Here is a 46,153-nt window from a genome sequence, read left to right as displayed (position 1 = left end):
TTCTCAGTGTCAAACACTTTTGAAAATTAATTTCTACTTTCTAAAAGTAGGAGCGAATTATCGCTTAAAGCTAGTTGCCTTACTAACATTCTGCGCTGAAGCCTTGTGGCATCTGCCGTGTCAGTGAGGCGGCATTATAGAGATGTTCATCACATTGGCAAGTGTTTATTAAAGAAAGATGCAAAAATAACGATTACATGGCGAATAAACACTCAAAGCCTTATTTGTGCAAGTTTAACTACAGAGTACTTACAAAATAACCACAGACTTATCCACAATTGATCTAATTTTCATCCTAGAAAACAAAAAAGCTGCCTCATGGCAGCTTTTTAAATGGCAACGAGTCTAAATCCCAGAACCATATTGCTCTCCATCATCTTCATGGAGACCACATTCGCGTTTCAACCCATTAAAACGAGTTTCCTCTTCAGTCATACCCGGTTCCCACTTCTTAGTTGTATGTGTATCTCCAACAGAAAGGTAACCCTGCTCTCGAAGCGGGTGATAACCGAGACCATGCTCTTCTAGGTAATAGTGAACATCTTTATTCGTCCAATCGATTACCGGCAAAAATTTAAACACACCATTTTGGATAGATAAGATTGGCAAATTTGCACGCGATTGAGATTGCTCTCTTCTTAAACCGGAAAACCATGTCCCAGCCTCGAGCTCATCCAACGCTCTTCTCATCGGTTCAACTTTATTAAGCTTGTTGTACTTCTCTATCCCTTCTATACCTTGATCCCAAAGTTTTCCATATTGCGCTTCTTGCCAATTAGGGCTCTGTTGGGCGCGAAAGACTTGAAGGTTTAGAGTCAACTTCTGACTTAACTCATCAATAAAGCGATAGGTCTCCGGAAATAGATACCCTGTGTCAGTCAAAATAACCGGAATATCTGGTTTTGCTTGGGTCACTAGGTGCAACATCAATGCTGCTTGGATTCCGAAACTAGAAGACACAACATGTGTCCCTTCTAAATTATCTAAAGCCCACTTAACTCTTTCTAATGCGGTTAGCTGCTCTAACTCTGCGTTGATTTGTCCAAGACGAAGTATTTGCTCCGTCTTAGTCAATGCGAGTAGCTCTGCTAACTTCAATTTTGAAGCGACAGAATTATGCATGCAGATCCCTCTTGGAAATGATCACCTCTTCGATGATGCCAGTTCGGATTGTAAAATCACCGAACCCTTCTTTGTCGTTGCGTTCTGTAGCCCAACGTCCCACCAGCGCATCAATCTCTTCTAAGATCTGAGCTGATGTGATGTTCTCTTTATACATCTTAGGGATACGAGTTCCGGCCTTGTTGCCACCTAGGTGCATGTTGTAACGCCCCGGAGCCTTACCCACTAAACCAAGTTCAGCCAACATTGCACGACCACAACCGTTTGGACAACCTGTGATTCGAAGGATGATGTTATCTTCTTCTGGTAATCCATGTTTTTTCAGAATGTCTTCAACATCCGTTACAAACTCAGGAAGAAAGCGCTCAGCTTCTGCCATTGCTAAAGGACATGTTGGGAAAGCCACACACGCCATTGAGTTTTTACGTTGCTCTGAAACAGCATCATCCATCAAGCCATATTGACGCGCCAGTTTTTCAATCTTGGCCTTTTGACTCGTCGACACACCCGCAACAATTAGGTTTTGGTTTGCAGTCATGCGGAAGTCACCTTTGTGGATCTTCGCTATTTCAGCAACACCTGTTTTCAGAGCTTTACCCGGAAAATCAAGTAAACGACCATTCTCGATGAATAACGCCAAGTGGTGCTTACCATCAATGCCTTCCGCCCAACCAATGCGATCACCACGGCCAGTAAACTCATAAGGACGGCTTTCAGAAAATTCTACGCCTGCACGCTTTTCTACTTCTGCTTTGAATACATCAATACCAACACGGTCTAGTGTGTATTTGGTTTTTGCATTCTTACGGTTTGAACGGTTACCCCAGTCACGCTGAGTCGTTACCACCGCCGCTGCTACATCTAACGTTTTATCTAATGGCACAAAACCAAAGTCGTCAGCTTTACGTGCATAAGTAGAGGTATCACCGTGTGTCATCGCTAAACCGCCACCAACTAACACATTAAAGCCCACCAGCTTTCCGTCTTCAGCAATAGCAACAAAGTTAAGATCGTTAGCATGGACGTCCACATCATTTTGCGGAGGAATGACAACCGTCGTCTTGAACTTACGCGGTAGGTAGTTGCTACCAAGGATAGGTTCTTCATCCGTTGTTTCTAGTTTTTCACCATCTAACCAGATTTCTGCATAAGCACGAGTCTTCGGTAATAGATGTTCACTGATCTTTTTCGCCCACTCGTAAGCTTCTTGATGAAGTTCAGATTCAACCGGGTTTGTCGTACATAGAACATTTCGGTTTACATCACCCGCTGTCGCAATTGAATCAATGCCAATGCTATTTAGCGTTTGGTGCATCAACTTAATGTTCGGCTTCAAGACACCGTGGAACTGAAACGTTTGACGAGTTGTTAGACGAATTGAACCGTAAGAGGTACTTTCGTCTGCGAACTTATCAATCGCCAACCACTGCTTAGGGGTAATGATGCCACCAGGCATACGAGCACGAAGCATGACGTTATGTAACGGTTCGAGCTTTTGTTTGGTACGTTCGTTACGAATATCACGGTCGTCTTGTTGATACATACCGTGGAAACGAATCAACTGAAAGTTATCAGCAGTAAAGCCACCTGTTATGCGGTCTTGGAGATCTTGTTCAATCGTACCGCGTAGGTTATTACTTTCACGCTTAAGACGCTCATTGTCAGCCAAAGGTCCAAGTACTTGACCTAGCACTTCTTGCTCTATTACTTGCTTGCTCATTAGTACACATCCCTTTGGTAACGTTTCGCTTTACGTAAATCATTAATATATTGTTCAGCTTGCTCGCGGCTCTGGTTGCCATGCTTTTCCGCTATCGAAACTAACGCTTCATGAACATCTTTAGCCATTCGAGTCGCATCGCCACAGACATAGAGGTACGCGCCCTCTTGCAGCCATTGCCACACCTGCTCTGCTTGTTCGATTAAACGATCCTGAACATAAACCTTTTCTTTTTGGTCACGGCTAAAGGCAACATCGAGCTTAGTTAGCGCGCCAGACTTGAGGTACTTTTGCCATTCAACTTGGTATAAGAAATCTTGAGTAAAGGTACGGTCACCAAAGAACAACCAGCTTTTTCCTTCAGCATCATTGTTTTCACGCTCTTGAACAAAACTGCGGAACGGTGCGATACCGGTACCCGGGCCGACCATGATGATTGGTGTATTGTCGTCTTGTGGTAATTTGAAGTTATTGTTGTTCTCAACAAACACCTTCACTTCACCACCCTCTTCAAGACGTTGAGCTAAGAAGCTAGAAGCTCCGCCTAAACGAGACTCTTCGCCTTTTTGGTATTCAACCAAACCAACCGTCAAGTGAACTTCTTCATCTACTTCTGCTTGGCTTGATGCAATAGAATAGAGACGCGGTGTCAGCTTACGTAACAGGCCAATTAACTCATCAGCCGATAGCTTAGTTTTCTTCTCAGCTAAAACATCGACAACTTGAGTATTACCCGCGTATTCACGAAGCTTGTCTTTATCTTCCACCAGCTTGATTAACTTCTTGCTGCCCGATAACTCAGCAAACTTAGTCACAAGTTGAGGGTTTGAAGTGGTAATCTCAAATTTACTCACTAGCGCACTATGGATAGATAGATTCTCACCATCGACATCGACACTTTCGATACCCGATAACCCAACCTTAGAAAGAATCTGATTTGCGAGTTCCGAACTGTTTTCATACCATACGCCTAGCGCATCGCCGGGTTGGTAGGTAATGCCCGACTCATCAAGATCAATCTCGATATGACGAACATCTTTACCCGAGTCACGACCCGTGATCTTTTGACTGGTTAATAGTGTCGCTGTATATGGATTTTGTTTGGTGTATTGCGAATGACCGGCAGCTGCTTGGCCTACTGGTAACTGAACGATATCAGCCTCGGCACCTGTCGATAGCGTTTCTTGAACTTGTGATAACGCTTTAGCGCGCCATTCCGTTGCTGACTCTTCGTAATCAACATCACAATCAAGGCGATCGACAAACGATTTCGCACCAAGCTTAGCGAGGAAGTTATCGAAGTCTTTAGCCGTTTGGCAGAAGAACTCATAGCTTGAGTCACCTAAACCAATCACACCGTATTGTAGGTTTGATAATTTTGGCGCTTTCTTCGATTGAAGGAATTCATGCAACTCAATCGCGTTATCAGGGGCTTCGCCCTCACCATTGGTTGAAGCGACGAAAATGACGTGTGTCTCTTTGGCTAGGTTCTTACCTTTATAATCACTCGCATCGAAAAGCTCGACGGCGATACCTAAGGCTTTTGCTTCTGCCTCGAGCGATTCAGCGACGCCTTTAGCATTACCGGTTTGAGAAGCGAAGATAATGCTGAGCTTACCCGCTGGCTTAGCCGCTACTGCAGCGGCCGCTTGAGCAATTGGCGCAGCAGCACCGACAGGCTGAGCTTGGCTCACTCCCCAAAGGTAACCACTGACCCATGCCAGTTGTTGTGAAGACAGTTCAGAAACAGTTTGCTGAAGATGACCCAATTGTTGGTCATTAAGTGGTGCTGCTAGCCCAGGTAACTCATTAGCCCCAGACTGTGCATTATTATTTTGTGAAGACTCTTTCTTATTTAAAGACATGGTCACGACATCCCTAATCATTGCGTGACGATAGATTAACCACTCCTTTTAATAACAAGAAAGAATAGAAAAGTATGTTTTATAACTTTTTGGAAGTAAAAACCGATTGAAACGTAAATTGTCTTACTGGTTTTCAATGCGTACTTGCTGAAAGCCAACCGCCATTGCCGACTTAGATGCCAAGTCTAAATCCGCGTAATGACATTCTTCACCATGAACATCAGTAAGCAGAACGAAGCCACCACCCATATGACGAAACTCCACAACCCAAGACCCTTCTTGAATTGAGGGCTCTATGATGGCTTCAACTAACAGGTTTTCTCTATATAAATTTCTCAATTCATTGAGTGTCATATTCCATCCCTTGCTTTGACCTCACTACATAGACCTTATAAGAATAGACGCAAATTGGCTCTCTGTATTAAGGATGGTCGAAAGTGATGAATGTGCTAACTAATTCCAGAAAGATATATACTCAAGTAACCAATAGATATAAAAAAACGCCACTTAATAAAGTGGCGTTCTTAAAATTCGCTCTAAATTTGCTTTATATGGACTAGAAGCGCACTTCAGCACCAGCAAACCAACCATCGACCATGACAAAGCTCTTGCCTAGTTCTGAGCTAAAGAACTCATCCGAATCTAAATCGATAACACGGTAACCACCACGCAGGGCAATTTCAGATTCTGATACTGGAATTCGGTACTGAACACCCGCCATCAAGTCAGTGCTCTTAATACCACTGCTATCACCGAACTCCATCGTACCAATGATATCGAAGTTGGTGTCCGGCACATTGATCTCTGCGTTACCGTAGAAGCTCCACGTGAACTCATCAAACGTCGATGTTTTCGCACCTGTTGCTTTTGGTTCAATGTAATTCGAGTTTGAGTATTGAGTAAACGTCACACCCGCATCGAAGTTCATCAGCTTGTGATCTAACAACGTGTAATAGAAGGTGTAGTCGTACTTATCGAAAGCCAATGAATCTGCATCAACAGAAGTATAGCGAAAGCTAGCGTTTGGTAGCATCGGGGCATTATGCTCAAATGCGAAATACAACGAAGGTGAGTTAGAATCATCATCTTGTCTAACTTCGTTTAGCTTTGTACTTCCCCACCACATATCGGCACCGACTTTAGCCGTGTAAGAAAACTCTTCTTCAGCAGACACTGCCGAGCTTAAAGATAGCATTCCCACTAAAGCAATTAATGGCATTTTATTCATTTGAGATAGCTCCAATTCCATATCGTTGTGCTAATTGTATGCACATTCATAGATTATTGGGGAAAATTCTATCACACATCTTAAATTCTCAAACGATAAACCGCTGACGATCAAAGATTTGACGACACCATGACCTTAGTAACGTCTTTGGTTAGAACTGTGTACAAAGTTTTTGAAAAACCAGATACCCAATGCAATCACAATTAACCAAGGCAGCAACTTAAACACAACCCCCATCATACCCAAGACCAACATGACGACTAACGCGATTCCGGTTGCAGCCAATACCGTCATAAACGTGATACCAGTGACAAGTAAAGTTGCGACGAAAATAAGAACAAAGATTAATTCAAACATAATGGTCTCCCTAATGAGTTAATGACCTATCTTTCCTACTTTCTAACATTGCAGCTTCCATACCAAGTTAGTGAAACCAATAAAACCCTTACTTATCAATCAAATAAAAAGCCACACATCTAAATGCGTGGCTTTTAAAGAAACGATCAATGGCAAATTTAGCCTCCAGTGGCGAATTTAACCTTAGGTTTTTAAGCTTAGGTTTTTAAGCTTGGTTTTTTAACCTTAAGTTTCTAACCTTGGGCTTTTAAGCTCGAACTTTTAACCTCGAGGGAGATTATACGTTTAGCTCTTTAGGGATCTTAGCCAATGCTGTCTGCATCACTTCGATACCTGCACCTTTCTTATGTGCGTTTTCACTGATGTAACGACGCCATTGTCTTGCGCCCGGCATGCTTTGGAACAAACCAAGCATATGACGAGAGATGTGTCCTAAGCTTGCACCATTTGAAAGCTCACGCTCAATGTACGGGTACATTTCTTCAACCACTTGTGAGCGCTTCTTGATTGGCGTGTCTAAACCAAAGATCTGCTGATCAACTTCAGCCAAGATAAATGGGCTATGGTAAGCCTCACGACCGATCATCACACCATCAAGGTGTTGCAAGTGCTCTTTAGTTTGCTCAAGAGTAGTAACGCCACCATTCACGGCAATCACAAGATCAGAGAAATCTTTCTTGATTTGGTATGCACGATCGTAATCTAGCGGTGGAATCTCTCGGTTCTCTTTCGGGCTAAGACCACTCAACCACGCTTTACGCGCGTGAATAGTAAATTGCTCACAGCCACCTTTTTCAGAAACCGTCGAAACAAACTTAGTTAGAAACTCATAAGAGTCTTGGTCATCGATACCGATACGCGTTTTCACGGTAATTGGAATATCAGTGACTTCTTTCATCGCTGAAACACAATCTGCCACCAACTCGGGCTCAGCCATCAAGCATGCACCAAATCGACCATTCTGAACTCGGTCTGAAGGGCAACCTACGTTAAGATTCACTTCATCATAACCGCGTTCACCAGCAAGCTTGGCACAAGCAGCAAGATCAACCGGGTTTGAACCACCGAGTTGAAGTGCAAGAGGATGTTCTTGCTCGTTATATTCTAGGAAGTCGCCCTTACCATGTAAGATCGCGCCCGTTGTTACCATTTCCGTGTACAGAAGAGTCTGCTGAGAAAGCAAACGGTGAAAGTAACGACAGTGGCGGTCAGTCCAATCGAGCATGGGTGCAACAGAAAGTCGGTTACTAGCGTATTTACTGGTTTTATTAGTGTTTGTCATGATTCAGTCTCAATTAATACTGTACAAACATACAGTGAATTACCTAGAATTAAACGGAATTACTTCCTGTAGTACCCCTCAAGTACCCCTTTAGGAGTTGGACAATGGCAAGTTATACCATCGAGACCAGAAAGCTAAAAAGCGGTGAACCAAGGTTCAAGGTAACAATCATCGTTAAAAAGAATTCGCGCATTATACACAGGGAAAGCAAAACTCTAAAAAAGAAAGCACTCGCTAAAGCTTTCGGTAAAAAAAGGGTAGCTGAACTAGAAGCTCAAGGGGTACTCAATCAGCCAAAAACAGTCCCCCTTTCGGTACTCCTCGATTTGTTCATGGCTGAGCGTGATCTCTGGGACAATACAGGCCGCACAAAACGCTACGTTATTAAAATGCTTAGGGATTGCGACATCGCCCAAGTTGAGAGTAATCAACTACGAACTAGCGACTTAATCGAGCACTGTAAAAATAGAAGAGGCGCAGGAGCCAAACCCGCAACGATTTATCATGATATTGCTTACCTACGTTCTGTAATGAAAAAGTCTAAGCCTGTCTTCAACATCGACACCAATCACCAGATATTTGATGAAGCGGTGCCTGTTCTGATTGATATGGGGTTAGTTGGTAAAAGTCAAAAACGAACACGCCGCCCTACTTCTGAAGAACTGAAACTCTTAAAGCTTGGATTAGAGCAACGCGAGTCTTTTAGGCCAAACGGTACAACTCGAATCCCATTCACCGACATTCTTGAATTCAGCATTCTTACTTGCATGCGAATAGGTGAAGTCTGCAAGCTGCGTTGGGAAGACCTGAACCAAGAACATAAAACGATACTCGTTAGAGATAGAAAAGACCCAAGGAAGAAAGAGGGTAATCACATGATTGTGCCACTGCTTGGCGAGTCATTTGAGATCGCACTAAAGCAACCAAACAAAAGTGAGCTTATTTTCCCGTACAACTCACGAAGTGTTAGTGCAGGCTTTCAGCGAGTAAGAAATGAGTTAGGTATTGAAGATTTGAGGTACCACGACTTGAGAAGGGAAGGGGCGAGTCGGTTGTTTGAAAAGGGCTACTCAATTGAAGAATTTGCTCAAGTTACTGGCCACAGAAATCTGAATATTCTATGGCAGGTTTATACGCAATTGTTTCCACATAAACTGCACAACAAGGCTCAGTAATGAGCCTTATCTTACGATTATTTCGACGGTACGAACTCGAACACTACGTGTTTTTTAGATTCGACTAAAGAATAAGGAACTTTACCTAGGGAGCTTAAATCTTTTTCATTATCTGTATTTACTAACACAGTTCCATCCCAATACTCACCAGTAGGTGGGCAAGTATGCAAAACTTCTTCTAAAATACTTTCTATTTTAGTATCTACGGCAACGACCTTTCCGAATTTAGGTAGGCTTGCATACCACAACTTGGCACCAAGTGGGGTTTGCTCTTGATCTGATTGTACCGCACCATAGTGATGGCCAAGTATTTGATAACCGATTGGGGAAATGCGATAGCGGCGATACTTTTCCTTAATGTAAGCTCCACAAATTCTTGGGACTACTGTTAGTTCCTTAACTGAGATAGGCCCAGGAAGAATATTAAAAGCAATTCGACCTATAACATTCTCTTCATACATTCCATCATGATTTTCAACCACATAATCATACAAATCTTTCGCCTCTAAAGATCTCTCTTGAGCCTGAGTTAAAAGATCTATTGCCGAATCCAATTCTTCAAAATCAATTGCAAAAATAATTACAACTCCGTCTGGAGTCTCAGCATCTGATACATATGTGTCTCGTTGATGGTGTACCATCCTAAGAGGAATTGGAATGCCTGCATCATCAACAACATCGTACTGTTCACTAATAATTGGTAACTGTTCATAGTTACCACTGTTGAGTTGTTTTGCATATCCGGTTGGATTTAATTCAGGCACAAAAAAGGCTCCTTACCTATGTGAGGAGCCTAGTATACCCTATAAATTTAACTTTTAAAAAACTTGGGGAATTCTTCCAAGCTCTTGTTGTGCAAAGTTAAATATTTTACTTTTAAGTAATTTTGTGATTGAGTCAGTTAGATTTTGTGACTTAAAGGCAAGATGGTTTTGCTTAAAACTAAAACGAGCCTCTGCCAATATCTCAACTTGATATTTCTGGACATCTGTAGAGTCGATAACAATGAACCTAGCTAAGTCATCGCCTGCATAGAGGCAACGCACCTGATAACAGCTTTTGCTATCATCGGTTGGTACAGATGTTATCAATCTGCTTTCCAGCACTGTTTGGTTCGTGCGCGTAATCATAATCCTAGTTCCAATTAAAGGTATGCTCTCAATCTTAGGGCTCGGAATTATACTCTTCAGCCCTAAAAGATCCAGTTTTGCCTCATCTTTATACCTTGAATAAAGGTGAAACACCATAAAAACCATCAATTCTTTAACAACAGTATAGGTAGGTACGACAATAAAACTGAATATTTTTTAATCTAGAACTGCACATATACTGTTCTGTTATTGCAGGCTTAAATTAAGTGTAGAAGATAAAGCTCTCAGGGACACTCTACCTCTAAACTAATTATAAATACATTTTCATTTTTCAATGGAGTACATCGCCTCTAACCATATGTTACGTCATTTAAGGCATTTATTTTCAAGTCGTGTCAAACGCTCATCCATCTTTTCCATCATCAAGCGCAGCCATTTAACATCAGTTTTGAGTGTAATCCCTACACCTACACCGCTCGACAAGGCACTGACAACTGCAACTATTAGTGTTTGATATTCTGCCATTACTTGAACTCATTGCGTAGGGTTTCCCATAGGCCAAATACTATGGGAGCACTTGCGCCAATAATGCCACCGAATTGAACACCGTCTGCCGATACGCTCGCGGTGATAAGTTCAGGGTGACCAGCTACCAAAGCAGCTCCCGCGCCAAGTAACGCTAAACCCTTTTTAGTGGAAGGAGCAGATCATTTTCTTCTGTTCACTTTCTATGACGCGGACTTAAATAACCAACTTTTCAAGTTCGATTCGGTGAGAGGCTTTTCCTTTACTGTGCTTTACCCATAAACGCTTTGGTTGGTATCCATTGGCACGGACCTCAACATCATAATTACCCTCTGGCAATCGCATACCGGCTTGGTACCTAGGCTTAATATTCATTATTCGAACCTTAAAACCCGGTTGGTTCTGTGCGTTTGAATTGATGTACATAGGAAACTCCGTTTGGGCTTCATTATTGTTTTTAGCTGAACTCACCGGTTCGCTCTCAGCACGCTGAGTTAAATAACGAGCAAAAACACCATCCAACTCCGCTACCGAATGCTCCAAAGAGGTAGAAAACCCATCAGTAATACGCATACTTTTGTCTATTTGAGCGCCAAGTGGATGAATCAACGGTTGAGTATGTATCACCCAACGAACGGCATAAGAAGCCGACGGAGATAGTGTGTCACTGACTTGCTCTAAGAAAAAGCCAATCGTTGAGTCCGTTTGAGTGTACTTGGATGAAAATACATTCACAGGCACAACAAGAATAACGAATATGACGATAAACGAGCTGCCTATATTCAGAGCCTTGCTCTTCAAGTTCGGTGCTGGCCGTGGTTTATGGTAATTCATCAACACGATAAATTTTCCTGGCAGCTTAAACACCGTTAGGACAACGAGAAATAGCGATAGTCCCATTGATATTGGCGGCACAATGATAGAACGCAATGCCGCTTTGCCTTGTTCAGCATAAGGGCCATCATCAGCAAACTGAGCGCGTGACGCCTCAATATAACCTAGCCAATAATCTCTCTCACGCCTCACATTTGGAACAATAACCTGTTGGTAAAATTGCTTATTATTCCACGTCGCCATCATGGGCTCGACGTAATAACGTTCGCCCATACGATTCTTTATTTGTTGCTGAACTTCGGCTACTTTTTGAAAATCATTCCAAGATAAGTTCGGTTCAATGTCGTAACCCCGCTGCTTTGCCTCGGCATGCCAACGAGCTTTGGTGTCCTTCATAACTTTGTTTCTGACTGCATTTTTAAACACGCTAATTTGGTTTATTTGCCAATTGGAGTCTAAATGGATCCCCTTTCGATGAACTTGAGTACGAACCTTACTTGCTGTTGTAGAGTGGGAGCGAAACTCCGACATAGAGTCGATTCCCATAGGATAACCGGTCTCTTTTAAGAACTGTTTTTGCCACACTGCCAGTATTCGTGGTGTGTAATGAGCGACACTATTGGTATACGTTTTATCTTGAATGGCTTCTCCAGCTTGCCCTGTCGCCTGCTCAATACCGGCTTGGATAACTGATAAGCCTAGAGAACCGAATGCTTCCCCCCAAGATGTTTCACCTTTCGTTCGTCGAAAGGTTTTCTCTAACCAATAATCCATCGGTTGGTGGGGAATCGAGTTATCTTTTAATAAGCGTTCATAGCGATCTTCAATGCGGCTGATACAATTGGCTCTTGAGCTTCCTTTGCGTTTATAACAGCGTTCTTTATCATCAAATAGGTCAAAAATAGGTTGTGCAACTCTTTGTGCTCTCGCCTCTGCTCTCGTTAAATAGGCCTTACTCGCCTGTTGATAATCACGATACCCCGTCGCGACGGTCGACTCGACCTCTTCCCACGCTTGATTGGCCTTTTGATGGCGAGACTCTACCGTCTGATTATACGCCCCAACATGTTTTTGATATTGATGCCACGATTGCTGAACTTCACTCCGTAATACTTTATAGTTCGCATAGTGCTCATCGAAATTGGCGTTTGCTCGATTTTGAATATAACGATCCAAAATTTGAACTTTCTTATCATCAATATGACTTAAGAATGCATCATTGCTGTAAACCAACCCACCGATCAAAGCGAGAAAAGTCATTTCTGACGACTCGGTACTCGCCTCTGAGTTATAAGGGATCCCTTCGATATTAATCGCATTCATCGCTAAACTAGATCGCAGTACAGAGGAAAAGAAAGCCTCCTGTCTCTGCTTTGCACTACTCGGTTCAATCAACCATTTATCTATTACCGCCTTTTGACCAAAAAAAACCGTTGGCCAAACCAAAGCTGTAATCACGACCAACGATGAAATAGCGCGAAACTTCGTCGTGGTCAGCCATCCTTTAAGTAGAAAATCCGCAACAATTAAAGTCACCCCGATCCCTGAGATGGTTCGGCCAAATAGCTCCGTTTTATGTAATTGAGCATCACTAACATCGATTCCACCCGCAATTTCAACCAACTTGGCGTTGAAAGCGACTTCAGGAAAAAGATAAAGAAGTGAACAAAAAAACAACAAAACAGCCAACCATTTCGGCTTCTTATTATTTGTGGTTATTACGTCCTGGCTAGGAACTGGTTTCATCTTAACGCTTCCATAATTTGTCTATCCCTGTTCTCATCAAACATCATTTTTCTGTCGGCATCGAAATGCTGATCGCATCGTTACTTAAATTTAAATCTTCATCTTGAATATCAAACAGCACTGCTGGCTTCGCGCTCTGCGTTGTTTGCGTTCTTTTTTTCACACCTTTCACGCTAGCAGGCTTGGAATATGACACACTCCTAATGAGACCTCGGTTAGTGATGTAATGGCCATCTTTGAGGTAATCTATTTGTTCATAGAGTCGGTGAAAATCAGCGTCATTGGGTAGGCCAGCAACGGTTTCGCCTGCTAACGTTGTGGGTTGGTAGCCATTTGATTGAACGACAAGCTGTGGAGCAAGCTGCTGACAAATAGAGAACTTACTGGTATCCATGATCGCCTCATCTGGCAGAGGTCGACCTGCCTTAGCTAACGAGACCAATTGATCTTGGTGGTAATCCGTTCCGTTAATCGTATAAGTCACCACCTTCATGCCTTGCGCTTTCGCACGGCTGTAAATTGTCGCATATTGTCGGTAACTTCTTATATCAACATGTAATCCACTATTGGGGCCAAGTATTCGTTTTACCGTTTTAGCGGAATGTTTGGGCTTATGCTTACGATAACGCCCCTCCATAGCAAAGGCGCGATCGATATTCTTTTTATTTTTCTGATAATAATCATCAGAACCCATGCCTCGTTTTGCATCCCGCTTAAACTGAGCAACCGACGCCGAATGAGGCTCCCATACATACCCAAGATAAACACTTGAATTGATTTCCCGCATTTTTTTCAGAACGTCCATATCCATTGATGAATAAAAATAGTTTCTATAGGGGAGACTTTGTCTGGCCATTTCGTCGAGTTTAAACAAATCTTCCATGGAGCCATCTGATGTTTTTATTTCAATATTAAGGGGTTGTTCAATCGTTGCGTAATGGTACCAATCATTCACGGCTTCATTGAAATAAGCGGGACGATACCCATCTAATGTTCCGTCAGGGCTCCTTCCACTCAGAGAGTTCCACTCACTACTCTTAATACGACTCACGCGATATCGCTTACCATCACTACGAGCGGTTGCTCTTCCTGTTTCTATGTCGTGATGTACAACCCAATCTTTATCACGCGTCAGCATCACATCAATTTCTGCTCCATCAAAACCACTTACCGCCGCCATTTGAATCGCATTACGAGAGTTTTCAGCATAATTAGAGCTGCCACGGTGGGCGATAACATCAATAGGGCACTGTCCTTTGATGTAAGAGATATCCCCTCCCATGGTTTGATAAAGATTGCGCGATTTTAACGCCAACTGCATATCACGAAACATTTCTCGCCCCTCTGCTGAGTTATGATTCGAGATTAGTTTTGCATCTGCAGGTAATCCAAGCCCTCGCTCCAAGGTTGGTTGTGGTGGTGTTACTTTATCTGTAGATGAACATCCCTGAATAAGAGCAATAGTAGTGACAAGCAGCCCTCTTGAAAGCGTGGTTACACGTGAAGGTGGTGAAAACATGAGATCCTTATCCGTTGGTAGCTTATATGTGACATAACTGGGTTTCACACGCTGAGCACGACAAAGTCGGCCTCCAAGCACGGAGACCGCAAAGTGCTAATATATGATGACTCCAACCATTGATTTCGATTGTTGATATGTTGTTGGAGTGGACGTGTTTAATGGTTTAATTTGATTGAAAGCAAAGGCTCAAAAACTCATAAATACAAATCATGATTACATTATTTCATCAAATAATAATTGAATAAGCCCTTGTTCATCTGGGATGTCATACCCCTTTCGACATGGATAAGCCAAACCATCTGTGAAGTTCAAAAACGAAAAGCTATTGTCTATGCTTTCGCTCCCCTCTTCATCCTGCCATGGTTCAATAGTACTGTTCTGTTTAGTCACGATATAACCACACGAATTGACAGGCATCTCGGTCTTACGATTTAAGACTATCTTATGATTGGAATTATTGTAGTGATTTACTCGAATCTTACCGGCTAACGCTAGATATATCGCCCCTGCGGCGCCCAAAAGCAAAGTATGGCCGATAACTTTACCTGTCGCACTCGCTACGGCGATTCCAACATTAGCAGTCGCACTCGCGATGCTTTGACCTCGGTTTCCATAACGGTCTGTAGAATACACGTAATCCACGCTATGTTTTCTTTCAACGCGAGCACGTTGTCTGACAGGAGTATGGTTTATGTACTCTTGACCACCAAAAGCATCAAAGTTGTGTATTAATACCGGAACACAATGATAAGTTTCTCCATTCCAGTTCACTACACGAGCCTTCATTTGCCATGGATAATACTCTTCATCTAAATATTTCTTACATAAAGCTGGTAACAAATGGCTAAGTAACGCTGTGTTGTGATCGCTCTGCGCCATGTTGTACAGTTCTTGCGTTATTGATCGGGCCTGCTCTTGATCTCCTGATCTTGCGGCAACGATAAAGAGAATGACCTCGCCCCAAAAAGTATCGTTGATCAAGTAGTCAACCGGCAAATTATCGATTTCGATTAAAGCTCGTGGAACATCTTCATCGGACAAAGCCTCCAATACTGCAGACAAGTGATGCACGCGATCTTGAGGCTTTGCAATAGGTTCGTAATATGCGTCCCATCGTTCAACAAAGGTCTTCCAACGCATTATTTTTTTAAACTCCTCAGTTACTCCTTCCGTGGTGAGTAACTTAGGTTCAATATATTTTGCAATGTGCTTTTTATGACCGTCTCGCTTTTTCATCGCCTTTGTGTAAATTTTGCTATCAGACTTGAATAAGTGCAGTGCTAAACCATAGCTTTCATACCATTCACCAAGGTTAAGATGACTACTTTCTAATGAAGCTTTAGCCAAAGCGTCAAAATGCTTTTTCATTTTATTCCCTTCCAATTTGACGACTTAAATAAAGATAAAGGCGATGACTAAAATAATAGCTGCGGCTATAGCCAGTTTGATGTATAGCTCATTTTTTTTAACTCTTGGTTCTTCCACTTCTTCAAGCTTATCCCTCATGGCCTTAAAGTCATCCAAACGTTGTTGATAACGTTTTTCTCTTTGATTATAGATGGACAACAGTTTCAGAAATGATTCTTTGTTTACTTGCTCCACAGCTTAACTCCAAGCATTTGAAATTAAAGACTAAAACTCCAATACACCATGACAAGCTCATGTTGACAGGAGGGGTCAATAGTCTTCTTCTAGTCTATATTAGGCATCGATTTTAGCGAATAAGGAACAATATGCGATAAGAAATGTGATTTAAAACAGCACATTATTGTAAGAAAAATTAATTGAGCTAAATTGAACTCAAATGAAGATGTCATATCAACTTTACCTCACATTTTTTATTTAAACCTATTCACCAAACCTCTAATTCAGCCTCACTAATCAGTTATGCCTTGAGTCACACTGTCATTTTGAGTTACCTTGTCTTATTCAAAGTCGTGGGTCACAATACGCTCTGTACCTGACTTTAATAGAAATCATTGGCTCCCAAAACGTAGTAACCTAGAAATAAGGTTTGATTAGGGATGTCCGATTGAATGGTGAAAAATTTGGACCACACATTAATAGAGCAAGTTGAAGGGATATGCGCATCGCGAGGCGTTAGATTAACACCTCAAAGAAAGCGAGTGTTTGAGCTCATCCTCTCTAATAAAAAAGCCTCCAGTGCTTATGAATTATTAGAGCAGTTGAAAGTCAGTGAACCGCAAGCCAAGCCACCTACAGTATATCGCGCTTTGGATTTCTTGTTGGAGCAAGGTTTCATTCACAGAGTTGAGTCAACCAATAGCTTCATATGCTGCTGCTCTTGCAATGCCAACAAACATTTCTCCCAACTACTGATCTGCGATAAATGTGGCACTGTGATAGAACTGCAGGACGATGCGCTTGTCACCCTACTCGCCAGTAACGCTGAGAAGCATGGCTTTCAATTGACGAATCATGTCATTGAATCGCATGGCATTTGCCAATCTTGCTCCTCCGAGATGAAAGAATAAGATTATAGAAGAACATTATGCGCGCTGAATTTGTAAACCCGTTTTTAGCTTCTTTGATGAACGTATTAAAAACGATGGCTTCTCTAGAATTGAAGCCACAAAAACCGAGAGTTAAGAAAGATGAAATCGCTCGTGGTGATGTATCCGGCCTAATTGGTATGGTGGGTACACAATCTCGTGGCTCTATGTCGATCACCTTTGATGAAGGTCTCGCTCTCGAAATCATGGAAAACATGCTTGGTGAACGACCAAACGGCCTCAACGAAGAAGTGACCGATATGGTGGGTGAAATCACTAACATGGTGACTGGCGGTGCGAAACGTATTCTTGCGGAAAGCGGTTTTGACTTCGATATGGCAACACCAATCGTGGTTTCCGGTAAAGGTCATACGATTCGTCACAAGTGTGATGGGGCAATCATCATCATGCCTTTCTCATCTCAATGGGGTAATGCTTTCATCGAGATCTGTTTCGAATAACAGCTGTTTATTTCTAGCAGTACTGAGTATCAAATCAAAGAAGGTTGGCATCATGCCAGCCTTTTTTATTACCTGCGATTTAACCAATGCTTGCTATACAGATACAAAAGCGCCAACCCGAAGGTTGGCGTTTTTTTGGTGCTATCAACTCAATTAAGCTTTAAGCGCTTTAAATGCGTTGATTAGACCGTTAGTTGAGCTGTCGTGAGACGTTACTTGAGCATCGTCAGCAAGCTCTGGAAGAATTTGGTTTGCTAGTTGCTTACCAAGTTCTACACCCCATTGGTCGAAGCTGAAGATGTTCCAGATAACGCCTTGAACGAAGATCTTGTGCTCGTACATCGCGATTAGGTTACCTAAAGAGCGAGGGTTGATTTGCTTAACAAGAATAGAGTTCGTTGGACGGTTACCTTCAAATACTTTGAAAGGTACAAGCTCAGCCACTTCTTCAGCTGTTTTGCCAGCCGCTAGGAATTCAGCTTCCACTGTCTCTTTTGTCTTACCGAATGCTAGTGCTTCAGTTTGAGCAAAGAAGTTAGACATTAGCTTCTGGTGGTGATCAGATGCTGGGTTGTGACTGATTGCAGGAGCAATGAAGTCTGATGGGATCAGCTTAGTGCCTTGGTGAATCAGTTGGTAGAAAGCATGCTGACCGTTTGTACCAGGTTCGCCCCAGATGATAGGACCTGTTTGGTACTCTACCGGGTTGCCTTCACGGTCTACAAACTTACCGTTTGATTCCATGTTGCCTTGCTGGAAGTAAGCTGCAAAACGGTGCATGTACTGGTCGTAAGGTAGAATTGCTTCTGACTCAGCGCCGTGGAAGTTGTTATACCAAATACCGATAAGCGCAAGGATTACTGGAATGTTGCTTTCAAACTCAGTTGAAGCAAAGTGGTTATCCATCTCGTGAGCACCTTCTAGTAGCTCAACGAAGTTATCGAAGCCAACAGATAGTGAGATAGAAAGACCGATTGCAGACCATAGTGAGTAACGACCACCAACCCAGTCCCAGAATTCGAACATGTTGTCAGTATCAATACCAAACTCAGCGACCGCAGTTGCGTTAGTTGATAGTGCTGCGAAGTGTTTAGCTACGTGTGCGTTGTCACCCGCTTCAGCCAAGAACCAATCACGTGCAGAGTGCGCGTTAGTCATTGTTTCTTGAGTCGTGAATGTTTTAGATGCCACTAAGAATAGCGTTGTTTCTGGGTTAAGAGGCTTAAGTGTCTCAACGATGTGAGTGCCATCTACGTTAGAAACGAAGTGCATGTTTAGGCGAGTTTTGTATGGCGTTAGTGCTTCAGTCACCATGTATGGACCAAGATCCGAACCGCCGATACCGATGTTTACAACATCAGTGATCTCTTTACCTGTGTAACCTTTCCACTCACCAGAAACGATGCGGTGTGTGAACAGTTCCATTTTTGCTAGTACAGCGTTAACTGCTGGCATTACGTCTTTGCCGTCAACCATTACTGGCTTGTCGCTACGGTTACGTAGAGCAGTGTGAAGTACTGAACGACCTTCAGTCTTGTTGATTGCATCACCACCGAACATTGCTTCTATTGCAGACTTAACTTCAGTCTCGTTCGCAAGAGCAAATAGGTGCTGCATAGTTTCAGCATCGATAAGGTTCTTAGAGTAATCCACTAAGATGTCAGAACCGAAACGAGTAGAAAAGCTCTCGAAACGCTTTGCATCTTGAGCAAACAGCTCTTTCATATCCATATCTTGAGCAGACTCAAAATGTGCCGTTAGAGCTTTCCACGCTTGTGTTTGCGTTGGGTTGATATTTTTCAACATGGTATCTATCCCGATGTTACTGTAGGTTTTATTCTAAACGTCACCTGGGTGATGAATAGAACCCCCGATTAGGCGAAAGTTTATATTTTTCTGTGATGACCAAACCGCGTCACCACTGAAAGATTCTTTGTAATTTTTTTTCACGACGTATTATGCCGCATATGAAGAGCTGTACCTTGAGATAAATCAGGATTAGATTTCCTGACAGAAGAATCGGTACAGACTCTAGCTCTAACATAATTAAATGTGAGCGATACCTGATAAATTCAAGTTCAAAAGATAGCGTTAAACCACTTTTTTTCCAAATACATTATAAAGGATGGCGTATGTGGATTCAGAAGACTATACACCTAAATGCACGAAAGCGTGGATTTCATCTCATTACTGATGAAATTGAACAACAGATACACGATATCAATTCTCTATCTGTTGGTTTATTACATCTTTTTATCCAACATACCTCTGCCAGCCTCACGCTAAACGAGAACGCTGATCCTACCGTCCGTACCGATATGGAGTCGCACTTTAATAAGTTTGTCCCAGAGCGAGCGCCCTACTACAGACACACCTATGAAGGTGATGATGACATGCCTGCCCACATTAAAGCATCGACACTTGGCACCAGTGTGACAATACCAATTAGCAATGGTCGTTTAGCTTTAGGAACATGGCAGGGTATTTACTTAGGAGAGCACCGAGATTGTGGTGGAAGCCGAACTGTGATTGCTACGATGCAAGGTGAGTAGACTGCTTGAAAACAAGATCTCCTTAATAAAAACAATATCTTGTTAATAAAAAAGAGTGGTGTGTTTCCACGACCACTCTTATAAAAATAGTATTTGGCCTACTGTAGGCCGAAAGGTTTAGAAGGGCTGGTTTATCATAACCCTAAAGGCCCCTTCGTCACCACCTCGCGCAAACTCAGCACGTACAACAATACCTTCCACTTGGAAACGCACCGCGCCACCTAAGCTCCATTTCATGTCCGAGTGCAGTGTTTTGATGTCGTACTCATCGGCAACGCGCCCTAATTCAGCAAACGCTACCCATTGCCACCAAGGCAAATCGTAGTAGTTTATCAGTGGGATATCGCCAAGTGGTTGCCAGTCAGGAAGTACTCGGTACTCAGCAGAATAATGAACTGCAGAGCGACCGTGATAACGACCTCCGGTATAACCTCGTAAACGATACAAGCCACCCAATCGAGCTTGCTCCGTTTCTGGTGGGCGAGCACAATCTTGCCCAGAGCAGTTATCCCACGTTGGCGTGTCAGCGGTATAGAAATCAAATGCTAAAACTTGTTGATCGAATAAGTCCCCTAAAGGACCTAAAGCAAAGTACTGGCTATTTTGGAAGGTCCACTTAAGCCACAAGTCATCGTTAGACCAACTCTCTGCGCCAGTGGTGAACTCAAGGTTAGTGTGAGAACCTCTGGTCGGGTTGCGTGTGCTATCACGGTTATCCCAATCAAACGCCAAACTAAAGCCTGTTGCCTCCTCGGTATTATTTAAACCTTCCAACTCGCGAGCAGTATAAAAAGGCGTAAATAGAATCGAACTGACACCCGATTCGATTGGCGAAGCAAAGCTCACATCTTTGATTGGCTGAAAAGCACCGAGTAAACCGTGTTCTGCAACGTTGCCCCAAGGTAGCAAATACTTAAACTCAAACTGATAGTTTTGCTCTAAGCCATCAGCAATGGTTTTGTCATCGATAGATGAATCATTATCGCCTTGAGAACCAATGTAATACGGGTTGTCGTTGAAGCGCGCTTGATACATCTGAGTGCTAAACAATACGTTCTCAGACAAGGCATAGTTAAAAGCCGATAGAAAACCGACGTAACTGTCTTTGTCTGAATAGAGTGCCATACCAAACAGAGCGGCTTGAGGTTGCCAAACACCCTTTGCGACACCCGCAACCCCAAAGGTGTTACCCATGGTTTCGGTGCTGAAGTAGAAAGGAACAAAGGCTGAATCTTTTTCTTCACTCACAGCGGAAGAAGAAAAGCTGACACCGAGTAATGTCATTGCAGACATTAGCCAGCTTCGAGTCGTTCGCTTGAACATAATTTACTTATCAAGATCCATGATTACTTCACATATTCCATCGCAACACGCGAAGTCAGCTTAGTGACTAACTCGTAAGCGATAGTGCCGATATGTTCAGCCACTTCTTCTGAAGGTAAACCTTTACCCCACAGAGTCGCTTCATCGCCGACTTTATCTGCCGCATCAGGGCCTAGATCAACCGTTAGCATGTCCATTGATACACGTCCTGCGATCGGTACTTTTCGACCGTTAACGAACACTGGAGTACCGTTAGGTGCAGTACGAGGATAACCATCACCGTAACCAATCGCGATAACACCAACCTTGGTATCACGTTCACTGGTCCAGTTTCCGCCATAACCCACACTTTCACCGGCTTTCACATCGCGAACGGCAATTAGGTGTGAGGTCAGGGTCATCACAGGCAAAAATCCAAGCTCTTGCGCTGATTTATCAACAAACGGAGAGACACCGTAAGATATGATTCCCGGACGAACCCAATCAAGGTGGCTGTCTGGCCAAGCGAGTAAACCCGCAGAGGCAGCAAGTGAACGCTCCCCTTCACAACCTTCAGTAAGCGACAAGAAAAGCTCTGTCTGTTCAACGGTGGTTGCTCTATCCAGTTCATCAGCACAACCGAAGTGGCTCATGTAACGTAGAGGTTTGGCAACATTCGCACATTGATGCAAACGCTCAACAAAGTTTTGGTATTGCTCAGGGCGAACACCTAATCGGTGCATACCACTGTCGACTTTTAGCCATACCACAACGGGTGTTTCCAAATCCGCATTCTCTAGCGCGCTTAATTGCTCTTCACAATGCACCACCGTTTGAATGTTATTGGTCACCAAGATTGGCAAATCGCCCGAAGAGTAAAATCCTTCCAGCAACAAAATAGGTTTAACAATGCCACCAGCACGAAGTTGTAACGCTTCTTCAATACGCGCCACACCAAAAGCATCAGAGCTTTTTGAATGCTTGGCTATATGCAGTAAGCCGTGTCCGTAGCCATTGGCTTTCACAACAGACATGACCTTGCACTGAGGAGCCTTCGACTTTATCTGGTTCAGGTTATGTTCGAGCGCGTTTAAGTCAATGCTCGCCGTCGCCGCTTTCATGTAAGTCATTAGCGATTACTCATCATCAAATGCAGGGCCTGCATAGTTATCAAATCGGGAGTGTTGGCCTTGGAACGTAAGACGAACAGAACCGATCGGACCGTTACGTTGCTTACCAAGGATGATCTCAGCAATGCCTTTCAAGGAACTATCTGGGTTATAAACCTCATCACGATAGATGAACATGATCAAATCGGCATCTTGCTCAATCGAACCTGATTCACGCAAATCCGAGTTTACTGGGCGCTTATCAGCACGTTGCTCTAGGGAACGGTTAAGCTGAGAAAGTGCCACAACCGGAACGTTGAGCTCTTTTGCTAACGCTTTCAATGAGCGAGAAATCTCGGCGATTTCAAGAGTACGGTTATCAGATAACGAAGGTACACGCATTAATTGAAGGTAATCTATCATGATCATAGAGATACCATCGTGTTCACGAGCGATACGTCGAGCACGAGAACGCACTTCTGTTGGCGTTAGACCCGAGCTGTCATCGATATACATATTCTTCTTATCCATCAGAATACCCATACTCGACGAGATACGAGCCCAATCTTCATCATCTAGCTGACCAGTACGAATCTTGGTTTGGTCTACGCGAGAAAGTGACGCAAGCATACGCATCATCAGCTGTTCGGCTGGCATCTCTAGCGAGAAGATTAAAACCGGTTTGTCTTGCTTCATCGCCGCGTTTTCACACAAGTTCATCGCAAATGTGGTTTTACCCATCGATGGACGAGCAGCAACAATAATTAAGTCAGAGCCTTGTAGACCTGCTGTTTTCTTGTTGAGGTCGTTGAAGCCAGTATCGACACCTGTCACACCATCTTGCGGCGTTTTGTATAGGATCTCGATACGTTCTAGCGTCTTCTCTAGAATGCTATCAACGTTTTGTGGACCTTCGTTTTCACTTGCACGGCCTTCGGCAATCGCGAAGACTTTACTTTCAGCAAGATCAACCAGCTCTTCCGATGTACGACCTTGAGGGTCATAACCAGAATCAGCAATCTCATTCGCGACACCAATCAGGCTACGAACAAGTGCACGTTGCGCTACGATATCCGCATACGCATTGATGTTTGCGGCACTTGGTGTGTTTTTCGCTAAGTCAGCAAGGTAAGCAAAGCCACCCACTTCTTCAAGTTGCTCACGCAGCTCTAAATGTTCAGAGAGTGTAATAAGATCCAGAGGAGAACTTTCTTCAAGGATATCCTTTACCGCTTCAAAGATCAGACGGTGAGGACGGCTATAAAAGTCTTTGGCCACAACCTTTTCGGCAACTGTATCCCAGCGTTCGTTATCTAATAACAAACCGCCAATAACAGATTGCTCAGCTTCTAATGAATGTGGCGGGACCTTGATGGCGTCCACCTGATCGTTGGCTGATTTCTGACTTTTGGTATCCACTATGACTACACTCAATAACTAATAATGATCGTTCATTATACCCAAGAACATCCGTTTGTAATCCGATCCTATGAGTTTGTTTTATTCTTCAGGAAGAATTTACCTATTGCTGACGGAATTAACCAAGGGTAGCATTACGATCCTGCCATTCACTCACTGTATAACTAGAGGTATGCGTGTCCAAATTATTGGCTCTGAGCACTGGTCTTCTAAGCACTGGTCTCCTGAGCGCTCCGATGGCCTTAGCTGATGATGCTAAAGACTCTGTTGATGCAATCCTCGACTCTATAGTAGTTTCAGAACCTACTTCTGAGCCGATCGTCGTTGCACCGACACCTGAAGAAAAAGATATGGATATCGCACCGAGTGATACAAGTGATACAGAACTACCGAGCCCGCTAAAAACGGAAGTCGAATTTGGATATCAGTCGCATACTGGTAACTCTGATTCACGAGCGCTTAACGCACGCCTTAACGGTGAGTACACGGCTGGCCGTCATAGAACCAGTGGTGAATGGAAATACTACAACCTCTACAAAGATGGCGAAGAAGATAAAAGGCAATCGACTTACTCTGCTCAGAGTGACTACAAGTTAAGCCCTAAAACCTACCTTTACGGCAGTTTCAAAGGAGTCGACTCGAGATACAGTGCTTACTTTAAGGACTACACAATTTCGAGTGGTCTGGGTTACCAGTTTTCGAATACCGAAGAGTTTGTGTTGGAAGTCGAAGTGGGACCAGGTTTTCGTTACCAAGAACCGAACCTTGATGAGATTGATGATGATGACATCATCTTCCCAGAGATTGTTGAAGAGGCAATTTTCCGTGGCAACGTGAATACGTCATGGCAGGTGTTGAAGAATTTGCAGCTCAAGGCAGACGTGACGCTTGTCTCTGGTCACAGTAACCTAAAGTTTGATACTGAGTTAGAAGCCATCAACGATATTACTGACAATATCGCGCTGAAGATCGCTCACTCTCGCCAGTACCACGATAAAGTGCCTGAAGGCTTAAGCAAACAAGACTCTGTTCTATCGATCAACTTGCTCTTCCAGTTCTAATCTTAGGCCACCTCTAACCTTGAGAACAACTTGTTCAGCAATAACAGCTTATGGATCACCGTAAGCTTTTTACCTACTGTAGCCCTTCCTTGTACTTTCCTATATTCCAGACATAAAAAAACACCAGCCGAAGCTGGTGTTTAAAACTTTCAAAAGAAAGAATTCGTCTTGGTACTGAAATTACTCAGCTGCAACGATAGCGATTTTCGCAGTAGCAAAAACTTCAGAGTGAAGTTGGATGCTTACTTCGAATTCGCCGATGTTACGTAGAGCGCCTTCAGGTAGGCGTACTTCGCTCTTAGCTACTGCAACACCTGCCGCTGTAATAGCGTCAGCGATGTCACGAGTACCGATAGAACCGAATAGTTTACCTTCGTCACCAGCTTTAGAAGCGATTGTAACGCCTTCTAGAGTGTTAACGCTCTCTGCACGAGCTTCAGCAGCAGCTAGTTGCTCAGCAACTTTAGCTTCTAGTTCAGCACGACGAGTTTCGAACATAGCAACGTTGTCTTTAGTTGCCATAACTGCTTTACCCTGTGGGATAAGGAAGTTACGAGCGTAACCAGATTTAACGTTTACTTGGTCGCCAAGGCCACCTAGGTTACCGATCTTATCAAGTAGAATAACTTGCATTATCTTAGTCCTCTTAAACTATTATTAACTATTACCGATTACTGATGCTTGTCAGTGTACGGTAGTAGAGCTAGGTAACGAGAACGCTTGATAGCGCGAGCTAGTTGACGCTGGTACTTAGCGCTTGTACCAGTGATACGGCTAGGTACGATTTTACCAGCTTCAGTGATGTAGTTTTTAAGAGTTGCTACGTCTTTGTAGTCAATCTCTTGTACGCCTTCTGCAGTGAAACGGCAGAATTTACGACGACGGAAGAAACGAGCCATGGGCTATCTCCTGATCTTAAATTTAGTAAAGCGGTCTTTCACAATTATCGAAATAACTATCAATGACCTAAAACAAGTTGAGAATTTTTTAAGGCGTTAAGCCAAAAAAGAATTACTCAGCAGCTGCTTCTGGTTTAGCTTCTGTACGCTCTTCGCGACGAGGAGCACGCTCTGCACGCTCTTCTTTTTGCTTAAGCATAATAGATTGCTCAGTCACAGCGCCTTTAGTGCGCATGATCATGTTACGTAGAACTGCATCGTTGAAACGGAAAGCAGTTTCTAGCTCGTCAATCACTTCTTGACCAGCTTCAACGTTCATAAGAACGTAGTGAGCTTTGTGAAGCTTGTTGATTGGGTAAGCCATTTGACGACGACCCCAGTCTTCTAGACGGTGGATAGTACCGCCAGCTTCAGTGATAGAACCAGTGTAACGCTCGATCATGCCAGCAACTTGCTCGCTTTGATCAGGGTGAACCATGAATACGATTTCGTAATGACGCATTTGGTTGCTCCTTACGGATTATTAGCTTCCACGAGTGGCCCGGTCGTCCAGAGGAAGCAAGGAACTAAAGATAAATGACCGAGTTTTAAGGACGGCAAATGTTATAGAAAGAACCCGGTATTGGCAAGCGCTATTTGGTGAATAATGAAACAGTTTTTCTGTCGCCATCTAGCCATCCGACAAACCGATGGATTTTGCTATAACAGCCTAAAAAGAAACGCCCACCAGCAAGTGGTGAGCGCTAATAAATTCATAGACTTAAAGCAGCGTTAACGCATTACTGAGCTAAACGCTGTCTTACCGCTTCGAACAGGCAAATACCCGACGCCACAGAAACATTTAAGCTCGATACGCTACCTGCCATTGGAATCTTAATCAGATCATCGCAAGTTTCACGAGTTAAACGACGCATACCGTCACCTTCTGCACCCATAACTACCGCAAGAGGACCCGTTAGCTTCGCTTGATAGATATCATGCGTTGCTTCACCTGCCGTACCCACAAACCATACGCCCTGCTCTTGCAGTGCACGCATTGTGCGAGCTAGGTTGGTTACGCGCACGAGAGGAACCGTTTCAGCTGCGCCACATGCAACCTTGCTTACCGTTGCTGTTAACGGCGAAGAGCGATCTTTAGGTACGATAACAGCAGCGACACCTGCGGCATCCGCGTTACGTAGACAAGCGCCTAGGTTATGAGGGTCTGTTACGCCGTCTAGAACTAACAGCAAAGGCTGTTCGTGCTGCGCTAGGATATCGTCTAGGTGAGTTTCATTAAGCTGCTTAGCAGGCTTCACCTTAGCAATAAGACCTTGGTGATTCGCACCTTGTGCTTTTTCATCCAACGGCTTACGACCCATCTGTTGAATCGACACACCAAACTGTTGCAGTTGGTTCAGTAATGGAAGAAGACGCTCGTCTTGGCGACCTTTCAATACATACGCTTCGATAAAACGTGCAGGATCTTTTTCTAGTACGGCTTTCACCGCGTGAATACCGTAAATAAATTCGTTACTCATTGTCTCAAGTTACTCTTATTGCTCAGAGAAGAATGACATCAATGCCGATGCATCCCTCTCTGTGTTGTTCATTTCGAGAGTAGCGTCTTGTGCCTGATACTCTCGCATTAAATTAAATCAGTTAGGCGCTAAACCTGATTAGCAGAGCGCCTTATTAGCCTTAAGATTTATCAGTCTTAAGAGTTATCAGCCTTTGGCTTACGGCTTGCTGCACGCTTTTTCTTAGCGCGAGCTTTAGCAGCACCGGTTTTATTCGCTGGCTTTTTCTTCTTAGCAGGGCCTTCGCTGCTTCCGTCAGGTCGCTTAGTTGGCTCAACCATAGGCTTCGCTGATACACCTGGCTTATTACTCTTCACTGCTGAGCGCTTCTTGCTTTTCGCCTTTTTCATCGCTTCTGCTGCACGCTTCTTGGCTGTTTTGCCTTTGCCACGCGGCTGACGATCAGTGTCTTCTAAGTCAAAGTCGATTTGGCGAGTTTCTAAATTAACCGCAGAAACCTTCACTTTAACCGAATCACCCAAGCGGTAGATATTACCTGAGCTTTCACCCACTAGACGCTGACCAACAGCATCAAATTGGTAGTAATCATTCGCTAGCGCTGAGATGTGTACCAAGCCATCAATGTGCAGTTCAGTTAGACGAACAAAGAAGCCAAAACCAGTCACGTTGGCAATCACACCATCCATCACCTCACCGACATGGTCTTGCATGTATTCACACTTCAACCAGTCGTTTACTTCACGCGTTGCGTCATCAGCACGACGTTCAGTCATTGAACACTGCTCGCCGTAGAAGTCCATATCATCGAAAGTGTAGTGGTAACCACCAGTTGGCGTCCAACGTTCGCTGTTACGACCTTCTTCTTTCGCAATAAGGTACTTAATCGCACGGTGCAATAGCAAATCTGGGTAACGACGAATTGGCGAGGTAAAGTGAGCATAGCGTTTAAGAGCTAAACCAAAGTGACCCGCGTTATCCGCGTTGTATACCGCTTGCTTCATTGAGCGTAGCAGCATGGTTTGGATTAATTCACGATCTTCACGTTCATTAATCTGTTGCATCAGTTGTGCATAGTCTACTGGTGATGGCGACAGACCACCTTCCAGTGTTAAACCTAATTCACTTAAAAAGCTCTTGAAGCCCATTAAGCGCTCTTCGCCCGGAGTTTCGTGAACACGGTACAGCGCAGGCTCTTTCGCTTTTTCTACGTAAGATGCCGATGCGATATTCGCAAGAATCATACATTCTTCGATGATCTTGTGTGCATCGTTACGAATTACTGGCTCAATACGGTCAATCTTACGATCCGCATTGAAGATAAACTTAGTTTCTACCGTTTCAAATTCAATCGCACCACGTTCGTCACGCGTTTTCTTAAGCACCTTATACATCTTATGAAGCTCTTCAAGATGTGGTACTTCAGGTTCGTAACGCTCACGTAATTCTTCATTGCCATCTAAGATCGCGCCTACTTTGTTATAAGTAAGACGAGCATGAGAATTCATTACCGCTTCGTAGTGCTTGTAGCCTGACAGTTTACCTTTGTCTGAGATAGTCATCTCACACACCATACATAAACGGTCTACCTGAGGGTTCAATGAACACAAACCATTTGAAAGCACTTCTGGCAGCATTGGCACGACTTGTGACGGGAAGTATACCGAGTTACCACGGTTAATCGCTTCTTTGTCTAGCGCTGTATCTGGGCGAACGTAGTAACTTACGTCAGCAATCGCTACCCATAGACGCCAGCCGCCGCCTTTCTTCGCTTCACAGTAAACCGCATCATCGAAGTCACGCGCATCTTCACCATCAATGGTAACCAATGGCAGTTTACGCAGGTCTACACGTCCTTCTTTTGCTTCTTCAGGAACATGCTCACCTAGGTTTTCGATTTGCTTATCTACCGCTTCAGGCCACTCTTGTGGGATCTGGTGAGTACGGATCGCAATCTGCGTTTCCATACCCGGCGCCATGTTTTCACCAAGAACTTCGGTTACTTTCCCCATCATGTTACGAGAACGACCACCGCGATCCGTAATTTCAATCACAACCACATTACCCATTCGAGCACCGCCTTTATGCTCAGTAGGGATCTGGATGTCGTGACTAATACGCGAATCATCAGCAACAACGTAAGAATGGCCGTACTCTAGGAAGAAGCGACCAACAAGTGGCGTTTTACGCTCTTCAAGCACACGAACCAAGCGACCTTCACGACGGCCACGCTTACTGTTGTCAGTAGGCTGAACCAATACGTAATCACCGTGCATGATGGTTTTCATCTGATGATGCGGCAGCACGATATCATTGTCTTTACCCACACTGCCGTCTGGGCGAACCCAACCATGACCGTCTTTATGACCAATCACATAGCCTTTGATCAGTTCCATCTTCTCAGGCAATGCGTAGCACTGACGACGAGTAAAGATAAGCTGTCCATCACGCTCCATTGCACGTAAACGACGACGCAGCCCTTCATATTGTTCCTCTCCAGCAAGACCCAAAGCTTCGAATAGATCGTTGCGGTTCATCGGAATATTCGCGTCTGTTAAAAACGAAATAATGAACTCTCGGCTTGGTACTGGGTTATCGTAATTTTTCGACTCTCGGTCGGCAAAAGGATCAACAGTGGTTGTCGCTGTCGTATTTTCTGACGTTGGTGTGTTTTTTGACATAGGCGGGCCTGCTTAAGCAAGGAAGGTATATACCCCTAGTATATCTGATGCTAGGGGTAAGCTACAGATATGCTTTAGAAAACACTCAAATAACCTCAGATTGATACATATCTTCACTTTGTGAAACATCGCTTCATAGACGTGGATTATCATCAAAATTTCAAGCAAACGATAAAACAAACGTTTGCGCCATGAATGAAATACACTATTATCCACGCACTTTACCAACTCCTGTTCTGGGTATGATATGAAACTAAAACGCACTTTATTGGCTTCAGCTATGGCGAGCCTAGCGCTGTTCCCATTCGCAAGTTCGGCAATGGAAAAGGCTGACCTGATGATTACCGATGCGATGGTTCTAACCATGAACCAAGACAAAACGGTTTATGAAAGCGGTACTGTTGTCGTCAAAGACAACAAAATCATTGCGGTTGGTGATGCTTCACTAGAGAAGCAGTACCAAGCTAAGCAAGTGTTAGACGTTGATGGCGATATCGTTATGCCAGGTCTCATCAATACCCATACTCATGTATCAATGACAGTTTTCCGTTCGTTAGCCGATGATGTGCCAGATCGCCTGCACCGTTACATCTTTCCGCTAGAGAAGAAGCTAGTATCGCGAGACATGGTACGCATTGGTGCCAACCTAGGTAACGTTGAAATGGTGAAAGGCGGTGTGACCACTTACGCCGACATGTACTACTTCGAAGATGAAGTCGCAAAAACCGTCGATAAGATCGGTATGCGTGCCATCCTAGGTGAAACGGTGATTAAGTTCCCAGTCGCCGACGCTGCCAACGCAGAAGAAGGCATTAAGTACGCGTTGAACTTCATTGAAGAATACAAAGATCACCCGCGAATCACACCAGCGTTTGCACCGCATGCGCCTTACACCAACACCACAGAGATCCTGCAGAAAATATCTAAGCTCTCCCTAGAGTTAGATGTTCCAGTAATGATTCACCTTGCAGAATCACACCGTGAAGAAGAGAAAATCGCAGAGCGTTCTGATGGATTGTCCCCGGTTCAATACATGGACAGCATTGGCGCACTCAACAAGAACTTGGTGGGTGCACACATGATCCTTGTTGACGATCATGATATCGAACTGGTGAAGAAATCGGATATGGGCGTGGCTCATAACATGAGTGCTAACATCAAGTCAGCAAAAGGCGTATCACCTGCGCTTAAGATGTATGACGAAAACGTGCGTATCGGTTTAGGTACTGATGGCCCAATGTCTGGTAACACACTGAGCACCATTGATGAATTCAACCAAGTCGCTAAGGTTCACAAGTTAGTTAACAAAGATCGTGCTGCGATGCCGCCGATCAAAGTGATCGACATGGCGACAATGGGTGCAGCAAAAGCGCTGCACATGGAAGATAAGATCGGCTCTCTTGAAGCAGGCAAACTGGCTGACATCATAGTGATCGATACTAAGGCGCCAAATATGGTTCCAGTCTACAACCCATACTCAGCACTGGTGTACTCAGCTAACTCAGGCAATGTTCGTCACTCCATCGTTGATGGCAAGATCATCATGCAAGATCGCGACATGCTAACGGTAGACGAAGATAAGATTCGTCAAGAAGCACTCGATTTCACCAAGGTTGTTCGTGAAACGGTGATTGAGTCTGGTGAGGTGGTTCAATAACGCTACCGAATTAGATAAACGGTTTTCCGTTCAGATCAAAAAAGGCCTCGCTGATGAATCTCAGCGAGGCCTTTTTAATACGAGTTTTTTAGATGATTAACGAGTGCAGTCATTAATCATCATTGCTCATTCAATAATCTGTCTTACCAGAACACGTCTCGACGCTTTGCTCGAGCAATAATATTGTCTGGCATTCTCTGTTCCAGACCGCTACGAAGCACAGTGATACGTCTGTGTTGTCTTTGATCTGCGGTTACCGAGTTATACAACCAACGGTAAGCATCTTCATAATCCAATGGGCTACCGTAGTCACGTAACAAGAGTTCCGCTAAGTGAATGCTCGCACTTAAGTTGCCCATAGAGGCCGCTTCACGTAGATACGGAATCGCACGCTCTTGATCTTGTTGTACCAAAGTACCACGAGAGTAATAACGACCTAACTGCTCTAATGCAGCGGGTAAACCTTGATGTGCCGCGTTTTCCATATAGTAAAGGCCAAGCTCTACATCTTGTGGAACACACACACCCCAAGCCAACATATCACCGTATAAAAACTCATAAGAAGGCAAGCTAATACGCGTTGCACGAGCAACGATATCTTCAACTAACTGGCACTTATCAGCTTTCACTCGCTCTAGATGTTGATTATTTTCGATTAAATTAATCAGTTCAGCTTCTGTATATATTGGAACGGGCTCTCCCACATCAGCCAAATTTGCATGACTCAAGGGTGAGCTCAGTGCCATTATCAATGAAGCTGCCACAATTCGTAGCTTCATACCTGCACTCTATTATCTGTCGCTAAAGTTATCTATTGAGGGGTGCAGAGGATTTCTACACGCACAAAACAGTGTGAACTTCACTTTCCATGATATCTGTATCGGCAATAACCCCGACGGCTTTAGACAAAACTTGCCGCTAATGGGCAATATTTTGCCTGATGACGCTTAAAAGATCACCATCAAAGAGTGAACGGCTAAATTGCAGGTATTAAAAAGCCGACTTAATAAAGTCGGCTTTTAGAAAACTATTTTATTATCAAAGCACTGTTCGTGCCTGGTAATCACTCAGCAGGCATTATGCGCCGTATGGGTGAACCTTGATGATAGTTTCGTTACGATCTGGGCCAGTTGATACGATATCAATTGGAACGCCAGTTAGGTCTTCGATACGCTTGATGTAATCTAGAGCAGCTTGTGGAAGCGCGTCGATAGATTTAGCACCAAATGTGTTTTCAGACCAACCAGGCATTGTTTCGTAGATTGGCGTCGCTTCTTCGAATGACTCAGCAGCCATTGGAGAAACTTCTAGGATAGAACCATCTTTCATCTTGTAACCAGTACAGATTTTTAGTTCTTCTAGGCCATCTAGAACGTCTAGTTTAGTTAGACACATACCAGATAGAGAGTTGATTTGGATTGCACGACGCATAGCAACAGCATCGAACCAACCAGTACGACGTAGACGACCAGTTGTTGCGCCAAACTCGTGACCAACATCGCCTAGGTGTTTACCAACTGGGTCTTGCTTCTCAAGGCCATCGTATAGCTCAGTAGGGAATGGACCTGAACCAACACGAGTACAGTAAGCCTTAGTAATACCAAGGATGTAACCGATGTGACGAGGACCGAAACCAGAACCTGCAGCAACACCACCAGCAGTCGTGTTAGAAGACGTTACGTATGGGTAAGTACCGTGGTCGATATCTAGTAGCGTACCTTGAGCACCTTCGAACATGATCTTGTCGCCGCGCTTACGTGCTGCGTCTAGTTCGTCAGTTACGTCGATAACCATCGCAGTTAACATATCTGCGTAGCTCATCGCTTGCTCAAGAACTTCTTCGTAGCTTACTGTTTCAGCTTTGTAGAAGTGCTCTAGTTGGAAGTTGTGGAATTCCATCACTTCTTTTAGCTTCTCAGCAAATGCTTCTTTATCGAAAAGGTCACCAACGCGTAGACCGCGACGAGCAACTTTATCTTCATAAGCAGGACCGATACCACGACCCGTTGTACCGATAGCTTTAGCGCCACGAGCGATTTCACGCGCGTTGTCGATTGCAATGTGGTACGGAAGAATTAGAGGACAAGCTTCAGAGATGAAAAGACGTTCACGTACTGGAATACCGCGATCTTCAAGAGGCTTCATTTCTTTAAGAAGTGCGTCAGGCGATAATACTACACCGTTACCAATAACACATTTAACGTTATTACGTAGGATGCCTGATGGAATTAAGTGAAGAACGGTTTTTTCACCGTCAATTACAAGTGTGTGACCTGCATTGTGACCGCCTTGGTAGCGAACCACGTATTTTGCATCTTCAGTTAAAAGGTCAACGATTTTACCTTTACCTTCATCACCCCATTGGGTGCCTAGAACGACTACGTTATTTCCCATCTTTCCAATTTCTGTTGCTAATTAAAAATGGATTCTAGCACTGAATCACACTTCTTGCAGTCACTTTTTGTTCATAAACGTTAACGCTGTACAAAAATAAACCAGCCATAACTGGGGGCAGATGTGTAAAGATACTGATATCATTGCTTTTTTACAGACAAAAGGCAGAACCATGTCTCAATCAATTTGGCTCGCTATTGGGCTCGTACTTATTGTGGAAGGGCTCGGCCCCTTGATTGCACCCAATGGCTGGAGAAACATGGTCGCGCAACTGAGCGAGCAACCAGACACGCAACTGCGCCGCATTGGAGGCTGTCTTGTGGTGGCTGGAGCGGTTATCGCTTTCATGACCTACCGCTAGGTTTCTATAAGTAGAACGCTGTTAAGCGCCTTCCCTCGCGCCCCAATAGTGAATCCACAAACATGTCTCCTCCTGAAAGAAGTCATAGAAAACAAAAAGGCTCCCACAATGGGAGCCTTTTAAGTTTTAACGTATTTTGCTTATTAAGCTAAGCATTCGCTAACGCATCAGCTTATTTTGCTGGAGCGCCGCTTGCTTGATTCATGTATTGGAAGAAGTCAGTCTTCGGATCCAGTACTAGAATGTCGCTCTTATCGCTAAATGATGTCTCATAAGCTTGCAATGAACGCATGAAGCCGTAGAACTCAGGATCTTTGCTGAACGCATCAGAGTAGATCTTCGCTGCTTCTGCATCCGCATCACCACGAGTGATTCGAGCTGTACGGTCAGCTTCAGCAAGAACTGTTGCCACTTCTAGCTCAGCTTGAGCACGGATAACTTCCGCTTTCTCACGACCTTGAGAACGGTGTCTACGAGCAACCGATTCACGTTCTGCACGCATACGGCGGTAGATAGATTCACTGATTTCGTCAGGAAGGTTAATCTTCTTCATACGAAAATCAACAACTTCAACACCTAAATCAGCCATCGCACTTTCTGCCGTTCCAGACAAAACGTTTTCCATGATCTTATCGCGTTCGCCATCAACTTCTAGTGCTTCTGCAGCCGCTACCGTTGTGACGACTTCGCTATCAGCAGAGTCTGGCAGGATGTCCTTGTTGCGAGGGCCTGACACGATCTGCTTAATTTCACGAGAACCAATTTCAGAACGAAGAACATCTGTCACTTTACGCTCAAGAAGTGCTTCTGCCGTCATGATATTACCGCCACCGGTACTCAGATAGAAACGTCCAAAATCAGCAATACGCCATTTTGCGTAAGTATCAATTAGAACGTCTTTTTTCTCTGATGTTACGAAACGGTCAGAACGGCCATCCATCGTTTGAATACGAGCATCAAGTACTTTTACGCGATCAAACATCGGTAGTTTAAAGTGCAGACCTGGTTCATAGATTCGTGATACGCCGTTGTCATCGAGAACTCGACCAAAACGAATTACCATGCCACGCTCACCTTCTTGAATCACAAACACTGACATCAATAGAAGGGCAATCGTCACAACTAATACAGGGATCATTAATTTACGCATTATTAGTATCTCCCTTGGCGTGAACTGTCTGAACGAGTTTGAGTGCTAGGCTTTGGATCCGCTTGAGTTTCTAACTCAATTTGATCGTAAGTTGATGATGCTTTTGCAGGGCGAGAGCCCGACTGAGAACCACCTTGTGCGCCTAGCTTATCAATTGGTAGGTATAGCAAGTTACCGCTTGATTCAGAATCAATCAGGACTTTCGATGTGCTTGAGTACACTTTTTCCATTGTATCTAGGTACATACGGTTACGTGTTACTTCAGGAGCAGCTTGGTATTCAGGTAGCAGTTTCTCGAATTGAGCAACTTGACCTAGAGCACCATTAACTGTGCGCTCTGAGTAACCCACCGCTTCTTTCTTCAAACGCTCAGCACGACCTGTTGCTTTTGGAAGAATGTCATTTCGGTAAGCTTCAGCTTCACGCTCGAAACGCTCTTCATCCTCACGAGCCGCGATAGCATCATCAAATGCATCTTTCACTTGCTCAGGTGGACGTGCTGACTGGAAGTTCACATCAACAATCAGAATACCCATATCGTAGCTATCAATAATACGGTTCAACGTTTCTTGAGTGCTTTGACGAATCTGCTGACGACCACTTGTCAGGATACTATCCATTAGTGAGTCACCAATTACCGCACGAAGCGCGGAATCGGTTGCTTGACGTAAACTGTCGTCTGCATTCGTTACACGATACAAGTACTTGTATGGGTCAGAAACACGGTATTGAACACCCATTTCAACGGTCACAACGTTTTCATCTTTCGTTAGCATAGTGCCAGCAGCACGTAGAGAACGAATCGCTTGAACGTTTACTAGTTGCTCATCACTGATTTCATCGATGAAGCGTGGGTGCCAGTTAAGACCAGGTTCTTCGATACGGTCGAACTGACCCAGTCGAAGTACTACTGCTCTTTCTGCTTCGCCAACGGTGTAGAAACCAGCGAAGAACCAGATAGCAATAGCAATAACGGCAATGACACCAAAGCCAATTGCACCGCCACCACCAATAGATGGCCCGTTACCGTTGCCACCCTTTTTACCAAACTTGCCACCTAACTTTTGACTTAGTTTATTAAACACTTCGTCTAGATCTGGCGGTCCTTGATCTCGGCCGCCGCGATTATTTTTATTACCCCAAGGGTCATTATCGCGGCCGTTATTATCGCCGTTGTTGTTATTTCCAGGCTCATTCCACGCCATTAGAAAGCTCCATCATTTGATATGACGTTATACTGTAGCAGTCTCTTTGGTAACGATAAAGTCACCTAAGAGCGCCCCTTCTCTTTTTTCAAGTTTAGACCAATCTATTTGTTGCATTCGGATATCTATCAACAAGTTACCATTTTCATCATACTCTTCCTGTTGAATACATTTCATCTCGAAGAATAAGCTGCGAATACGGCCCTGATGTTGATGTGGAATACACAACCGGAATTGAACCATCTGGCTAGCTAAACGCTCAGTTAAAGCTTCAAACAGTAGCTCAATACCTTCTCCTTCCATTGCAGAAACCCAAACAGCGCGAGGTGCGCCCTCTTCGTCTCTTTCAATTCGAGGTTTTTGGTCTTCCATGCAGTCAATTTTGTTCATGACTACAAGGGTTGGCACTTCATGAGCATCGATTTCTTCTAATACTTCATGAACAGCCTGAATGTTCTCACGAAAACGGTCATCACTGGCATCAACAACATGTAACAAAATGTCAGCTTCCTGCGTCTCTTGTAATGTTGCCTTGAACGCAGCGACCAAGTCGTGTGGTAGATGACGGATAAAACCTACGGTATCTGCGAGAATTGCAGGCCCGACATCTGCCAAATCAATCTTACGTAGTGTTGGGTCTAGGGTTGCAAACAGTTGGTCTGCCGCATAAACACCAGCACTTGTGATGCGATTGAAAAGTGTTGATTTCCCTGCGTTGGTATAACCAACCAAAGAAATTGTTGGGATTTCAGCTCGATTACGAGCACGTCGTCCTTGTTCACGCTGTTTAGCAACTTTCGCTAAACGACGTAGTATTGCCTTTATACGGTCACGCAACAAACGTCGATCGGTTTCCAGTTGAGTTTCACCTGGACCACGAAGACCAATACCACCTTTCTGCCTTTCAAGGTGAGTCCAACCACGAATCAGTCGAGTAGAGATATGACGAAGCTGAGCGAGCTCAACTTGTAGCTTACCTTCATGAGTTCGCGCACGTTGTGCAAAGATATCTAAGATCAAACCCGTGCGATCAATCACACGACATTTACACAATTGCTCGAGGTTGCGCTCTTGGGCAGGAGAGAGGGAGTGGTTAAAAATCACAATTTCAGCACCGGTTAGCTGAACAGCTTGTGCGATTTCTAGGGCTTTACCTTCTCCAACGTAGTATTTAGGGAGTGGGGATTGTCGGCTACCAGTAATCACTTGTAGCGTTTCTACCCCCGCTGAGGAGACCAGCATTTCACATTCGCTTAGATCTTCCCATTCTCCCTCTTGCGTGAAGTTGATATGAACAAGTACGGCTCGCTCGCCGGATTCATAACGGTCAAACAAGCAACCAACTCCTTATTACAGCGCAAGCTGTACAAATTGAACGATTAATCTTCAGTCTTCTCTGGACGATCAGATGGCGTGCGTTGCTCGCCGCTGTGGTGACTAACTGCGCGAGCAGGTACCACAGTAGAAATCGCATGCTTGTAAACCATTTGGTTTACTGTGTTCTTCAATAAGATCACGAATTGATCGAAAGACTCGATCTGACCTTGCAGCTTAATGCCGTTAACAAGATAGATAGAGACTGGAATGCGCTCACGACGGAGTGCATTTAGGAATGGGTCTTGTAGCGATTGCCCCTTAGCCATTTTATTTTCCTTATTTGTATTTTGTTGTAATTATTTAGCTAGTGGTGCACAAAAAGGTGCGGCCTTTGCATCTGAGCTAAATGAATAAAAAAACTCCGTTGTTATTGAAAGGCTGTGATTTTTAAAAGCCTCAATAACGGATCCTTTCCAGAGTATATTCACGCAAAAGCGATCACATTATACACAGCAATACTAATCAGATGCTATTGCATCTGAAAGAGTTTCTAACGCTTGATCAATGTTTTCGCTATCTAACCAAGTTAAATCATCCCAACTGCGCAACCAGGTGATTTGTCGCTTGGCCAACTGACGGGTTGCACAGACACCACGGAAAACCGCTTCGTCTAAATCACAATTACCGTCTAAATAATCCCACATCTGCCTATAACCAACGCATCGGATCGATGGCAGTTCAGGGTGAAGATCTTCTCTGGCGTACAACGCCTTCATTTCATCTTCAAACCCAGCTTCTATCATCTTCTCGAAACGCAGCTCAATGCGGCGATGGAGTTCAGTCCTTTCCTTGGGAGCTATTGCAAATTGTTTTACACGAAATGGCAGGCTATCGCCTTTCGTTTGAGTTAGCTCTGTTAATGTTTTACCCGAAATTCGGTAAACTTCCAATGCCCTTGAAAGCCTTTGTGGATCATTTGGGTGTATTCTTTCAGCGGATACGGGATCTATCTCTCTTAATTGATCGTGCAATGCCTGCCAACCTTGTTCGATAGATTCCGCTTCAATCTGCTTACGAATCTCTTGATCCGCGGCTGGTAATGGCGATAAACCTTCCAACAATGCTTTGTAGTACAGCATTGTGCCACCAACAAGTAACGGGATTTTGCCTTCCGCTACAATCTTATTCATTTCATTGATCGCATCACGACGAAAATCTGCCGCAGAATACGCTTCGCTTGGATCCAAAATATCAATCAAGCGATGAGGCGCGAGCTCAAGCTCTTCCGCATCCGGTTTAGCGGTACCAATATCCATGTCTTTGTAGATCAATGCCGAATCGACGCTGATGATCTCAACAGGGTATTTCTGACGTAAGCGGATAGCTAAATCTGTTTTTCCTGACGCCGTTGGGCCCATTAAAAACAACGCTAAAGGTAATTTTTCAGTCATGATATTTTGTATTTGCTTCTCTGTTTTAGCGCTTTTTAGCAAAGGGCTTTGTGTCGCGACGTATTCAGCTAAAAAGACAAAGGTCGTCGCGAAAAAATTAAACCGTAAACGCGGCTATAGTCGCTGAAAAGTCGATAGGATTAACAAACTCTGGATCATCTAATGGAAGTAGACCATGCCAAAGTTGTTCTAGTTCCCCAACTAGTTGAACCGCTTCAGATAAAGTGTAGTCGCTTTTTACTTGTGCGGTTTGAATCCCGATCCAGTTAACCAAAGCTGACAACATGTCATTAGGTTGCTTCACTGCACCCTGGGCATTTATTGAAGCCGCGTAAGATAACAGATCTGGGATCAAAATTTGTAAGTTTTGCTGCCTTAAAGGAGAAGGCACGCCCATCACCATTACCGCCTCGCTGTTTCGCGCCTTAAGCTCAATCCCCAGTAATGCCAGAGTTTGACTCAGCGCCTTAGCAACTTCGACAAGTTCACTACCCAGCTTAATCGATAAAGGCACCAATAGTGGTTGGCTTTTTAACGCACCACCTCGAGTATCAAGCTGACCAACAACACGCAATAACTCAGCCTTAGCCAAGGAAACCAGCACACTGCCGTTCTTATTGCCCATTACCAGATACTGACGTTCCACAATCGAGACCGCTTTGCCCAAGTCCGTTACAGGTGCTCTTGGCTTTAAATGAACAGGATTCTGTTGAGCAGGCTTAGCTTCTTTATTTTCTTTATTTTCTTTATTTTCTAAGTTGTCTCTGGTTTCTACTGGTGCCACATGCTCTTGAGAAAGTGAAGGCTGTACAACTTGCTCATCAAAATCTGGCGTTTTCAGAAGCTCTTTATAGGCTTTCACTTCTCGCTTAGATGGCGCGGGTTCACCATGATGTTGGTGTGGCTCTTTCTCTTTTTTAGGTTCAGGTCGAGACTCTATCCACTCTTGGCGAGAGGAACCGGTAAAACTGCTGTCACTAGTAGCCGAGCTTCGGCCAGCTAATGAACTTGGACTGGTTGATGAGCTTGGGCTAATTGATGAAACATAGTGTCGCCCACCATCATTAACGCTGTGTTGAGGCTTATCAAAAGCGTGCTCTGATTCTGCTTTTCTCGGGTAGGCAGGCGTTTGCTCAATAGCGTGTCGCACCCTATCCGAAACTTGGGTTTGATCCGAACTGCTAGGCATTACGCTTTCTGGCTCAGCGAAACTTGCAACACCATCAACTGCAGAGCTCGTACTATCTTGCTGATGATGAATCACTTCTGACTGATGAAAAGCCGACTGATTGATTGGTGCAGCATCGATCTGCTTGCTCTGTGCTAAACCATCACTCAATGCTTGGTAAATAAAGTCATGCACAAGGCGCGCTTGATGAAAACGCACTTCATGTTTTGCAGGGTGGACATTCACGTCCACCTGATGTGGGTCGAGTTCAATGAACAACACATACGTCGCGAATTGGTCTGGACGCAGGCTGGTTTCGTAGCTTTGACGAATCGCATGATTGATCAGCTTGTCACGCATCATACGACCATTCACATAGCAGTATTGCAGGTCGCTTTGTTGTCTTGCTCCTTCTGGCGTGGTGATCCAGCCATGAAGTTTTAGGCCTTGATGCTCAAGTTCGATCTTAAGCATATGACGAACAAAAGGATTGCCACATACCGCAGCGATGCGCTTTTCTGCTTGAACTTCTGTCTTGGCAGCGCGGTACTGACGAATCATCTTGCCGTTATGACGAAGGTTGATCGTCACATCAAAGCGACTTAATGCAATACGCTTGAGCAACTCATCAATATGGGTGAATTCAGTCTTCTCGGTGCGTAAGAATTTGCGGCGCGCTGGTGTATTGAAGAACAGATCCAACACCTCAACCGAAGTACCAATTGGGTGTGCTGCTGGCTGCAGTTTTACCTGCATATCACGACCTTCACTGTGTGCTGCCCAAGCTTGATCTTGAGTGGCAGGGCGTGAAGTCATGGTCAAGCGCGCAACCGAGCTAATACTCGCCAGCGCTTCACCACGGAAACCGAGGCTGACGATCGCCTCTAGGTCATCAAGAGTGTGGATTTTGGAGGTAGCATGACGACTCAGTGCCAAGGCAAGCTCATCTTTTACGATGCCTTTACCATTGTCACGAACGCGGATCATCTTGGCGCCACCTTTCTCGATATCAATATCGATACGTGTCGCACCCGAATCCAAACTGTTCTCAACCAACTCTTTTACAACAGAAGCGGGTCTTTCTACCACCTCACCCGCTGCGATTTGGTTAGCTAACCGAGCTGGCAGTATTTTGATCGTCATATTTATAGCTACCTTACTGCCATTGATGGAAACGCTGCTACGTTTGCACTAGTTCTTATTTTTTATCATTGATATACCTGAAGCTGTTTAGCATTCCCAAGACTACTTGTGAGGAATAATCAACACTTGGCCGATAGCTAGACTGTCAGATCTTAGCTTATTCGCTTGGCGAATGCTGTTGACGCTCACGCCGTATTTCGAAGCTATCTTGCCAAGGTAATCACCTCTTGCAACTTTGTGTTTGCGCAGAGGAACATCTTTAACTTCAACCGTAATACGTAACTTTTGGCCTACTCTCACCGTCTCTGATTTCAAACGGTTCTCACGTTTAATATCAGCCACCGACACTTTATAGCGGCTGGCGATCTTACCTAGGTACTCTCCAGACTTAACCGTGTGAGTGATGGTCTTCGTTTTAACCGCACTGCTTGATGATGAAGTTGAAGCACTGCCTGGAATCTTAAGTACTTGACCAATTGCTAGGCTGCTCGATTTCAGATTGTTGAACTTCATCAACGTCTGTGTCGACGTACCATACTTGCTCGCAATCACAGACAAAGACTCACCACGAGAGACTTTATGTTGGCTCACGCTGCCCGTTGATGACGTTGCGTTAGACAAGATAATCCCTTCAGGCGGGTTAGCCTTCAAATACTTAACCACCGCTTTAGTCACTGCTCGTGCCAATTTATCTTGGTGCGAACGTTGGAAAAGAAGCTTCTCTTCCGTCGGATTCGAAATAAAACCTGTCTCTACCAGTACTGATGGGATCTGTGGTGAACGTAATACTGCTAAGCTGGTGTTAATCGGCTTGCTATTGTGCAGTTTCGCAACCTTACCCATTTCAGACAGAATTGCCGTTGCCAGTTTGTAGCCCTCTTTTTGAGAGTGGCTAAACTGCAAATCAAGCAGGGTTTGGTTTACGTTCTTATCATCAATATTGCTTGTGAACGCTGCACCGCTACCACCAAGCAATTCAGACTGTTTCTCTTTATTCTCAATCCAACGAGAGATCTCTGTATTTGCGCGTCGAGTGTTCAATACAAACACTGAACCACCTCTTGGTTGAGGCGTCGTAAAGGCGTCGGCGTGAATAGAGATCAACAGGTGAGCTTCATTCTCTCGAGCAATCGCAACACGTCGATTCAGGTTCACAAAGTAATCAGCATTACGAGTCATACGAGTTTTGATCCCCGGGACCGCATTCAGTTGAGCTGCTAACTTCTTAGAAATACTCAGAGTCGCGTCTTTTTCGTATTTACGCGTAGGACCAATCGAACCTGGGTCTTCACCACCGTGGCCAGGATCAATCACAATTAGAATATCTTTCTGGCGCTTAACCTGATTAATGTTCTTACTTACCGTTGGCTTACTCGGTGTCGATGTCGCTTTACTTGCCGCACCATGAGGTAAGTCGATCACCAAACGGTGTCCATACTGACCACCTGGGGTCGGGCTCAGTTTGAATAATTCTGCTTTAGACGACTTCTTTAACTCAAAAACCAAGCGATAGGTGTTTTTGTCTGGCGGTGAGCTCTTACGAATCTTAGATAGAACAGGGCTGTCTTTCACCTCGACCGGTAACTTAGTCGCAAGACTGGTATTTTTTAAATCAACCACTAAGCGACTCGGGCTACTCAGGGTGAAATAGCTAAAGTCCGCTTCTGATTTTAAGTCGATAACCACACGAGTTTCTTCTGGAGAAGGCCAAACCCTTAAACTTTTCAGTGAGTTTGCAGAAACAAGTGAAGAAAACAGTATAGAAAAAACAGCAGCCATCATGGCCACTGTTGAAATAAGGCGTTTAGAAATCAACATAACTCCAACTGACTAAGTAAGCGCTGTCCGTATTCACTATTAGCGGTTAAAGAAACAACACGGTGATCGTCTTGGTAACGAATATCAATATCCAAATCGGCTTCTGGTAGCATCCCATAACCTTTCTCAGGCCACTCAACCAAACAGATAGCATCCGGCGTAAAATAGTCACGAATTCCCATAAACTCTAACTCTTCAGGATCGGCTAGGCGATAAAGGTCAAAGTGGTACACCTGCCAATCTGCAAGTTGATAAGGTTCAACTAGAGTATACGTTGGGCTTTTTACATTTCCTTGATGGCCAAGTGCTTTTACAAAGCCACGACTGAAAGTCGTTTTACCTGCGCCAAGATCACCATGCAGATAAATAGTCGTCTGCTGTGAGCAAAGATTAGAAAGCTCCGTTCCTAATTGAATCGTTGCTTGTTCATCTTTCAAAGTAAATTGTTTCGTGCTCATGAATACGTTCTCTAAAAATCGATCGTTGACTATATAAAAATCAAAAGAACAAGAATAGTAAACCGTGATGCTTTTGGGAGACAAGCACTCAAGTGTAAGTTCTATGAAAAATACTGATCAAAACGCGTCTGTTCTGGTCAACACCACTAAGATCCGTTAAGATCCGCCCCCATTTTTGCCGAACCTAATTTTAATTAGCCTTATCTCTAATTGTAAAACAGAGAAAATAAGAAATAAGCCATGAATCTAGACCATCTTGCTGAAAAAATTAAAATCTGGGGAAAAGAGCTGGGCTTTCAAAAAGTTGGCATCTGCGATGTTGATTTAAGTGAACACGAAGCCCCTCTTCAAGCATGGCTAGATGCTGGCAACCACGGCGAAATGGATTGGATGGCTCGACATGGGATGATGCGTGCACGTCCTGATGAACTTCACCCAGGCACAATTCGAGTGATCAGCGCTCGAATGAACTACCTACCACCAGAAGCTCAGTTCGCCTCTAACCTAAGCGATACCACTCAAGGCTACATCAGCCGCTATTCTTTAGGCCGCGACTATCACAAATTGTTCCGTAACCAGTTGAAAAAGCTAGGACAAAGAATTGAAAAAGAGGTCGAGGGTTTAGACTCACGCCCTTTCGTCGATTCAGCGCCCATTTTGGAAAGACCACTCGCTCAAAAAGCAGGGTTGGGCTGGACAGGTAAACACTCATTAATTCTTGATAAAGACGCTGGCTCTTGGTTCTTTCTAGGGGAACTGTTAGTTAACATCCCTCTTCCCACGGATGAACCCAGTGTTGATGAGTGCGGCAAATGCACCGCATGTATCACTTCTTGCCCAACGGGTGCCATTATTGCTGATGGCGTAGTGGATGCTCGCAAATGTATCTCGTACTTAACCATTGAATATGATGGTGTGATCCCTGAAGAGTATAGAGATGCCATTGGTAACCGTATCTACGGTTGCGATGATTGTCAGTTAGTTTGCCCGTGGAATCGTCATGCCGAACTCACAGAGCAAACAGACTTTCACCGCAGAGAAGATTTCCAAGAAGCCGATCTGGTTTCACTTTCAAGTTGGGACGAAGCAACCTTCCTAAAGAAAATGGAAGGCTCAGCAATCAGACGTATCGGCCACACCCAGTGGTTACGCAATATCTTTGTTGCGATGGGCAATGCACCATTTCAACAACGCATTATTGAAACCCTGGAGTCTCATCAAGGCAAAAACGAAATGCTTGATGTGCATATTGAGTGGGCTTTGAATAAACAACTACAGCAGTTACCCAACGCTAGCAGTGTGCAAGAAGATAGCTCTACGCAGAAAAATAGCTGTGTGCAAAAAAGTAACAGCAAAATCTCCACCAAAAAGCACAGACTGATACGTATAGTAGAGAAAGGACTACCAAGAGACGCCTAGCCCTTTTGGTATCAACGATTGACAGCGACACCCACATCGATAGTCCAATATTTAAGACAACTCGTTGCACATAATTTTAGAACAATGTTTGACCTTGTTCTCAATTCTAACAATGTGGAAAAAATTCAGAACTCTCGTAAACTTCCGACACCCGAGCAAAGTTAAACACAGTACCGATAAATGATTAAGATCAAAAAACAACAAGTTAACGATCTTTTATTAAATCCAAGATAGGCATCCAACTTGATAAAAAACAACAAGTTACGATCGCTGCAATTCATCTAATATATTGAAAACAAGAAAGATCTTTTAGGGATATGTAAAGAATTAAGACTGAAATAACTTTATCAACCAAGTTATCCACACCTAACATTTTGTGGATAAGTCTGTTTATAGATGTGAAAAACCTCAAGTATCTGCTTCAGAGACCTGATGTTTACTAGCATTCCAGTTGCTAAGAAAAATTTAAGACAAAAAAATATCCACCATGATGGAGGATTATTTGCTTTTTGGGGGGATTATGCTTCGCAGCATTAAAGAAAGAGCGTGACCTTTGTGGTCGCCTTTAAACACAGAGGTTTAAAGTACTTATTAGCTTTTTTAGAAGAAAGCTGGAGCGATACATCGGGTT

42 protein-coding genes are annotated in these 46,153 nt (G+C 44.0%); 8 read left to right on the top strand and 34 right to left on the bottom strand.

Annotated features, from left to right (window positions below):
• Positions 1-345 precede the first annotated feature (345 nt).
• The 7 genes from AB4493_RS19985 to dusA form a co-directional block, all read right to left on the bottom strand.
• On the bottom strand, positions 346-1,122 hold the full coding sequence (locus tag AB4493_RS19985; protein ID WP_017059954.1) for a phosphoadenylyl-sulfate reductase: 777 nt from the start codon (positions 1,120-1,122) through the stop codon (positions 346-348).
• Positions 1,115-2,842, bottom strand: a complete 1,728-nt coding sequence (gene cysI, locus AB4493_RS19980) for an assimilatory sulfite reductase (NADPH) hemoprotein subunit (RefSeq protein ID WP_372134081.1) — start codon at positions 2,840-2,842, stop codon at positions 1,115-1,117. The genes AB4493_RS19985 and cysI overlap by 8 nt, the downstream gene beginning before the upstream one ends.
• Positions 2,842-4,707: an assimilatory sulfite reductase (NADPH) flavoprotein subunit gene (locus tag AB4493_RS19975; RefSeq protein ID WP_017059952.1), complete on the bottom strand. Its 1,866-nt coding sequence runs from the start codon at positions 4,705-4,707 to the stop codon at positions 2,842-2,844. The genes cysI and AB4493_RS19975 overlap by 1 nt, the downstream gene beginning before the upstream one ends.
• A gap of 123 nt (positions 4,708-4,830) precedes the next feature.
• The gene (locus tag AB4493_RS19970; RefSeq protein ID WP_004735813.1) at positions 4,831-5,061 is read right to left on the bottom strand and encodes a hypothetical protein; all 231 of its coding nucleotides are present in this window, start codon (positions 5,059-5,061) and stop codon (positions 4,831-4,833) included.
• A 202-nt stretch (positions 5,062-5,263) separates the two neighbouring features.
• Positions 5,264-5,935, bottom strand: a complete 672-nt coding sequence (locus AB4493_RS19965; protein ID WP_017059951.1) for a TIGR04219 family outer membrane beta-barrel protein — start codon at positions 5,933-5,935, stop codon at positions 5,264-5,266.
• Positions 5,936-6,070: 135 nt separating this feature from the next.
• Positions 6,071-6,292 carry an envelope stress response protein PspG gene (pspG, locus tag AB4493_RS19960; protein ID WP_004735816.1) on the bottom strand — a complete coding sequence of 74 codons (222 nt, stop codon included), beginning with the start codon at positions 6,290-6,292 and terminating at the stop codon, positions 6,071-6,073.
• Between the two features lie 277 nt (positions 6,293-6,569).
• Positions 6,570-7,574, bottom strand: coding sequence for a tRNA dihydrouridine(20/20a) synthase DusA (gene dusA / locus AB4493_RS19955; RefSeq protein ID WP_016796670.1), 1,005 nt, complete (start codon positions 7,572-7,574; stop codon positions 6,570-6,572).
• Between the two features lie 104 nt (positions 7,575-7,678).
• On the opposite strand from dusA, the gene AB4493_RS19950 reads away from it, so the two are divergent.
• The gene (locus AB4493_RS19950) at positions 7,679-8,749 is read left to right on the top strand and encodes a tyrosine-type recombinase/integrase (protein WP_372155677.1); all 1,071 of its coding nucleotides are present in this window, start codon (positions 7,679-7,681) and stop codon (positions 8,747-8,749) included.
• Positions 8,750-8,766: 17 nt separating this feature from the next.
• Here AB4493_RS19950 and AB4493_RS19945 read toward each other — a convergent pair whose 3' ends face one another.
• From AB4493_RS19945 to AB4493_RS19910, 8 genes are all read right to left on the bottom strand, one after another.
• Positions 8,767-9,513 (bottom strand): hypothetical protein, encoded by a 747-nt coding sequence (locus AB4493_RS19945; protein WP_372155676.1) that lies wholly within the window; start codon positions 9,511-9,513, stop codon positions 8,767-8,769.
• A 54-nt stretch (positions 9,514-9,567) separates the two neighbouring features.
• The gene (locus AB4493_RS19940) at positions 9,568-9,879 is read right to left on the bottom strand and encodes a hypothetical protein (protein ID WP_372155675.1); all 312 of its coding nucleotides are present in this window, start codon (positions 9,877-9,879) and stop codon (positions 9,568-9,570) included.
• Positions 9,880-10,206: 327 nt separating this feature from the next.
• Positions 10,207-10,365: a hypothetical protein gene (locus tag AB4493_RS19935; protein ID WP_372155673.1), complete on the bottom strand. Its 159-nt coding sequence runs from the start codon at positions 10,363-10,365 to the stop codon at positions 10,207-10,209.
• Positions 10,365-10,496, bottom strand: a complete 132-nt coding sequence (locus AB4493_RS19930; RefSeq protein ID WP_017059946.1) for a hypothetical protein — start codon at positions 10,494-10,496, stop codon at positions 10,365-10,367. The genes AB4493_RS19935 and AB4493_RS19930 overlap by 1 nt, the downstream gene beginning before the upstream one ends.
• 85 nt (positions 10,497-10,581) lie before the next feature.
• Positions 10,582-12,945, bottom strand: coding sequence for a hypothetical protein (locus AB4493_RS19925; protein WP_017059945.1), 2,364 nt, complete (start codon positions 12,943-12,945; stop codon positions 10,582-10,584).
• A gap of 43 nt (positions 12,946-12,988) precedes the next feature.
• A complete protein-coding gene (locus AB4493_RS19920; RefSeq protein WP_372155672.1) occupies positions 12,989-14,464 on the bottom strand; it encodes a glycerophosphodiester phosphodiesterase in 1,476 nt (491 codons plus the stop codon).
• Between the two features lie 216 nt (positions 14,465-14,680).
• Positions 14,681-15,835 carry a hypothetical protein gene (locus tag AB4493_RS19915; RefSeq protein ID WP_017059943.1) on the bottom strand — a complete coding sequence of 385 codons (1,155 nt, stop codon included), beginning with the start codon at positions 15,833-15,835 and terminating at the stop codon, positions 14,681-14,683.
• Positions 15,836-15,859: 24 nt separating this feature from the next.
• The gene (locus AB4493_RS19910; RefSeq protein ID WP_017059942.1) at positions 15,860-16,069 is read right to left on the bottom strand and encodes a hypothetical protein; all 210 of its coding nucleotides are present in this window, start codon (positions 16,067-16,069) and stop codon (positions 15,860-15,862) included.
• A 434-nt stretch (positions 16,070-16,503) separates the two neighbouring features.
• Between AB4493_RS19910 and zur the strand changes: the two genes are divergently transcribed.
• Positions 16,504-16,962 (top strand): zinc uptake transcriptional repressor Zur, encoded by a 459-nt coding sequence (zur, locus tag AB4493_RS19905; RefSeq protein WP_017059941.1) that lies wholly within the window; start codon positions 16,504-16,506, stop codon positions 16,960-16,962.
• 17 nt (positions 16,963-16,979) lie between these two features.
• Positions 16,980-17,441 (top strand): chemotaxis protein CheX, encoded by a 462-nt coding sequence (locus tag AB4493_RS19900; RefSeq protein WP_017059940.1) that lies wholly within the window; start codon positions 16,980-16,982, stop codon positions 17,439-17,441.
• A 153-nt stretch (positions 17,442-17,594) separates the two neighbouring features.
• Here the strand turns inward: AB4493_RS19900 and pgi are convergent, their stop codons facing one another.
• Positions 17,595-19,247 (bottom strand): glucose-6-phosphate isomerase, encoded by a 1,653-nt coding sequence (gene pgi / locus AB4493_RS19895; protein ID WP_017065622.1) that lies wholly within the window; start codon positions 19,245-19,247, stop codon positions 17,595-17,597.
• Positions 19,248-19,573: 326 nt separating this feature from the next.
• Here pgi and AB4493_RS19890 point away from each other — a divergent pair, with 326 nt between their 5' ends.
• Entirely contained in the window at positions 19,574-19,993 is a 420-nt protein-coding gene (locus AB4493_RS19890) for a secondary thiamine-phosphate synthase enzyme YjbQ (protein ID WP_017059938.1), read from the top strand.
• A gap of 117 nt (positions 19,994-20,110) precedes the next feature.
• Here AB4493_RS19890 and AB4493_RS19885 read toward each other — a convergent pair whose 3' ends face one another.
• Genes AB4493_RS19885 through AB4493_RS19875 form a run of 3 tightly spaced genes read right to left on the bottom strand, consistent with a single transcriptional unit; the run spans position 20,111 to position 23,823 of the window.
• A complete protein-coding gene (locus AB4493_RS19885) occupies positions 20,111-21,316 on the bottom strand; it encodes a BamA/TamA family outer membrane protein (RefSeq protein WP_372155671.1) in 1,206 nt (401 codons plus the stop codon).
• A 23-nt stretch (positions 21,317-21,339) separates the two neighbouring features.
• Positions 21,340-22,425: an alanine racemase gene (gene alr / locus AB4493_RS19880; protein WP_017063183.1), complete on the bottom strand. Its 1,086-nt coding sequence runs from the start codon at positions 22,423-22,425 to the stop codon at positions 21,340-21,342.
• 6 nt (positions 22,426-22,431) lie between these two features.
• Positions 22,432-23,823, bottom strand: a complete 1,392-nt coding sequence (locus AB4493_RS19875) for a replicative DNA helicase (protein ID WP_016767560.1) — start codon at positions 23,821-23,823, stop codon at positions 22,432-22,434.
• Between the two features lie 176 nt (positions 23,824-23,999).
• Here AB4493_RS19875 and AB4493_RS19870 point away from each other — a divergent pair, with 176 nt between their 5' ends.
• Positions 24,000-24,884, top strand: a complete 885-nt coding sequence (locus AB4493_RS19870) for a DUF481 domain-containing protein (RefSeq protein WP_017071573.1) — start codon at positions 24,000-24,002, stop codon at positions 24,882-24,884.
• A 180-nt stretch (positions 24,885-25,064) separates the two neighbouring features.
• Here AB4493_RS19870 and rplI read toward each other — a convergent pair whose 3' ends face one another.
• The 5 genes from rplI to rnr form a co-directional block, all read right to left on the bottom strand.
• Positions 25,065-25,517 carry a 50S ribosomal protein L9 gene (gene rplI, locus AB4493_RS19865; RefSeq protein ID WP_010434182.1) on the bottom strand — a complete coding sequence of 151 codons (453 nt, stop codon included), beginning with the start codon at positions 25,515-25,517 and terminating at the stop codon, positions 25,065-25,067.
• Positions 25,518-25,555: 38 nt separating this feature from the next.
• A complete protein-coding gene (gene rpsR, locus AB4493_RS19860; RefSeq protein WP_000090472.1) occupies positions 25,556-25,783 on the bottom strand; it encodes a 30S ribosomal protein S18 in 228 nt (75 codons plus the stop codon).
• Positions 25,784-25,895: 112 nt separating this feature from the next.
• Positions 25,896-26,285, bottom strand: coding sequence for a 30S ribosomal protein S6 (rpsF, locus tag AB4493_RS19855; RefSeq protein WP_004741278.1), 390 nt, complete (start codon positions 26,283-26,285; stop codon positions 25,896-25,898).
• Between the two features lie 277 nt (positions 26,286-26,562).
• Positions 26,563-27,303 carry a 23S rRNA (guanosine(2251)-2'-O)-methyltransferase RlmB gene (rlmB, locus tag AB4493_RS19850; protein ID WP_017063180.1) on the bottom strand — a complete coding sequence of 247 codons (741 nt, stop codon included), beginning with the start codon at positions 27,301-27,303 and terminating at the stop codon, positions 26,563-26,565.
• A gap of 176 nt (positions 27,304-27,479) precedes the next feature.
• Positions 27,480-29,981, bottom strand: a complete 2,502-nt coding sequence (gene rnr, locus AB4493_RS19845) for a ribonuclease R (protein ID WP_017063179.1) — start codon at positions 29,979-29,981, stop codon at positions 27,480-27,482.
• Between the two features lie 247 nt (positions 29,982-30,228).
• On the opposite strand from rnr, the gene AB4493_RS19840 reads away from it, so the two are divergent.
• Complete coding sequence (locus AB4493_RS19840) at positions 30,229-31,638, top strand: amidohydrolase (RefSeq protein WP_017063178.1); 1,410 nt, start codon at positions 30,229-30,231, stop codon at positions 31,636-31,638.
• A gap of 143 nt (positions 31,639-31,781) precedes the next feature.
• Here the strand turns inward: AB4493_RS19840 and motX are convergent, their stop codons facing one another.
• Both motX and AB4493_RS19830 read right to left on the bottom strand, forming a co-directional pair.
• Positions 31,782-32,417, bottom strand: a complete 636-nt coding sequence (gene motX, locus AB4493_RS19835) for a flagellar protein MotX (RefSeq protein ID WP_017063177.1) — start codon at positions 32,415-32,417, stop codon at positions 31,782-31,784.
• 298 nt (positions 32,418-32,715) lie between these two features.
• A complete protein-coding gene (locus AB4493_RS19830) occupies positions 32,716-34,032 on the bottom strand; it encodes an adenylosuccinate synthase (RefSeq protein WP_010434108.1) in 1,317 nt (438 codons plus the stop codon).
• Positions 34,033-34,204: 172 nt separating this feature from the next.
• On the opposite strand from AB4493_RS19830, the gene AB4493_RS19825 reads away from it, so the two are divergent.
• Positions 34,205-34,393 carry a DUF2065 domain-containing protein gene (locus tag AB4493_RS19825; RefSeq protein WP_010434105.1) on the top strand — a complete coding sequence of 63 codons (189 nt, stop codon included), beginning with the start codon at positions 34,205-34,207 and terminating at the stop codon, positions 34,391-34,393.
• A gap of 172 nt (positions 34,394-34,565) precedes the next feature.
• Here AB4493_RS19825 and hflC read toward each other — a convergent pair whose 3' ends face one another.
• The 8 genes from hflC to tsaE all read right to left on the bottom strand — a co-directional run bounded on the left by hflC (position 34,566) and on the right by tsaE (position 44,103).
• On the bottom strand, positions 34,566-35,543 hold the full coding sequence (gene hflC, locus AB4493_RS19820; RefSeq protein WP_017059930.1) for a protease modulator HflC: 978 nt from the start codon (positions 35,541-35,543) through the stop codon (positions 34,566-34,568).
• Positions 35,544-35,545: 2 nt separating this feature from the next.
• Positions 35,546-36,748 (bottom strand): FtsH protease activity modulator HflK, encoded by a 1,203-nt coding sequence (gene hflK, locus AB4493_RS19815; protein WP_017063176.1) that lies wholly within the window; start codon positions 36,746-36,748, stop codon positions 35,546-35,548.
• Between the two features lie 27 nt (positions 36,749-36,775).
• Positions 36,776-38,083, bottom strand: coding sequence for a ribosome rescue GTPase HflX (hflX, locus tag AB4493_RS19810; protein WP_017059928.1), 1,308 nt, complete (start codon positions 38,081-38,083; stop codon positions 36,776-36,778).
• A gap of 44 nt (positions 38,084-38,127) precedes the next feature.
• A complete protein-coding gene (hfq, locus tag AB4493_RS19805; protein WP_017059927.1) occupies positions 38,128-38,391 on the bottom strand; it encodes an RNA chaperone Hfq in 264 nt (87 codons plus the stop codon).
• Positions 38,392-38,583: 192 nt separating this feature from the next.
• A complete protein-coding gene (miaA, locus tag AB4493_RS19800; protein WP_017059926.1) occupies positions 38,584-39,516 on the bottom strand; it encodes a tRNA (adenosine(37)-N6)-dimethylallyltransferase MiaA in 933 nt (310 codons plus the stop codon).
• Positions 39,517-39,613: 97 nt separating this feature from the next.
• Positions 39,614-41,827 (bottom strand): DNA mismatch repair endonuclease MutL, encoded by a 2,214-nt coding sequence (mutL, locus tag AB4493_RS19795; protein ID WP_372155670.1) that lies wholly within the window; start codon positions 41,825-41,827, stop codon positions 39,614-39,616.
• Between the two features lie 102 nt (positions 41,828-41,929).
• Positions 41,930-43,645 (bottom strand): N-acetylmuramoyl-L-alanine amidase, encoded by a 1,716-nt coding sequence (locus tag AB4493_RS19790; protein ID WP_017067933.1) that lies wholly within the window; start codon positions 43,643-43,645, stop codon positions 41,930-41,932.
• A complete protein-coding gene (tsaE, locus tag AB4493_RS19785; protein WP_017059923.1) occupies positions 43,639-44,103 on the bottom strand; it encodes a tRNA (adenosine(37)-N6)-threonylcarbamoyltransferase complex ATPase subunit type 1 TsaE in 465 nt (154 codons plus the stop codon). Before tsaE ends, AB4493_RS19790 begins: the two co-directional genes overlap by 7 nt.
• A 240-nt stretch (positions 44,104-44,343) precedes the next feature.
• On the opposite strand from tsaE, the gene queG reads away from it, so the two are divergent.
• Positions 44,344-45,522 carry a tRNA epoxyqueuosine(34) reductase QueG gene (gene queG, locus AB4493_RS19780; RefSeq protein ID WP_017059922.1) on the top strand — a complete coding sequence of 393 codons (1,179 nt, stop codon included), beginning with the start codon at positions 44,344-44,346 and terminating at the stop codon, positions 45,520-45,522.
• The last annotated feature ends 631 nt before the right edge of the window (positions 45,523-46,153 follow it).

This window comes from Vibrio sp. 10N.222.55.A1, assembly GCF_041473835.1.
GTDB classification, from domain to species: Bacteria; Pseudomonadota; Gammaproteobacteria; order Enterobacterales; family Vibrionaceae; genus Vibrio; species Vibrio crassostreae_C.
This window is presented reverse-complemented; position numbering and strand designations above follow the sequence as displayed.

Excerpts from the sequence above, each read along its gene's own strand:
- AB4493_RS19935 (WP_372155673.1), bottom strand. The coding sequence starts at position 10,365 with ATGGCAGAATATCAAACACTAATAGTTGCAGTTGTCAGTGCCTTGTCG.
- AB4493_RS19940 (WP_372155675.1), bottom strand. The coding sequence starts at position 9,879 with ATGATTACGCGCACGAACCAAACAGTGCTGGAAAGCAGATTGATAACA.
- dusA (WP_016796670.1), bottom strand. The coding sequence starts at position 7,574 with ATGACAAACACTAATAAAACCAGTAAATACGCTAGTAACCGACTTTCT.
- zur (WP_017059941.1), top strand. The coding sequence starts at position 16,504 with ATGGTGAAAAATTTGGACCACACATTAATAGAGCAAGTTGAAGGGATA.
- AB4493_RS19915 (WP_017059943.1), bottom strand. The coding sequence starts at position 15,835 with ATGAAAAAGCATTTTGACGCTTTGGCTAAAGCTTCATTAGAAAGTAGT.
- rpsR (WP_000090472.1), bottom strand. The coding sequence starts at position 25,783 with ATGGCTCGTTTCTTCCGTCGTCGTAAATTCTGCCGTTTCACTGCAGAA.
- pspG (WP_004735816.1), bottom strand. The coding sequence starts at position 6,292 with ATGTTTGAATTAATCTTTGTTCTTATTTTCGTCGCAACTTTACTTGTC.
- tsaE (WP_017059923.1), bottom strand. The coding sequence starts at position 44,103 with ATGAGCACGAAACAATTTACTTTGAAAGATGAACAAGCAACGATTCAA.
- motX (WP_017063177.1), bottom strand. The coding sequence starts at position 32,417 with ATGAAGCTACGAATTGTGGCAGCTTCATTGATAATGGCACTGAGCTCA.
- cysI (WP_372134081.1), bottom strand. The coding sequence starts at position 2,842 with ATGAGCAAGCAAGTAATAGAGCAAGAAGTGCTAGGTCAAGTACTTGGA.
- queG (WP_017059922.1), top strand. The coding sequence starts at position 44,344 with ATGAATCTAGACCATCTTGCTGAAAAAATTAAAATCTGGGGAAAAGAG.
- AB4493_RS19920 (WP_372155672.1), bottom strand. The coding sequence starts at position 14,464 with ATGTTTTCACCACCTTCACGTGTAACCACGCTTTCAAGAGGGCTGCTT.
- AB4493_RS19965 (WP_017059951.1), bottom strand. The coding sequence starts at position 5,935 with ATGAATAAAATGCCATTAATTGCTTTAGTGGGAATGCTATCTTTAAGC.
- AB4493_RS19890 (WP_017059938.1), top strand. The coding sequence starts at position 19,574 with ATGTGGATTCAGAAGACTATACACCTAAATGCACGAAAGCGTGGATTT.
- rlmB (WP_017063180.1), bottom strand. The coding sequence starts at position 27,303 with ATGAGTAACGAATTTATTTACGGTATTCACGCGGTGAAAGCCGTACTA.
- AB4493_RS19790 (WP_017067933.1), bottom strand. The coding sequence starts at position 43,645 with ATGTTGATTTCTAAACGCCTTATTTCAACAGTGGCCATGATGGCTGCT.
- AB4493_RS19825 (WP_010434105.1), top strand. The coding sequence starts at position 34,205 with ATGTCTCAATCAATTTGGCTCGCTATTGGGCTCGTACTTATTGTGGAA.
- AB4493_RS19900 (WP_017059940.1), top strand. The coding sequence starts at position 16,980 with ATGCGCGCTGAATTTGTAAACCCGTTTTTAGCTTCTTTGATGAACGTA.
- alr (WP_017063183.1), bottom strand. The coding sequence starts at position 22,425 with ATGACTTACATGAAAGCGGCGACGGCGAGCATTGACTTAAACGCGCTC.
- AB4493_RS19885 (WP_372155671.1), bottom strand. The coding sequence starts at position 21,316 with ATGTTCAAGCGAACGACTCGAAGCTGGCTAATGTCTGCAATGACATTA.
- hflK (WP_017063176.1), bottom strand. The coding sequence starts at position 36,748 with ATGGCGTGGAATGAGCCTGGAAATAACAACAACGGCGATAATAACGGC.
- rpsF (WP_004741278.1), bottom strand. The coding sequence starts at position 26,285 with ATGCGTCATTACGAAATCGTATTCATGGTTCACCCTGATCAAAGCGAG.
- hflC (WP_017059930.1), bottom strand. The coding sequence starts at position 35,543 with ATGCGTAAATTAATGATCCCTGTATTAGTTGTGACGATTGCCCTTCTA.
- AB4493_RS19925 (WP_017059945.1), bottom strand. The coding sequence starts at position 12,945 with ATGAAACCAGTTCCTAGCCAGGACGTAATAACCACAAATAATAAGAAG.
- AB4493_RS19950 (WP_372155677.1), top strand. The coding sequence starts at position 7,679 with ATGGCAAGTTATACCATCGAGACCAGAAAGCTAAAAAGCGGTGAACCA.
- mutL (WP_372155670.1), bottom strand. The coding sequence starts at position 41,827 with ATGACGATCAAAATACTGCCAGCTCGGTTAGCTAACCAAATCGCAGCG.
- rnr (WP_017063179.1), bottom strand. The coding sequence starts at position 29,981 with ATGTCAAAAAACACACCAACGTCAGAAAATACGACAGCGACAACCACT.
- AB4493_RS19840 (WP_017063178.1), top strand. The coding sequence starts at position 30,229 with ATGAAACTAAAACGCACTTTATTGGCTTCAGCTATGGCGAGCCTAGCG.
- rplI (WP_010434182.1), bottom strand. The coding sequence starts at position 25,517 with ATGCAAGTTATTCTACTTGATAAGATCGGTAACCTAGGTGGCCTTGGC.
- hfq (WP_017059927.1), bottom strand. The coding sequence starts at position 38,391 with ATGGCTAAGGGGCAATCGCTACAAGACCCATTCCTAAATGCACTCCGT.
- AB4493_RS19830 (WP_010434108.1), bottom strand. The coding sequence starts at position 34,032 with ATGGGAAATAACGTAGTCGTTCTAGGCACCCAATGGGGTGATGAAGGT.
- AB4493_RS19985 (WP_017059954.1), bottom strand. The coding sequence starts at position 1,122 with ATGCATAATTCTGTCGCTTCAAAATTGAAGTTAGCAGAGCTACTCGCA.
- AB4493_RS19975 (WP_017059952.1), bottom strand. The coding sequence starts at position 4,707 with ATGTCTTTAAATAAGAAAGAGTCTTCACAAAATAATAATGCACAGTCT.
- AB4493_RS19970 (WP_004735813.1), bottom strand. The coding sequence starts at position 5,061 with ATGACACTCAATGAATTGAGAAATTTATATAGAGAAAACCTGTTAGTT.
- miaA (WP_017059926.1), bottom strand. The coding sequence starts at position 39,516 with ATGACTGAAAAATTACCTTTAGCGTTGTTTTTAATGGGCCCAACGGCG.
- pgi (WP_017065622.1), bottom strand. The coding sequence starts at position 19,247 with ATGTTGAAAAATATCAACCCAACGCAAACACAAGCGTGGAAAGCTCTA.